At 40.1% G+C, this 57671-nt stretch carries 49 protein-coding genes and 1 pseudogene (1 of these 50 running past the window's edge); 40 read left to right on the top strand and 10 right to left on the bottom strand.

Going from position 1 to position 57671, the window contains the following annotated elements; genetic code table 11:
• From AC3E7H_RS04340 to AC3E7H_RS04285, 12 genes are all read left to right on the top strand, one after another.
• Positions 1-198, top strand: the 3' end of a protein-coding gene (locus AC3E7H_RS04340; RefSeq protein WP_001151350.1) for a shikimate kinase. 279 nt of this gene lie to the left of the window's left edge; 198 of the gene's 477 nt are visible here — the last part of the coding sequence; its start codon lies off the left edge, out of view; it ends in the stop codon at positions 196-198.
• Positions 195-1043, top strand: a complete 849-nt coding sequence (gene pheA / locus AC3E7H_RS04335) for a prephenate dehydratase (protein WP_000686394.1) — start codon at positions 195-197, stop codon at positions 1041-1043. The genes AC3E7H_RS04340 and pheA overlap by 4 nt, the downstream gene beginning before the upstream one ends.
• Positions 1040-2359, top strand: a complete 1320-nt coding sequence (locus AC3E7H_RS04330) for an LCP family protein (RefSeq protein WP_000196420.1) — start codon at positions 1040-1042, stop codon at positions 2357-2359. The genes pheA and AC3E7H_RS04330 overlap by 4 nt, the downstream gene beginning before the upstream one ends.
• Positions 2360-2499: 140 nt before the next feature.
• Entirely contained in the window at positions 2500-3336 is an 837-nt protein-coding gene (locus tag AC3E7H_RS04325) for a LicD family protein (protein ID WP_001281439.1), read from the top strand.
• Positions 3333-4301: a glycosyltransferase family 2 protein gene (locus AC3E7H_RS04320; RefSeq protein ID WP_000975116.1), complete on the top strand. Its 969-nt coding sequence runs from the start codon at positions 3333-3335 to the stop codon at positions 4299-4301. Before AC3E7H_RS04325 ends, AC3E7H_RS04320 begins: the two co-directional genes overlap by 4 nt.
• 24 nt (positions 4302-4325) lie before the next feature.
• The gene (locus AC3E7H_RS04315) at positions 4326-6482 is read left to right on the top strand and encodes an O-antigen ligase family protein (RefSeq protein WP_001011705.1); all 2157 of its coding nucleotides are present in this window, start codon (positions 4326-4328) and stop codon (positions 6480-6482) included.
• A gap of 44 nt (positions 6483-6526) precedes the next feature.
• Entirely contained in the window at positions 6527-7339 is an 813-nt protein-coding gene (locus tag AC3E7H_RS04310; RefSeq protein WP_001290851.1) for a LicD family protein, read from the top strand.
• Positions 7340-7376: 37 nt separating this feature from the next.
• On the top strand, positions 7377-9911 hold the full coding sequence (locus AC3E7H_RS04305) for an MBL fold metallo-hydrolase (protein ID WP_000848951.1): 2535 nt from the start codon (positions 7377-7379) through the stop codon (positions 9909-9911).
• A gap of 283 nt (positions 9912-10194) precedes the next feature.
• Positions 10195-11290, top strand: a protein-coding gene (gene prfB, locus AC3E7H_RS04300) for a peptide chain release factor 2 (protein ID WP_148130293.1) whose coding sequence is annotated in 2 segments (ribosomal slippage) — positions 10195-10266 and positions 10268-11290 — 1095 coding nt in all. Because the reading frame shifts where the segments join, the coding sequence is not laid out codon by codon here.
• Positions 11291-11305: 15 nt separating this feature from the next.
• Complete coding sequence (ftsE, locus tag AC3E7H_RS04295) at positions 11306-11998, top strand: cell division ATP-binding protein FtsE (protein ID WP_049508675.1); 693 nt, start codon at positions 11306-11308, stop codon at positions 11996-11998.
• Positions 11991-12917, top strand: coding sequence for a permease-like cell division protein FtsX (ftsX, locus tag AC3E7H_RS04290; RefSeq protein ID WP_000625530.1), 927 nt, complete (start codon positions 11991-11993; stop codon positions 12915-12917). Before ftsE ends, ftsX begins: the two co-directional genes overlap by 8 nt.
• Positions 12918-13154: 237 nt before the next feature.
• Positions 13155-14309, top strand: a complete 1155-nt coding sequence (locus tag AC3E7H_RS04285) for an MFS transporter (RefSeq protein WP_075228071.1) — start codon at positions 13155-13157, stop codon at positions 14307-14309.
• Between the two features lie 286 nt (positions 14310-14595).
• On the opposite strand, the gene AC3E7H_RS04280 is transcribed toward AC3E7H_RS04285, so the two are convergent.
• Positions 14596-15216, bottom strand: a complete 621-nt coding sequence (locus tag AC3E7H_RS04280) for a TVP38/TMEM64 family protein (protein ID WP_045763499.1) — start codon at positions 15214-15216, stop codon at positions 14596-14598.
• Between the two features lie 136 nt (positions 15217-15352).
• On the opposite strand from AC3E7H_RS04280, the gene AC3E7H_RS04275 reads away from it, so the two are divergent.
• From AC3E7H_RS04275 to dtd, 24 genes and pseudogenes are all read left to right on the top strand, one after another.
• Positions 15353-17998, top strand: coding sequence for a DEAD/DEAH box helicase family protein (locus AC3E7H_RS04275; RefSeq protein ID WP_490676168.1), 2646 nt, complete (start codon positions 15353-15355; stop codon positions 17996-17998).
• Positions 17999-18073: 75 nt separating this feature from the next.
• Positions 18074-21064, top strand: coding sequence for a type I restriction endonuclease subunit R (locus AC3E7H_RS04270; protein WP_490676167.1), 2991 nt, complete (start codon positions 18074-18076; stop codon positions 21062-21064).
• 18 nt (positions 21065-21082) lie between these two features.
• Positions 21083-22222 carry an AbiH family protein gene (locus AC3E7H_RS04265; RefSeq protein ID WP_490676166.1) on the top strand — a complete coding sequence of 380 codons (1140 nt, stop codon included), beginning with the start codon at positions 21083-21085 and terminating at the stop codon, positions 22220-22222.
• Between the two features lie 70 nt (positions 22223-22292).
• A pseudogene (locus tag AC3E7H_RS04260) lies at positions 22293-23048 on the top strand (hypothetical protein).
• Positions 23029-24195, top strand: a complete 1167-nt coding sequence (locus AC3E7H_RS04255) for a restriction endonuclease subunit S (RefSeq protein WP_490676165.1) — start codon at positions 23029-23031, stop codon at positions 24193-24195. Before AC3E7H_RS04260 ends, AC3E7H_RS04255 begins: the two are co-directional and overlap by 20 nt.
• A 9-nt stretch (positions 24196-24204) precedes the next feature.
• Positions 24205-24744, top strand: a complete 540-nt coding sequence (locus AC3E7H_RS04250) for a KwaA family protein (protein ID WP_414280905.1) — start codon at positions 24205-24207, stop codon at positions 24742-24744.
• Position 24745: 1 nt separating this feature from the next.
• A complete protein-coding gene (locus AC3E7H_RS04245; protein WP_490676164.1) occupies positions 24746-25582 on the top strand; it encodes a hypothetical protein in 837 nt (278 codons plus the stop codon).
• A gap of 42 nt (positions 25583-25624) precedes the next feature.
• Positions 25625-26380 (top strand): hypothetical protein, encoded by a 756-nt coding sequence (locus AC3E7H_RS04240; protein ID WP_490676163.1) that lies wholly within the window; start codon positions 25625-25627, stop codon positions 26378-26380.
• Positions 26381-26425: 45 nt separating this feature from the next.
• Positions 26426-28027: a type I restriction-modification system subunit M gene (locus AC3E7H_RS04235; protein WP_490676162.1), complete on the top strand. Its 1602-nt coding sequence runs from the start codon at positions 26426-26428 to the stop codon at positions 28025-28027.
• A gap of 103 nt (positions 28028-28130) precedes the next feature.
• Positions 28131-28535: a YbgA family protein gene (locus tag AC3E7H_RS04230; RefSeq protein WP_490676161.1), complete on the top strand. Its 405-nt coding sequence runs from the start codon at positions 28131-28133 to the stop codon at positions 28533-28535.
• Complete coding sequence (locus tag AC3E7H_RS04225) at positions 28519-28884, top strand: TIGR02328 family protein (protein ID WP_490676160.1); 366 nt, start codon at positions 28519-28521, stop codon at positions 28882-28884. The genes AC3E7H_RS04230 and AC3E7H_RS04225 overlap by 17 nt, the downstream gene beginning before the upstream one ends.
• 186 nt (positions 28885-29070) lie before the next feature.
• The gene (locus tag AC3E7H_RS04220; protein ID WP_227945965.1) at positions 29071-29364 is read left to right on the top strand and encodes a helix-turn-helix domain-containing protein; all 294 of its coding nucleotides are present in this window, start codon (positions 29071-29073) and stop codon (positions 29362-29364) included.
• Positions 29365-29623: 259 nt separating this feature from the next.
• On the top strand, positions 29624-31873 hold the full coding sequence (metE, locus tag AC3E7H_RS04215) for a 5-methyltetrahydropteroyltriglutamate--homocysteine S-methyltransferase (RefSeq protein WP_490676159.1): 2250 nt from the start codon (positions 29624-29626) through the stop codon (positions 31871-31873).
• A 62-nt stretch (positions 31874-31935) separates the two neighbouring features.
• Positions 31936-32805: a methylenetetrahydrofolate reductase [NAD(P)H] gene (metF, locus tag AC3E7H_RS04210; protein ID WP_490676158.1), complete on the top strand. Its 870-nt coding sequence runs from the start codon at positions 31936-31938 to the stop codon at positions 32803-32805.
• A gap of 333 nt (positions 32806-33138) precedes the next feature.
• On the top strand, positions 33139-35361 hold the full coding sequence (gene pnp / locus AC3E7H_RS04205) for a polyribonucleotide nucleotidyltransferase (RefSeq protein WP_490676157.1): 2223 nt from the start codon (positions 33139-33141) through the stop codon (positions 35359-35361).
• Between the two features lie 15 nt (positions 35362-35376).
• A complete protein-coding gene (cysE, locus tag AC3E7H_RS04200; RefSeq protein ID WP_060955474.1) occupies positions 35377-35994 on the top strand; it encodes a serine O-acetyltransferase in 618 nt (205 codons plus the stop codon).
• A gap of 10 nt (positions 35995-36004) precedes the next feature.
• On the top strand, positions 36005-36871 hold the full coding sequence (locus AC3E7H_RS04195; RefSeq protein ID WP_490676197.1) for a GNAT family N-acetyltransferase: 867 nt from the start codon (positions 36005-36007) through the stop codon (positions 36869-36871).
• Between the two features lie 3 nt (positions 36872-36874).
• Positions 36875-37639 (top strand): nucleoside phosphorylase, encoded by a 765-nt coding sequence (locus AC3E7H_RS04190; RefSeq protein ID WP_485731911.1) that lies wholly within the window; start codon positions 36875-36877, stop codon positions 37637-37639.
• Positions 37640-37862: 223 nt separating this feature from the next.
• A complete protein-coding gene (gene cysS, locus AC3E7H_RS04185) occupies positions 37863-39206 on the top strand; it encodes a cysteine--tRNA ligase (RefSeq protein WP_485731925.1) in 1344 nt (447 codons plus the stop codon).
• Positions 39199-39585 (top strand): Mini-ribonuclease 3, encoded by a 387-nt coding sequence (locus AC3E7H_RS04180; protein ID WP_485731913.1) that lies wholly within the window; start codon positions 39199-39201, stop codon positions 39583-39585. The genes cysS and AC3E7H_RS04180 overlap by 8 nt, the downstream gene beginning before the upstream one ends.
• Positions 39586-39587: 2 nt before the next feature.
• Positions 39588-40457, top strand: coding sequence for a helix-turn-helix domain-containing protein (locus AC3E7H_RS04175; RefSeq protein WP_485731915.1), 870 nt, complete (start codon positions 39588-39590; stop codon positions 40455-40457).
• Between the two features lie 113 nt (positions 40458-40570).
• The gene (locus tag AC3E7H_RS04170) at positions 40571-41701 is read left to right on the top strand and encodes an ABC transporter ATP-binding protein (protein ID WP_049504000.1); all 1131 of its coding nucleotides are present in this window, start codon (positions 40571-40573) and stop codon (positions 41699-41701) included.
• 144 nt (positions 41702-41845) lie between these two features.
• A complete protein-coding gene (locus tag AC3E7H_RS04165; RefSeq protein ID WP_049503998.1) occupies positions 41846-44062 on the top strand; it encodes a RelA/SpoT family protein in 2217 nt (738 codons plus the stop codon).
• Between the two features lie 30 nt (positions 44063-44092).
• Positions 44093-44536, top strand: coding sequence for a D-aminoacyl-tRNA deacylase (gene dtd / locus AC3E7H_RS04160; protein ID WP_414294407.1), 444 nt, complete (start codon positions 44093-44095; stop codon positions 44534-44536).
• A 574-nt stretch (positions 44537-45110) separates the two neighbouring features.
• Here dtd and AC3E7H_RS04155 read toward each other — a convergent pair.
• The 7 genes from AC3E7H_RS04155 to AC3E7H_RS04125 all read right to left on the bottom strand — a co-directional run bounded on the left by AC3E7H_RS04155 (position 45111) and on the right by AC3E7H_RS04125 (position 50363).
• On the bottom strand, positions 45111-45524 hold the full coding sequence (locus AC3E7H_RS04155) for a hypothetical protein (RefSeq protein WP_075228052.1): 414 nt from the start codon (positions 45522-45524) through the stop codon (positions 45111-45113).
• A 128-nt stretch (positions 45525-45652) separates the two neighbouring features.
• A complete protein-coding gene (locus tag AC3E7H_RS04150) occupies positions 45653-46363 on the bottom strand; it encodes a nicotinamide mononucleotide transporter family protein (RefSeq protein ID WP_148131248.1) in 711 nt (236 codons plus the stop codon).
• Positions 46364-46481: 118 nt separating this feature from the next.
• Complete coding sequence (locus AC3E7H_RS04145; RefSeq protein ID WP_490676156.1) at positions 46482-47132, bottom strand: metal-dependent transcriptional regulator; 651 nt, start codon at positions 47130-47132, stop codon at positions 46482-46484.
• 89 nt (positions 47133-47221) lie between these two features.
• Positions 47222-47716: a thiol peroxidase gene (gene tpx / locus AC3E7H_RS04140; RefSeq protein WP_490676155.1), complete on the bottom strand. Its 495-nt coding sequence runs from the start codon at positions 47714-47716 to the stop codon at positions 47222-47224.
• Between the two features lie 118 nt (positions 47717-47834).
• Positions 47835-48764 carry a metal ABC transporter substrate-binding protein gene (locus AC3E7H_RS04135; RefSeq protein ID WP_060955483.1) on the bottom strand — a complete coding sequence of 310 codons (930 nt, stop codon included), beginning with the start codon at positions 48762-48764 and terminating at the stop codon, positions 47835-47837.
• Positions 48765-48795: 31 nt separating this feature from the next.
• Positions 48796-49644, bottom strand: coding sequence for a metal ABC transporter permease (locus tag AC3E7H_RS04130; RefSeq protein WP_060955484.1), 849 nt, complete (start codon positions 49642-49644; stop codon positions 48796-48798).
• Positions 49641-50363: a metal ABC transporter ATP-binding protein gene (locus tag AC3E7H_RS04125; RefSeq protein WP_060955485.1), complete on the bottom strand. Its 723-nt coding sequence runs from the start codon at positions 50361-50363 to the stop codon at positions 49641-49643. Before AC3E7H_RS04125 ends, AC3E7H_RS04130 begins: the two co-directional genes overlap by 4 nt.
• Positions 50364-50542: 179 nt before the next feature.
• Between AC3E7H_RS04125 and AC3E7H_RS04120 the strand changes: the two genes are divergently transcribed.
• Both AC3E7H_RS04120 and AC3E7H_RS04115 read left to right on the top strand, forming a co-directional pair.
• Positions 50543-52435 carry a M13 family metallopeptidase gene (locus tag AC3E7H_RS04120; protein WP_490676154.1) on the top strand — a complete coding sequence of 631 codons (1893 nt, stop codon included), beginning with the start codon at positions 50543-50545 and terminating at the stop codon, positions 52433-52435.
• Positions 52436-52582: 147 nt separating this feature from the next.
• Positions 52583-53664, top strand: a protein-coding gene (locus AC3E7H_RS04115) for an IS3 family transposase (protein ID WP_490676153.1) whose coding sequence is annotated in 2 segments (ribosomal slippage) — positions 52583-52805 and positions 52805-53664 — 1083 coding nt in all. Because the reading frame shifts where the segments join, the coding sequence is not laid out codon by codon here.
• Positions 53665-53722: 58 nt separating this feature from the next.
• On the opposite strand, the gene AC3E7H_RS04110 is transcribed toward AC3E7H_RS04115, so the two are convergent.
• Complete coding sequence (locus tag AC3E7H_RS04110; RefSeq protein WP_061863525.1) at positions 53723-54352, bottom strand: MBL fold metallo-hydrolase; 630 nt, start codon at positions 54350-54352, stop codon at positions 53723-53725.
• A gap of 110 nt (positions 54353-54462) precedes the next feature.
• The gene (locus AC3E7H_RS04105; protein WP_061863524.1) at positions 54463-55539 is read right to left on the bottom strand and encodes a DUF2974 domain-containing protein; all 1077 of its coding nucleotides are present in this window, start codon (positions 55537-55539) and stop codon (positions 54463-54465) included.
• Positions 55540-55634: 95 nt separating this feature from the next.
• Between AC3E7H_RS04105 and AC3E7H_RS04100 the strand changes: the two genes are divergently transcribed.
• On the top strand, positions 55635-56312 hold the full coding sequence (locus AC3E7H_RS04100) for a response regulator transcription factor (protein WP_490676152.1): 678 nt from the start codon (positions 55635-55637) through the stop codon (positions 56310-56312).
• Positions 56305-57279 carry a sensor histidine kinase gene (locus AC3E7H_RS04095; protein ID WP_490676151.1) on the top strand — a complete coding sequence of 325 codons (975 nt, stop codon included), beginning with the start codon at positions 56305-56307 and terminating at the stop codon, positions 57277-57279. Before AC3E7H_RS04100 ends, AC3E7H_RS04095 begins: the two co-directional genes overlap by 8 nt.
• Positions 57280-57671 lie beyond the last annotated feature (392 nt).

Here is a 57671-nt window from a genome sequence, read left to right as displayed (position 1 = left end):
CTTAAAGCAGATTTTGAGACCCTTTACCAGCGAATTGCAGATGATAAGGACAATCAACGCCCGCTATTTCTAAAAAATAGTAAGGAAGATTTGGCAGGAATTTTTAATGAAAGACAGGCTTGGTATGAGGAAGTGGCTAGTAAAGTTATCGATGTGTCCAAGCTAAGCCCAGAGGAAATTATAGAGGAACTAAGATGAAAATTGCCTATCTAGGTCCCAAAGGATCTTTTTCGCACCATGTGGTGCAGACGGCTTTTCCTCATGAGGAACTGGAGCCATTTTCAAATATTACAGACGTTATCAAGGCATATGAACAGGGATTGGTAGACTATTCAGTAGTGCCGGTTGAAAATTCCATTGAAGGTAGTGTCCATGAGACTCTGGACTATCTTTTCCACCAGGCTCGCATTCAAGCTGTGGCAGAGATTGTTCAGCCAATCCATCAACAGCTGATGGCAGTATCAGGACAGTCTAAAATAGAGAAAATCTTTTCTCATCCGCAGGCATTAGCCCAAGGGAAGAAATTTATCGATGAACATTTTCCAGACGCTCAATTAGAGGTAACGGCAAGTACAGCTTATGCTGCTCGGTACGTTTCCGAACATCCAGATCAACCATTTGCAGCTATTGCTCCAAAAAGCTCTGCTGAGGAATATGGATTAGAACTGGTCGCTCAAGATATTCAAGAAATGGAAGCCAACTTTACTCGCTTTTGGGTTTTGGGGCCTAACTTACCACAAATCCCTTTGGAAGCAAGTTCTGAAAAGATGAGCCTGGCCTTGACCTTGCCGGATAATCTACCAGGTGCATTATACAAAGCACTTTCTACCTTTGCATGGCGTGGGATTGACTTGACTAAAATTGAGAGTCGTCCCCTAAAAACAGCCTTGGGAGAATACTTTTTTATCATTGATGTCGCTTATACTGATAAAGAACTGGTCCACTTTGCTCAAAAAGAACTGGAAACGATTGGAATCCAGTATAAAGTACTAGGTGCTTATCCTATCTATACCATACAGGATAAAGGAAAGGAGAAGGAATGACTAGAGAGAATCCTTTGACACACCATGAAAAACTGAGATATGACTATCTTTTGAAAAATATTCATTATTTAAATGAAAAAGAAAAGAGAGAATTTGACTTTTTACATGCTAAGTTAGAAGGTCAAAAAGGTTCAGCGGAAGTTTTCAATCCAGAAGCCAAGGAACAACTTCTTTCAGATTCTGGTATCGACCTGCCAACCTATGCTAATCGTAGTCGCTCTAGCCGCCGTAGTGGTGGAGCTCAACTGGAAACGAAGGTTCCAAAAACTAAGAAGCTGAAGAAAAAAAGAGGTTTTCGTTTTAAACGCTTATTTGCTTGGTTAGGGATGTTATTCCTTTGTGTAGCAGTTGGAATGATCGTCATGTTCTTAAAGGGCTTCCAATCGGCGAATCCTAATAGCTCAAATGGGACCAAAGATGCCAAAGCTGCTCAGGTTGAAGTCTTCAATGGACAAGATACGCGTGATGGGGTTAATATTCTTATTTTAGGAACAGACGGCCGTATTGGACAGAATAGTGCAGAAACACGGACAGATTCCATTATGGTTCTGAATGTAAGTGGCAAAGATAAAAAATTGAAGCTCGTTAGCTTTATGCGTGATAACTTGGTCTATATTGATGGATATAGCCAAGTCATCAATGGTCAAAAACAGACCGACCATAAATTAAACTTAGCCTACGAATTAGGGGAACAAGAAGGTAAACAAGGAGCTGAAATGGTCCGCAAGGTCCTCAAGGATAATTTTGATCTAGACATCAAATATTATGCCCTTGTCGATTTCCAAGCCTTTGCGACAGCCATTGATACGCTTTTCCCTGATGGTGTGACCATTGATGCTCAGTTTTCAACTCTAAACGGGGTTCCAGTTACAGAAGCGACTGTAGGAGATGACTTGCACGCAACGGAAACTGAGTCACCGACTCAAACCATTCGAGCTGGGAAACAACAGATGAATGGTTCGACTCTTCTCAACTATGCACGTTTCCGTGATGATGATGAAGGGGACTATGGCCGTACTCGTAGACAGCAACAAGTCATGACTGCTGTTTTACAACAAATTAAAGATCCGACAAAACTTTTCACTGGTTCGGAAGCACTAGGAAAAGTATTCGCCATGACCTCTACAAACCTTCCATATACTTTCTTATTGACCAATGGCTTATCAGTCCTTGAAGGTGCGCAGAATGGTATTGAAAGATTGACAGTTCCAGAACTTGGAGACTGGGTAGATGACTTTGACGTATACGGCGGTCAATCCCTTCGAGTGGACCAAAAAGCTTACCAAAATAAATTGGCCCAAATGGGATTTAGATAAAATGTAAAATGAATCAGAGCTTGAGGTACATATGAAAAAATGTATCTTAGGCTTTGATTTTTCACATGGTCAGATGGATTTATAAACTATTTTTATGGTATAATAGAATGATGTATTCTATAGAAGAGGAAGAGAATAAGATGAGTGATTTAAAGGCAATTCAAGCTCGTAGCCTAGAGATGGCTGAATATTTTGTCGCCTTTTGTAAAGAACACGATTTACTCTGTTATTTGTGTGGTGGAGGAGCTATTGGAGCTCTACGAAATAAAGGTTTTATTCCTTGGGATGATGATTTAGACTTCTTTATGCCCCGCAAGGATTATGAAAAATTAGCAGAGTTATGGCCTCGTTATGCGGATGAGCGTTACTTCTTATCAAAAAGTGATAGAGACTTTGTTGATCGCAACCTCTTTATCACTATTCGAGACAAGGCAACAACTTGCATCAAGCCTTACCAACAGGACTTGGATCTTCCACATGGCTTAGCCTTGGATGTTCTTCCCTTGGATTACTATCCTAAAAACCCAGCAGAACGTAAGAAACAGGTACGTTGGGCTTTGATTTATTCTCTCTTTTGTGCCCAAACCATTCCAGAAAATCATGGAGCTCTCATGAAATGGGGGAGCACGATTTTATTAGGATTAACTCCTAAAGCCCTTCGTTATCGTATCTGGAAAAAGGCTGAGAAAGAAATGACTAAGTATGGTCCAGTTGAAAGTGATGGCATCACAGAGTTATGTTCAGGTCCGGGCTACATGAAGAAGAAGTATCCAATTCATGCCTTTGAAGATAGCATTTTCTTACCATTCGAAGGAACAGAAATGCCTATTCCAGTTGGTTACGATGCCTATCTAAGCACAGCTTTTGGTGATTACATGACACCACCACCAGCTGACAAGCAAGTGCCTCACCACGATGCCCTTATAGCAGATATGGATAAGAGTTACACTGAATATAAGGGAGAATATGGGGCATGATGAAAGAAAAAATTAGCGTTATTGTTCCAGTTTATAATGTAGAAGCTTATTTGGAACGATGTGTAGAGTCGATTTTAAAACAGACTTATACCAATTTTGAATTGCTTCTTATTAATGATGGTTCGACAGACCAGAGTGGTGACTTGTGTGATCAGTTGGCATCTAAAAATGAAAATATCAAAGTTTTTCATATTAAGAATGCTGGAGTTTCAAATGCTAGAAATGTAGGTATTCAACATTCAAGAGGAGAATGGATTACTTTTATTGATAGTGATGATTTTATTACACCAGATTATTTGGAAACTTTAATAAGTGTAGTTGATAGTGACGATTCTATCGGCTTTAGTATAGCGCGTCTCCACCATATAAAAAATGGTCAAATTACAGAATTACCAGTTTTTTCAGGAAAGAAAGAAAAGTGGTCGACAGAGGAGACAATGAGAGAATTATTGATAACAACCCGGACTTCTTTTTTCCCTGTTGCAAAATTGTTTAAAAGGGAGATTATTTCAGGTTTTATATTCAATACAGACTATCATTTGGCTGAGGATGCATTGTTTTTAACAGAAGTTTTACTAAAAACCAAATGTACAAGCGTATTTATTGATAAACCAATCTACTATTATGATCATCGTCAGGGAAGTGCGACAACTTCTGTCAACAATCATGTATTTGATACCATAGAGGTCTATAAGATTATTATTTCTGAAGTTTTTCAAAGATTTCCAAAACTCAGAACTGAATTAGTGAATAGAGAATGTTGGTCCTATATCACAGTGTATGATAAAATAATTTTTACAGATTCAAGCCAATATCGAACAGAAAAAGTTAAGTTGAGAAAGTGGATTATTAATCATTTATCTGAGATATTAAAAGACCCTTATTTTACTCATTTTCGAAAAATAGCCGTTTTGTCGCTCCTTGTTTCTCCATGGATCTATAGACAAATTGTCGGCTTGAATTAATAATGTCATTTAAAGGAGTTGAAGATGAATTTTTCAAAAACGAATGAATGCTTTGAAAAATCAAAATTTTGGATTTCATATCTGTTTGTTTTTATTTCGATTTTAAGCATGAGTTCACTAGTCTATAAAGTAACAAATCCTGTTTACAAGGGATTATCAGCAGTTGTTGTTCTTTGTATTTGTTTAACCTTATTGTTAAATTGGAAACGAATAGAAATCGATAAGAAATTCCTAGGTTTATTTGGGCTTTTGACGGGGAGTCATCTAGTAGCAACACTGGTTAATCGTTCAGGCCACTTACTTGGAAATATGGTTGAAATCTTCTTTATGATAACTTACATTTTACTATTTACCATGGTGAATTTAGAGTATCTAAAGAAGTTAATTCGCTTGATTGCAGGAACGGTTCAAATTGTTTCTTTTTTCTCAGCCATATTTGCTTTTGTTCTTTTAATATTTAGAGTCTTAATATTATTTAAAATTGGAGAACAATCCTATTATTATGGTGTTATGAATGGACGCTTGTGGGGAATTGTTAATCCAAATGCAAGTGCTATTTTTTCTTATATCAGCATTGTTTTTGCTTTGTACCTTATTCATAAAGGAAGTAAATACTCAGTTTATCTAAAGATAAATAATCTGATTCAGTTAATCTATTTTGCAACCATGCAGAGTAGAGGAGCACTCTTATCAGTCATTTTGATGCTTGGAATTTATTGTCTTTTTATTTCTAGAGGAAAATTACTCAAAAAATGGCTTACTTTTCTAGTAGCTAGTATCTTACTCACAGGTAGTAATATTGGTATTAGTTATGTAACTTCTATATACATTTCAGCAGCCAAGGCAACTGTAATTGACTTAAATAAAGGCAAATCATATTCAGAGACAGATTCGGACGTAGCCAAGAAAAACGGGGAACTTCACCTAATCGAGACGACACCAAGTGGTCGTACTTATATCTGGAAAAATGCTATTAAAATGGGAAGTGCAAAACCGTTATTTGGCTATGGTGTTCGAAATGTTACCGATTACTATAAAGAGTACTTTAGTAAATTTGAAATTCAGAATTCGCTGATTGGTGGGAACTTCCACAATATATTTGTAACAATTTTTGTAAGTTCAGGATTATTAGGTTTACTTTCTTTCATCATTTTAATAAGTTATATCGCTGGAAGATTTGTTACTTATTTAATTGTGTCTAAGAAGAATAGCGAAAAATTTATTATGATTCTATTTTTTGGTATTTTATTTGGACAATTGTTTGAAAGTCAGATCATGTATTCTACAAACTTTATCAATATTATTTTCTGGTTAGTGATTGGTTATGGTTTAACAGTCTGTTCGAAAGAAAAAAATATCCGTTATGAGGAAGTGACAGATATTTCTGAAATCCAACAGATGGAATTAGGAATCATGGAGTATATTCATGAAGTTTGTCAGAAAATTGGTGTTAAGTATTTCTTAGCTTATGGTAGCTTAATTGGCGCAGTTCGTCATCAAGGTTTTATTCCATGGGATGATGATATGGATATTTGTATGCTTCGAGATGATTATGAAAAATTACAAGATTATTTGATTGCCCATCCAGATGAACGATACGAAGTCATGTCTTATAAAAATAATATCAATTATGTTTATCCTTTCATGAAGGTTCAAGATAATCGAACCTACCTACTTGAGGAAGATGTGCGAATTGATTCAAATATGGGTATCTATGTAGATATTTTCCCTGTAGATGGTTATGAAGATGATCAGGCGTTTAAGGATAAAATGACTAAAATCATCAAGAAACGCCAGTTAAGTTGTTATACTTTCAAAGGAATTACGAATACTAAAAGTGTAGTAAATTCAATTATCCGCTATATTTCTGTTATTATCTTTTATTTCACAAACACAAATAAGTACGTTTCTCAAATCGATGAATTGGCAAAATCTAGAAAAGTAGAAGATTATGAACAAGTAGACTATCTTATCTATAAAGATATGAATAAACCTGTTTGGAAACGAGAATGGTTAGAAGATGTTGAAATTGGTAATTTTGAAGGGAAAGAATTTTTGATACCAAAACACTACCATGAAATTCTTACTTCCGATTATGGAAACTATATGCAGTTGCCACCAGTGGAGCAACAGGTTTCCCATCATGACTTCAAACTGTGGAAAATTGTAGAGAATGGATAATATTTTTTCATCTTAGGAAAGAGTAAAAAATAGGAGTGACAAAGATGTCTGAGAAAATTTTAAGTCTAGAAGAGATCAAGCAAGTAGAACTTGATATTCTAGAGTATTTACATAAAATCTGTGAAAAACATGATATTAAATATTTTATCGATTTTGGAACCTTGCTTGGGGCTGTACGTCATAAAGGCTTTATTCCTTGGGATGATGATACAGACATTTCTTTAGCTAGAGATGAATTTGAAAAGTTATACGCAGTTCTAAAAAACGATAACCACCCATACTATAAGCTGATTTCTTTTAGAGAAACGAAGGGTTATCCATATAGTTATATGCGTGTTTACGATATTCGAACACGGAGAGATTCGAATCTTTTAGATCCAAGTGTTGTGCTTGGAACTTGCGTAGATGTCTTCCCGTACGATGGTCTTGTTACGGACGAACAAGATCGTAAGAAAATGAAACTATATAAACAACTAATTCGTCTATCGTCTTTGAACTTTAAAGGAATTAAATACGAAAACGGAGGGATTAAAAATCTTCCTCGTTATATCGCGTCAGCAATATTCAGATTTACATCTCCTCAATTCTGGAATCAAAAGCTAGAACAACTTGCCTTAAAATACAGTGTTGAAAATTCTACAGACTTGGTTTGTTCAACTTATGATTCATACTATCCAGCTGGCATTAAAGCAGAATGGCTGTATGATACAATTGATATGCCATATGAAAATCTAATCCTAAAAGTACCAAGAAGATATCATGAGATTCTTGTCTATGAATTTGGGGAAGATTATATGACTCCGCCTCCTGCTGACAAACAGATACCAGGAAATGAGAAGAATTATTGGATTGATTAGCGAAAGAGTATATAAAAAATAGAAAGTTGAATGCCTTATGAAAACTATTAAAAAATCAATATTACTTAGTGCCTTGATCTTATCGGCATCAATAATTCAAGCACAAACAGTAAATGCAGATACAATCTCAGCAGGTTCAGGGAATCGTATCCACTTTATCAATACAAAAGCTAACTCTGGAAGTGATGCTATTTTACTAGAAAGTAATGGTCATTATGCTTTGATTGATATGGGAGAGGATTATGACTTTCCGGATGGAACGGATACACGTTATCCAAATCGATGGGGAATTTCTATTAACAATTATCAAGTTTTGGAAGATCGGTTGATTCGCCATCTTGATCAATTAGGTGTCAAGAAATTAGATTTTATATTAGGAACTCATGTTCATAGCGACCATATTGGTGGAGCAGATGAAATTCTTAATCGCTATCAAGTCGATAAATTCTATTTGAAAAAATATTCGGATCAACGAATTACAAGCACTTGGGGATTGTGGGATAACCTTTTCAATTATGATAATGCTCTTCGTGCTGCACAGAATAAGGGAGTTACACTTATTCAAGACATAAAAGATGAAGATAGCAAGTTCAAATTTGGGGATATGGATATTCAACTTTATAATTATAAAAATGAATATGATGCTGATGGAAACCTAAAAAGAGTTCTTGATGATAATTCCAATTCAATTGTTGCAGTAGTGACTGTAGCAGGAAAAAGAATTTATCTTGGTGGCGATTTGGATAATGCTGAGGGAGCTGAAGATAAATTAGGGCCTGTTATTGGAAAAGTGGATATGATGAAATGGAATCACCATTACGATGCCAAGGTTTCTAATACAATTGGTTTCATTGAACACCTTTCTCCTAGTATGATTATCCAAACAACTGGAGGAGATATTAACCTCGCTTCAACGAGAGACTATCTAAAAAATAAAAATATTCAAGTGATTCATGCATCAAGTAAAACTCAGGATGCAACTGTATTTGATATTAGTGATAAAGGCTTTACAAATGTCTCAGGAGATTTTCCGAATATTCCTACTGTTGAAGAGAAATGGTATAAAGAAGATGGTTACTGGAAGTATCGTTTAAAAGATGGTCAGATGGCTATTGGTTGGCATGATATTGCTGGTGCTACATATTTCTTTAACGGAAAAGGTCAAATGCAGAGTGGTCGTTGGCTCCGTATCACTGACGAATGGAATGGAGAACCAAAATTTAATGATTACTACCTAAACAATGATGGTAAAATGCAGACGGGTGGTTGGTTCTATCATGATAATACTTGGTACTATATCCAGTCAAACGGTGCAAGACGTTACAATGAACTAGCTGAAATTGGTGGTCAAAAATACCTCTTTGATAAGGATGGTAAAATGCTAACTGGCTTACAAGTCTTCAATGGTAAGAAGATGCTCTTTGCAAGTAGTGGTGCTCTTCAAACAGAAGGAACTGCATCTAGTTGGCAAAAAATAGATGGAAACTGGTACTACTTTGATGAAGAGGGAACTCGAATCGTTGGAAAAAAAGAAATCAATGGAGCTACCTATTATTTCAATCAAGAAGGGATGATGCAAACCGGTTGGATCTTTACTGAAGGTCATTGGAACTATTTTGCAAGTTCTGGAGCTATGAAAACAGGTTGGGTTAAGGATAAGGGTACATGGTATTATCTGGATAAAGACGGTGTCATGCTAACGGGTCTTCAAGAGATTGATGGCACTCGTTATTACCTCAATGCAAGTGGAGCTATGCAGACCGGTTGGAAATGGTTAGACAATCATTATTACTACTTCACAACTAGTGGATCTATGAAGACAGGTTGGCTTAAAGATAAAGAACTCTGGTACTATCTAGATAAAGACGGCATCATGTTAACAGGTCTTCAAGAGATTGATGGAACCCGATATTACCTTAATACAAGTGGAGCCATGCAAATTGGTTGGAAATGGTTAGACAATCATTATTACTACTTCGCAACTAGCGGAGCTATGAAGACAGGTTGGTTCAAAGATAAAGGGCTTTGGTACTATCTCAAACCTGAGGACGGTGTCATGGCAACAGGTCTTCTAAATGTTGATGGCACTCGTTATTATCTCAATGCAAGTGGAGCTATGGAGACAGGATGGCAATTGCTAGATAACCAGTATTACTACTTTACAGAAAGTGGAGCCATGAAGACAGGTTGGTTCAAAGACAAAGGACTTTGGTACTATCTCAAACCTGAGGATGGTGTCATGGCAACAGGTCTTCTAGATGTCGATGGCACTCGTTATTATCTCAATGCAAGCGGAGCTATGCAGACTGGCTGGAAACAACTGAATGGCAACTGGTACTATTTCCAAGCAGATGGTTCCTTATTGAGAAATGGAACAACACCTGATGGTTACAAGGTCAATCAAGATGGCATTTGGAGCTTGAATCCTGATAAAGTAGAAGTTCAGGAAAGTCAAGAAAAGCCTAAGAAGGATTCTGATAAGCTAGTAGAGAAGGAAGAAAAATCGGCAGAAGTCAATGAAAAAGATGAAGCTGCTGAAACAAAACCGACTTTGAAGGCAGATAAAGAATGATCTTAGTTGCTTTGCTAGAAAGCTGATTAGGTGCTACGTTCAGACCTGTCAGATACTTTTCTTTTAAAATAGTATTTATATACATCTCAGAGAATCAATCAATGTTTTTAGAATGAGAATATTGGTCAGCTTTGGGGTGTTTTTTGATTCTTTAAACCCTAACTTGTTGAAAGAACCCCTTCGTCTTCAAATAGAAATATTTTGATAAGAAATTTTAAAAAACACCGATTAGATAAATAAGAAAAATTATGGTATAATAAAACGATACAAAAAAGGAGTATATATGGACATTTCAGAAATTCGTCAAAAAATTGACGCCAATCGTGAAAAATTAGCTTCTTTTAGGGGGTCTCTTTGACCTCGAAGGGTTAGAAGAAGAAATTGCCATTTTGGAAAACAAAATGACAGAACCTGATTTTTGGAACGATAATATTGCGGCCCAAAAAACGTCGCAAGAATTAAATGAATTAAAAAATACCTACAATACCTTCCATACCATGGAAGAGTTGCAGGATGAGGTTGCAATCTTGCTAGACTTTTTAGCAGAGGATGAGTCTGTTAAGGATGAGTTGGTGGAGAAGCTAGCTGAGCTAGATCAGATGATGACTAGCTACGAGATGACCTTGCTCTTATCAGAGCCTTATGATCATAATAATGCTATTTTAGAGATTCACCCAGGATCTGGTGGAACAGAAGCTCAAGACTGGGGCGATATGCTCCTTCGTATGTACACTCGTTATGGTAACGCTAAAGGCTTTAAGGTTGAAGTCTTGGACTATCAAGCTGGTGATGAAGCAGGAATTAAGTCGGTGACCTTGTCTTTTGAAGGGCCAAATGCTTATGGACTTCTCAAGTCAGAAATGGGAGTTCACCGTTTGGTACGTATCTCACCATTTGACTCAGCTAAGCGTCGTCACACCTCGTTTACTTCTGTAGAAGTTATGCCAGAGTTGGATGATACTATTGAAGTTGACATCCGAGAAGATGATATCAAGATGGATACTTTCCGCTCGGGTGGAGCAGGTGGACAAAACGTCAACAAGGTTTCAACAGGTGTCCGTTTGACCCACATTCCGACAGGGATTGTCGTTGCATCAACCGTTGACCGTACTCAGTACGGAAACCGTGACCGTGCGATGAAGATGCTCCAGGCAAAACTCTATCAAATGGAGCAGGAAAAGAAAGCTGCTGAGGTAGATGCCCTTAAGGGGGATAAGAAAGAAATCACATGGGGAAGTCAGATTCGCTCCTATGTATTCACCCCTTATACCATGGTGAAGGATCACCGTACCAGTTTTGAAGTTGCGCAGGTAGATAAGGTCATGGATGGAGACTTAGATGGTTTCATCGATGCCTATCTAAAATGGCGTATTAGTTAAAAGAAAGGAAGTCACATGTCGATCATTGAAATGAGAGATGTTGTCAAAAAGTATGACAACGGGACAACAGCCCTACGTGGCGTCTCTGTGAACATTGAACCAGGAGAGTTTGCCTATATCGTAGGTCCTTCAGGTGCAGGTAAGTCAACCTTTATCCGTGCCTTGTATCGTGAGGTTAAAGTTGAAAAAGGAAGTTTGCAGGTTGCAGGTTTTAACCTCGTGAAGATTAAAAAGAAAGATATTCCGCTCCTTCGTCGTAATGTTGGAGTTGTCTTTCAGGATTACAAACTTTTGCCAAAGAAAACCGTTTATGAGAACATTGCTTACGCAATGGAGGTTGTCGGTGAAAGCCGTCGCAATATCAAAAAACGTGTTATGGAAGTTTTGGATCTTGTTGGTTTAAAACACAAGGTTCGTTCATTCCCTAATGAATTGTCAGGTGGTGAGCAGCAACGTATCGCCATTGCTCGCGCTATCGTAAACAATCCTAAAGTTTTGATTGCAGATGAACCAACAGGTAACTTGGACCCAGATAATTCATGGGAAATCATGAACCTTTTGGAGCGCATCAATCTTCAAGGGACAACTGTTTTGATGGCCACTCACAACAGCCAAATCGTAAATACCTTGCGCCACCGTGTCATTGCCATCGAGAATGGTCGTGTGGTTCGTGACGAAGCGAAAGGAGAGTACGGATACGATGATTAGTAGATTTTTCCGCCACCTATTCGAAGCTTTAAAGAGTTTAAAGCGTAATGGGTGGATGACCATTGCTGCTGTCAGTTCAGTAATGATTACCTTGACCTTGGTTGCTATTTTTGCCTCAGTTATCTTTAATACTGCAAAATTGGCAACGGATATCGAAAACAACGTTCGCGTCATGGTTTATGTCCGTAAAGACGTTGAAGACAATAGTGAAACCATTGTCAAAGAGGGCCAAACAGTTACAAACAATGATTACCACAAGGTTTATGATGCCCTCAAGGCTATGCCAGCTGTTAAAAATGTAACTTTCTCAAGTAAAGAAGAGCAGTACCAAAAGCTGACTGAAACCATGGGTGACGAGTGGAAGGTTTTTGAAGGAGATGCCAATCCTCTTCATGATGCCTACATCGTAGATACCAATTCACCAAGTGATGTGAAACCAGTCGCTGAAGAAGCTAAGAAAATCGAAGGAGTTTCGGAAGTTCAAGACGGTGGTGCCAATACGGAACGCCTCTTCAAGTTGGCTTCCTTCATCCGTGTTTGGGGATTGTTCATTGCAGGACTCTTGATTTTCATCGCGGTCTTCTTGATCTCAAATACCATTCGTATCACTATCATTTCACGTAGTCGTGAAATCCAAATCATGCGTTTGGTTGGTGCTAAAAACAGCTACATCCGTGGCCCATTCTTGCTAGAAGGAGCCTTTATTGGTTTGTTGGGAGCAGCTCTTCCATCAGTTCTGGTTTACTTTATCTATAACCGAGTATTCCAATCTGTCAACCCATCCTTGGTTGGACAAAACCTATCCTTGATTACCCCAGATACCTTTATTCCATTGATGATTGGTCTTTTGTTCCTCATCGGAATCTGTATCGGTTCACTTGGTTCAGGAATCTCAATGCGTCGATTCTTGAAAATCTAAGTAAGATAGTTTACTAAAATCTATAAAAGTAGGATTCAACAGGCTTCACCGAGTCTGATGGTCCTACTTTTTATGTTGAACTTATAAAGCAGTTGCTTGCCAATTTTTGGGAAACAGTGTATGATAGGAAAGGACCTTTTTGCTAAAAGAGTGATAGGGACTAGAAGAAAGGAATCTTTTTTCTCTAGAGTAATATCTAGCTCTTTTGACTTAACATAAATAATGAATGAGGATAAGATGAAACAATTTTTGGAAAAAGTGAGTATACTTTCCCTGTCGTTAGTATTGATCACATCATTTTCTATATCAAGTGCCCTACCAGCCATGTTTGACTATTATCAGGGCTATTCGACTGGTCAGGTCGAGCTCTTGGTCAGCCTTCCATCCTTTGGGATTATGGCCATGCTCCTCTTAAATGGAGTTTTAGAACGGATTTTTCCTGAACGTCTCCAGCTGACCTTGGGACTTTTGATTTTGTCAATCAGCGGAACAGCTCCCTTCTGGTATCAGGGGTACTACTTTGTCTTTGCTACTCGTCTCCTTTTTGGAATTGGTGTGGGGATGCTAAACGCCAAGGCCATCTCGATCATCAGTGAACGGTACCATGGCAAAACTCGTATCCAGATGCTTGGTTTTCGTGGCTCAGCTGAGGTGGTGGGAGCCTCTATCTTGACCTTGGCAGTCGGTCAACTTTTGGCCTTTGGGTGGACCGCAACCTTCCTAGCCTATGCAGCAGGTCTAGTAGTTCTTGTACTCTTCCTTCTCTTTGTCCCTTATAACAAAGAAGAAGTTCATGAGTCCAAGCAAAAGACAGAAGAAGTAGTAAGATTGACTCGCTCTATGAAACAGTTGATTTTCTTTCTAGCCATCGGGGCTGCAGTCATTGTATGTACCAATACAGCCATTACCTTCCGTATTCCTAGTCTCATGATTGAGGCAGGCTTTGGAGATGCTCAATTGTCAAGCCTGGTACTCAGTGCCATGCAGTTGATTGGAATTCTGGCGGGAATTAGCTTTTCTTTCCTCATCTCTGCCTTTAAGGAAAAATTGTTATTGGTTGCGGGTGTAACCTTTGGTATCGGGCAAATCATCATTGCTCTCTCACCTTCTCTCTGGGTAGTCGTTGCAGGTTCGGTCTTAGGAGGATTTGCTTACAGTATCGCTCTTACGACAGTCTTTCAATTGATATCTGAAAGAATCCCAGCAAAACTTCTCAACAAAGCAACTTCCTATGCTGTTTTGGGATGTAGTTTTGGTGCCTCGTTAACACCTTTTGTTCTTTCAGGAATTGGCTTAGTAACAACGAATGGTCGAATGACCTTTATCATTCTAGGAGTATGGATGATTGCGACATCAGTCCTTGTTTCTCTCCTACTGAAAAAAGAAGCTTAACAAAAAGAGGCTGGGCAAAAAGTTTTTATAATCAGAAAACGCATACTATCAGGTGTTGAAAAGCCTTGATATTATGCGTTTTATTTTTTTCATTTTCTGATAATACTCTTCGAAAATCTCTTCAAACCACGTCAGCTTCACCTTGGATTACATATGTGACTGACTTCGTCAGTCTTATCTACAACCTCAAAGCAGTGCTTTGAGCAACCTGCGGCTAGCTTTCTAGTTTGCTCTTTGATTTTCATTGAGTATAAAATTGAGTTTTTGATCAACCTTTTTTTAGTGGTCAGGCGAACATTTGCCAAAAGTAATCAATGATGTAGGTCAATCCATAAGTGTAAACAACCAGGGTAAAGGGCTTGGTCAAGATGATGATGGTCATGTAGCGCTTGAAGCTCATCTTGGTCAGAGCAGCCAGCATACAGAGAAAGTCCGCTGGACTAACTGGCCAAATCATCATAAAAATAAAGAAACGGTCAAAACGATTGCCCTTATCCAACCAGCCAATGTACTTATCATAGGTGCGCTTACTGACGACAGACTGAACAAAGGGGGCTCCGTAGAGACGCACCAAGTAAAAGATAATGGCGCAACCAATAACAATACCAATATAGTTGTAAATCGTCCCCACGATATGCCCGTAGATAAAGACACCGGCAACGGATGTCAGAGCACCAGGAATGATAGGAACAACCGTCTGCAAAATCTGTAAAAAGATAAAGAGTGGTGGCCCCCAGATACCGGCCTGTTGGATAAAGGCAGATAGGGTTTCCTTAGAATGCAAGACTCCAGCCTGATAGGCCCAGATACAGAAAATCAAAGTACCAACTCCACCGATGATGGAAGAAATATTAATTGCTTGCTGTAGAAGGGGAGAAACAGCTTTCATTTCTTTATCGTGTGACATGTAAACTCCTCTTGTGTAGTATGATTCTACTATACCATATTTTAAGGAGAAAGACTATATGGGAAACTTCGTGTGACTTAGTCTCAAGTATGGTAAAATGGGAATAAGAAAATGACAGCTTAGAATGAGGAAAATCATGTTAGGATTGAAGTTTAATGGTACTTGGCGCAACTATCAAAAGCAGGTTTTGGATAAGTTCCAAGAATACCAGGCAGATGGCCATGTCCACCTTGTGGCAGCACCAGGTTCAGGGAAAACAACCATAGGAATCGAGTTGATTGCCCGCTTTGATAAGCCTGCCCTCGTTTTGGTACCGACGGTGACCATCCGGGAACAATGGGTGGATAGGATTCGCCAGGCCTTTTTAGAGGATGAGGACCAAGTCACAAATCTCGTGTCCCAAAATCTCAAGGACATGAAGCGAATTACCATCGCCACCTACCAAGCTTTTCACAGCGCTATGCAACAGGTACAATCTCAAGAGGATAATGGCGAGATTGAGGACTATGTCGGATTTGACCTAATTGCCAGCCTCAAGGAAAGGGGCGTTGAAACCCTCTGTCTGGACGAATGCCATCATTTGAGAAATGAATGGTGGAAAAGCTTAGAAGACTTCCGTAAAAGCTACCAGCAACTGAAAGTCATCTCTCTCACTGCGACACCGCCTTATGACAGTGAACCAGAACTCTGGGAACGCTATCTCCAGATGTGTGGCGAGATTGACCAAGAAATCACAGTGCCAGAACTAGTCAAGGAAGATACTCTTTGCCCTCATCAGGACTTTGTCTATATCTGTTTTCCGACTAAGGAAGAGGACAAGCGCTTAGAAGAGTTTGAAGACACCAAGTGGCAGTATGTCAGACAACTAGTCCTTGATCCTGACTTCCAAGAGCTGATTCGGAGTTCCAAGGTCCTCAAAGGGGAAATCTCTGCGGATATGCTCCTTGAAGATCCCAAGTATCTCTCAGCGCTCCTCATTTATCTACAAGCTCAAAAACAGGAAATTCCCAAGCATCTACAAGATTTACTAGGAGCTGAAGGCTTGCCTGCCCTCAATTATTATTGGCTAGAAGTTCTCTTGCAAGGCCTTCTCTATCAGACTCCTGACTGGTATGAGGATCCGCAGGAGACAAAGAAAAAGATAGAAGCAGAACTGAAATCAAGAGGATTGATTGAAAAACGTCAGGTTTTCTTGGTCAAATCCAAGGCCAATGACCAAATCCTCAACCAATCATTGGGGAAATTATCTGGAATTGCTGATATCTTTGCGACCGAGTATGCTAGCCTCGGAAAAGACTTGAGACAACTAGTCCTAGCAGACTATATTCGTAAGGACTTTGCTAACTATCTAGGGGATGATCAGGCACCCATCACTCAATTAGGTGTCCTACCTTACTTTGAAATAATTCGCAGAAGTGCACAAAAGCAAAGTTTTTCTGTCCCTATAGCAGTCCTTTCTGGTAGTGTCGTTATCATACCTGCCAGTGTCAAGGCTGAACTCGAAGCACTCATCCCAAACACTAGCTTGACCTTCTCTGCTATCGGAAAACTTGACCAAGGGACCTATCTCCAAGTAGGTTTTCCATCCATCTTTAAGGGGATGGTCGCAGCAGTGACCGAGCTCTTCCAACGTGGTTCTATCCAGGTCTTGGTCGGAACCAAGTCTCTCTTGGGAGAAGGATGGGATGCACCTTGCGTCAACTCTCTCATCCTCGGAAGTTTTGTCGGAAGCTTTATGCTCAGCAATCAGATGCGAGGGCGTGCCATTCGTGTCTGGTCAGGCCATCCAGAAAAGACCAGCAATATCTGGCACCTAGTAGCCATCAAACCTTACAAAAATCCAGTCTTTTCTAAGGAGGATCAAGAAGAACAAGACCTCAATCCATATCAGGACCTACAAACCCTTGCCCGTCGTATGGACCATTTCCTCGGTTTGTCCTATAAGGAAGATACCATCGAAACAGGTCTGGATCGCTTGAACTTTCCTGAGTTTCCATTTAAAAAAAAGAAACTCAAAGACTATAACGAGAAGATCATGGAACTATCCAAAGATCGTGCCTCGCTTCGTAAAAAATGGCAGGAATCTCTCATTGTTGTTGATAAGATTGAGATTGTCAACGAAGTGGCGACCGACAGCAAACGAATCCCTCTGCTTGCCTTGGCGGATGCTGAAAAGTGGCTTCGCTATGCTCTGATGGTATTTGCCATTAGTCTCCTGGCTTATGTCGTTCGACTAACCTTATTTGCCTTGCCATGGTTGACAGCTCTTTGTGGCCTCTTCCTAGCCATCACAGCATTTCGCTACTACAGTTACAAGAGTCCTTATAAACGCTTGCGCCAGATCGGTGAAGCTATTCGTAAGGTCATGGTGACTGCAGGGCATTTGTCTGATGACCAGTCGCGCGTGCAGGTCGATGAGGACAAGGATAGCTTTAACGTCTTTGCCTATCTAAAAGGTGGCAGTATGCGAGACAAGGAACTTTTTTCCAAGGCCTTGGGAGAATTCTTTGCACCAGTGGACAATCAACGCTACCTCTTAGTCGCTCAAAAAGCACCAGCAGGTCAGTCCAAGTATTTCGTAGTGCCTAGCCTCTTTGAAAAACGCAAGGAAGATGCCCAGCTCTTCCTAGATGCCGTCGCACCACAGCTAGGTGAGTACCATCTAGTTTACACCCGTAATGAAGCGGGCAGAAAAGTCTTACTCGAAGCCCGACTCAAATCCCTAGCCAACAAAAATGACCGTATCATCACCAAGAAGAAGGTCAAAAGTGCTTTGAAGTAGGGGGGGAAGAAGTTATTTCCACTTGGAATATGATATAATAATAGGGAGAATGCAGTCCCTGAAGGAGAAATATAGATGCAGGTAAAACCAGAACTGGAAATAGAAAAACAACTGATAAACCAGCTGGTAACTGGTGAAAGCCAATGGACTTATAGAGAAGACCTAAAAACAGAAGAACAACTATGGGACAATTTCTTTGAGAAACTAGCCCAAAACAACGTTGCTCTGCTAGCAGACCATCCCTTGACTGAGCAGGAAAAACGCCAGATTCAGAACCAACTCAACTTTGTCAGCTACTATGATGCTGCCAAGTGGTTGGTCGGAGAAAATGGCATTGCCAAAGTTGAGATTCAAAGAGAAGATGCAAGTCTAGGCACCATCCGTTTGTCAGTCATTTGGCGTGACAATATCGCAGCAGGAAAGTCTAGCTACGAAGTTGTCAATCAAGTTCAGAGAGAAAAAGTAAATCCTCTGGACCAAGACCGTAGATTGGATGTTACTCTCCTCATCAACGGTTTACCCATGATTCAAATCGAGCTCAAGAGTTCCCAAGCAGCATTTATCGATGCCTTTCATCAGATTAAAAAATATGACCGTGAAGGCAAGTTCCGTGGCATCTACTCTAGCTTGCAGATGTTTGTCGTGACCAACAAGGTCGATACTCGCTATATCGCTGCAGCTCGTGAAAATAAACTCAACAAGCAATTTCTAACCAAGTGGGTGGATAAGGACAATCATCCTGTGACAAATCTGACCAGCTTTGCGCATGAGGTCCTTTCTATCCCTCGTGCCCATCAGATGGTTATGCAGTATTCTGTCATTGATGATAGCAAGAAATCACTCATCCTTTTGCGCCCCTATCAGATCCATGCCATCGAAGCGGTGCAGGAAGCCTCTCGCCAGCAAGCATCAGGCTATGTTTGGCATACAACAGGTTCAGGGAAGACCTTGACCTCTTATAAGGTAGCTCGCAATCTCCTTCAAATTCCATCTATCCAAAAGACGATTTTTGTCGTTGACCGCAGGGATTTGGACCAACAAACCACATCATCCTTTCTCTCTTATGCGACCAATGACGTCATCGATATCGATGAGACGGATAATACACATGATCTGGTCAAGCGCTTAGGAAGTAATGATAAGCGTGTCGTGGTGACAACCATCCAGAAAATCACCACCATGATGCGCAAGTTTGACCAAGGTCTTTACCAACGAGATGCGGACAAAATCAAGGGTCTCCGAGTAGCCTTTGTCGTGGATGAATGCCACCGTGCCGTGACACCACAAACACAAAAAGATATTAAAGCCTTTTTCCCTCAGTCCCTCTGGTATGGTTTTACAGGCACGCCCATCTTTAAGGAAAATAAACGCCAGCAGGTCGGTGACCTAGCTCAAACCACCCAGCAACAGTATGGAGACCGTCTCCATGAGTATACAGTCAAGGAAGCCATCCATGACGGTGCTGTCTTAGGCTTTAAGGTAGACTATCGCAATACCCTCATCACAGACCAGGCTGAAGAAAAAATACCTGATAGCGTCTATGAGAATGAGGAACACATGCTGGAAGTCTTGGATGCCATTATCAATAAATCGCGCCAACAACTGGGCTTCCAAAAAGGAGTGGGTGATACCTACAATGCCATACTTACTGTCAAGTCTATCCCTCAAGCCCAAGCCTACTATGACCTTCTAAAAAAAGTCAAGGCTGGTCAGACACGGGTCAAGGTATCTGAGAGAGTCAAGATGGTCCTTCCTGACTTTCCAAAGGCGACCATCACCTACTCCGTTACGGAGAATGAAGAAGACTCAAGAGCCAACCAAGACCACATGAAGCAGGTCTTAGAGGATTATAACCGAGAGTTTGATACTCACTTTACTATGGCGGATCTTCGTGGCTTTAATACTGATGTCAATAACCGTCTAGCCCGAAAACAGGACAAGTATCTCTATCGAAATGAACAGTTGGACTTGGTCATCGTGGTCAATCGGCTCCTAACTGGATTTGATGCCCCTTGTCTGTCGACTCTTTTTATCGACAGAAAGCCCATGAAACCGCAGGATCTGATTCAGGCCTTTAGTCGAACCAATCGTATCTTTGATTCTAGTAAGAACTATGGCCATATCATCACCTTCCAAAAGCCTCTAGCCTTTAAGGAAGCAGTGGATAATGCCCTCAAACTCTACTCAAATGGTGGAGAAAATGATGTCCTAGCACCTAGCTGGGAAGAAGAAAAGAGAAACTTTTTGAGAAGTTGTAGTGACTTCCAAAATCTCATCACAGATGATCCCGAAGAAGGACTCCAAATCGAACAAATCTCTACACCTGAATTGAGAAAACTAGCCAAGGCTTATCAATCCTTTGATAAATACTTGGCTTCTATCCGAGTTTATAAAGAGTATGACGAGGAAGAAATCTATGCAGAGACAGGACTAACCGCAGAAGACTTGGAAACCTATCTAGGCTTCTATCAAAATATCCTTGCCGAACTTAAAAGTCGTTCAGAAGATGGTGATGAGGATGGGGAGCCACTGGATATCCACTACGAACTGGAGTCTATCCAAGTCGATGAGATCAACTATGCCTATATACTGACCCTGATCCAAAGCCTGATCGAGCTAGAGCAAAGTCAGGAAAAGAGTCTCAGTGCACAGGACAGAGAAGCAGTGGATACCTATATCCAAAGTCTGGAGAAGACCAATCCAAACCTTGCCCAGATCATCTCAGAACTTTGGCAAGAAGTACAGGCAAATCCAGACCGCTACAGAGGTCAATCCATCGCAAATATCCTTGACCAGATGATTGAAGCAGTCATCCAGCAACATATCCAAGACTTTAGCAAGACCTGGTATGTGGGTGAAGATGAACTCCGCTACTATGTCAATCACTACCGCAAGGGAGCTAAAAAACAACTAGGAGAAAGCCAACTGACCAAGAGTCAGCGCTACAAGGACTATAAAGTTGAGGTGGCAGATGCCCTCAATCCACTCCTCTATAAAAAACAAATCAAAGAAGCCTATACCCAACTGATCGAAGAGGTGATTGAGCCACTTAGGGTTGGGAGATAGGAGAATATCGGAGGAAAAATGGCGGATACAATATTGATTTTAGGAAACGGCTTTGATTTAGCCATGGGTCGAAAAACAAGTTATAATGATTTTTTAGAGTTTGCTGAGAAACTGTTTACTGAAAAAGATATTCAGTTAGAGGATTTTCTTTATAGCAATCAGATTGATATTGAAAAGTACAGAAATAATTTATATATTCAATTTATTAATGAGAATAAGTTTAAACTTGGAGATAATTGGTCAAATCTTGAAATAATGATTTCTCAACTTGCTGAAGCAATAGATTTTTTCCGACTAAATTCCGATAAGTTATATCTCGAAAGCGGTGAATTATACCCAAAATATGCTGACCATTTTCATAGAAAGATGAATGAAGAGGGAAATTATGCTTCAAAAATATTCATCGGTACCATTATGTTTAAACTTTATTATAGCTCTGGATGGGATAAACTAGAGAGAGAATTAGCTATATCAGAATTAAATAATCTTTTTATTAATCATCTTGATTTACTGACTGAGCTCTTAGAAATTTATCTTTCGTATAGAGATTATGTAGATTTTGAGATTAATAAAATAGCTCCAGTAGAAACTGCACTAGTTGCAATCAATAATATTTCAGAGTCTAGTGTAATTAATTTCAATTATACACATACACCAAATAAACTATATAACATTTCTTTAGAAAAGACCCATTTTATACATGGTGAAATTGATCTAAACAGAAGTAAATCAGAAATAAATACAATGGTCTTTGGTATAGAAGATAAGAGGAATGAGGTCAATTCTGATTTAATACCTTACCAAAAATACTATCAACGTGTTGTTAAAGAAACTGGGAACTTATATGAAAAATTTTTTATTTATACAAAGTTATCAGATTGGAGTGCAGCAGTTTCAAAGAATATTATTGTGTTTGGACACTCGGTTGATCCACTTGATAAAGAGATATTTGAAAAGTGTTTTGAAATAGCCTATTTAAAAAGATATAATTATCGATTTATTTTTACATACTATAACGAATCTGCTAAAAGATCTATCATTAAGAATTTAGCTATTATTCTAGGGAAAGATAAACTTGTCGAATTAACCGGCAATAGAAATGTTGTATTTATAAAAAGCGATGATGTTGATGGGATGAGAGAAGTTCTTTTGGATTAAATAATCTTTGAATAGTATGTAACTTGCAATAATATTATTAATACTTGATACTTAAGGGAAATGACAATAAATGGATTTTATAATTACATTTCTTAATTCTCAGTTTATTAGTTCCATGATAGGGGCTTTACTAGGTGCTGGTGTAGCAGTTTATGTAGCAAAGCTCCAAAATAAATAGCAACTTAAACAGCTACAAGATGAACATAAGTTACAACGAGAATTTTTTGAAAAACAAGAAGAGAACGAAAGAGAACGTATTTTTTTACAATATACAATTGAGCGAGCAGAACGCTCGTATGAGATATTAAGTGATTTAAGAATTGCTAAAAATTTATTTGCAGATTCAATATTTGAATTCATAAAGATGATCCCTAAAGAAGTAGAATCAGATGAAGATATTGAGTTTGAAAAAATTTTTCCTTTATTATATTCAGATTATTTGCTACCTAAATATGATTCAATTATAAAATTAAGAGATTTATTATTGCTAACTCTGGTTATACAAGATGATATTGAATTATCTAGGTTAAAAGAAGAGGTTCGTAAGGAAGTTGCAATATTTGTAGATTATCACCAAAAAATAAATCGAGTGAAGAATTTTGAAGATTATCAAGAAGTTGCTGATGACTTTATGAAAGAGTCTAAATTAACTGAAAAATGTGATGAGTTAAGGACTTATTTAACGAAGTATATAACCGAAACTACATTTAGGCTAGTTTCTCCAGAGAAAATGGCAGAAAAAATTATAAAACAAGAATATAATGTATCTAATATAAAATTTAAAATAGTGAGAAAGCAGGATAGGGATGGAGAAACCAAGAATTAGGTTCTTAAAAAATAAACATTCATGGGTAAGAAAAACGTTTGAAGAGATAGCAAAAAGGAGAACTAAAAGTTCTGATAACCCTGATTTCCCAAGAATTGAATATCAAGATATAATTTCTGGAGAAGGGAGATTGAACAAAGATTTAAATAAAAATATTGATTGCCGGAAAGGAATAGTGTTTGAAACAAATGATATTTTGTATGGGAAGTTACGTCCATATTTAAAAAATTGGCTACACCCTAATTTTAATGGTATTGCATTAGGAGATTTTTGGGTCTTGCAGGCAAGAAATTGTGATTCAAAATTTTTATTTTCATTAGTACAATCGCCAAAATTTCAAAGAGTTGCAAATGATACATCTGGAACAAAGATGCCACGTTCTGATTGGAAGACAGTGTCACAGACAGAGTTTAGTATTCCTAGTTCTAATGAAGAACAATCCGCTATCGGATCCCTCTTCCGCACCCTCGACGACCTTCTGGCTAGCTACAAGGACAATCTTGCCAACTACCAATCTCTTAAGGCGACCATGCTCTCTAAAATGTTTCCCAAGGCTGGACAGACCGTTCCTGAGATTCGTTTGGATGGATTTGAGGGTGAGTGGAAAATAAAACGTGCAGATGAGATTTTTAAGTCAGTATCTGAGAAAAATAGAGCATTATTGCCTGTGCTGTCTGCTTCTCAAATTGATGGTATGGTTTTGAGAGATGAAATAGGTATTGATATTAAGTATGATGAAGCTACTCTCAATAATTATAAGGTTGTCAAACCAGGTCAGTTTGTAATTCATTTACGTTCTTTTCAAGGAGGTTTTGCTTTATCTAAATTAGAAGGAATAACTTCACCTGCATATACAATTATAGATTTTATTGATAAAGAAAATCACTTACCAGGTTTTTGGAACTCGATTTTAACTTCGAAAGAGTTTATAAAACGGTTAGAGACAGTTACCTATGGAATTCGAGATGGGAAAAGTATTAGTTTTAAAGACTTTTCTAGCTTGAAATTTGTATTTCCAAATCTTGAAGAACAACAAGCCATCGGCTCCTATTTCTCAAACCTCGATAACCTCATTAATACTTACCAAGAAAAAATTTCTAAGCTAGAAACACTGAAAAAGAAACTCTTGCAGGATATGTTTATATAGAATTTTGTTATGAAAAAATTTAAAAGATTATGTTTGTCGTTTTGTTTATCAATTTGTTCTTTTTCGCCAGGTTTAGTCTTGTATCTATTTACTATAGACATTTTTCCCTCACATGATACTTGTGCATGTAGTTTTCTAAAAATAGGAGTGTTGATTATACTGATGCTTTTATTTTCTTTTGGAGTCTTAAGGTATTTGATAAGATTCAAGGAAGCGAATGATACTGCCCAAGTTGAAAGTATACAACCAGTAGAAAATGAAATAATTCCAACTTACCTAGGCCTTTTTGTAATTATGCTGGGTTTAGGTGAATTAACTTTCTTATATCAGATTGTAGTAATAGTCCTCATTTTTCTAATATGGTGGATTCTTATGGAGAGATCGTATTATTTTAATTTGATATGGTTACTCTCATATCGTTATTACAGAGTAACTGATAAATACGGGAATGTCTTTATTATTTATAGTAAGAAAAAAGATGTTAAAGAAACTGGGACTATTGAAGAACTAGTTAGAATAAATAATTTTACTTTTTTGGAGAAGGGATAGTATGTTTTTAGTAAAAGTAGGTCAAATATATAGAAAATTGGAGAACTCGGATGATATTTCAGAATTAGTTGCTCCGGAGATTAATCCTGAAAATAGTAGAGAATTTGATTCAGAAATAAAATTAGAACATGATGAATGGTTCTATGTTAAAATTGATGATTCGCATATGTCTATGGTCAAAGAATATGAAGATAAGTTTTTAAATACTGCGGGTCTAAACGATGTGAATGAAGAAGAGTTCTCGAAAATTGATTTGATTTTTCGAAAAGTTGAAAATGATGGGTTAGTTTTTCAAAAAATCACACAATCAAAGAGACTGGTTGATAGGTCAATCTTGAAATGGGGATATAGATCTGGAAGAGCTGAAAGAACAATTATTGAAAAGGGTATAGAATTAAAATCTGATAATGATGCTTACTTCGATGGGAATGATAAATTGTATTTCAAAAATTTTAGAACGATTCGTAGCTTATTTAAGGGGATTGATGATTACTATCGTATAGCTAGTCTTGCAGAAGTTGATGAGTTTAAAGAATTTAATCTGGTGAGTTTTGTTTCAGACTTTAAAATTAAGACTAATAACTTAAAGATGTTGGCAATTTTAAAAGATGATGAAATTGATTTATCTAATACCACAATAATTAGCACCTTATTAACATCTTATGAACAATACCCAGAGCAGGATTTTAAGGTATCAAAAGGAAAATTTATTATTGATACTAACAAACAATTAACAAGTTTTTTAAAATTGGCGTTAGGGAGATTATATACTAATCCAATTACTAAACATAAGATGGAAGCCAGCTCTGCTAGGCGATTACGGAAGAAGGAAAACTGAAGTGACATTCTTTAAAAATTTATCTATAAAAAGGGAGAACTCATGGTATCTGTAACACAACGTATCAAAGAAATTAACCAACCTAGAGGTGGCTACTTACCTATCAAGTTATTTTCAGTAGAGCAGTTTGAAGACCACAGAGTTCTGCATCCGGTAGAGTCTGTATCTCCTAGTTTAGTGGGGATTTGTGTGGACTACTTGACTCGATTTATGAAAGGGACAGAAGCCCGTGAGGCTTTCAGAATATCTCTCTTGGGAGCTCAGATGGTGGGCATGGGAGACCTAGCAGAAGCACTGCTCGATTTGGTGACAGGATTGGATGATTTATCGATAGAAAGTGCTTGTCGTCTAGCGTCCTTTGATGTCGTTTTTCGTGCAGGGATTAAGTATTATAGGCCTTTTGAGGAAATTATAGTAGATGCAGAAACGATAGAGAATATTTGTATCATGGTGGAGCGAAGCCTTTGTTTCTTTGATCTCTATGGTCCTTTGGTAAAGGATGGCTTTCATTTTCTTGGAGGCTATACAGATACGATTGATAAGGGTGATGGAGATTTTCTGACCAAGGACACATTATGGGATTTTAAGGTGACTAAAACAGCTCCTAATAAAGACCATACACTACAAGTACTTGTATACTATATCATGGGTTTACATTCCTATGATCCTGACTTCCTGTCTATCGAAAATCTTGGATTTTATAACCCTCGAAAAAATATCGTTTATCAACTTCCAGTCTCTGATATTCCTTTGGAATTGATTCGAACGATTGAGAATGAAGTGATTTGTTATAAATGATTGCTTGTTTAAAAAAATTAATTGCAAAACTTAGAAAGAAACACTATGGAAACAACACAAACGTCCCAGTCGCTCTACCAAGCCCTGTGGAACTCAGCGGATGTTCTCCGCTCTAAGATGGATGCTAACGACTACAAGTCCTATCTTTTGGGTATGGTCTTTTATAAGTATCTGTCAGACAAGATGCTCTTTTTCGTGGCTGAGACCATGGAAGAGGGGACTGATAGTCTTGGGGATGCCCTTGAGGTCTATCGCAACTACTACGAGGATGCGGATACTCATGAGGATCTGGTCTCTGTTATGAATGATGAGCTCAACTATATCATCAAGCCAGACTTGACCTTTACGGCTCTAGTGGCGCGTGTCAATGAAGGGACTTTCCAGCTAGAAGATCTAGCTCAAGGTTTTCGTGATATCGAGCAGAGTGACGACCTCTATGAAAATCTCTTTGAAGATATTGACCTCTACTCTAAAAAGCTAGGGGCAACTCCGCAAAAGCAAAACCAAACAGTAGCAGCAGTCATGAAGGAGTTGGCTGTGTTAGATGTGGCTGGTCATGCGGGTGATATGCTGGGGGATGCCTATGAGTATCTGATCGGTCAGTTTGCGACTGACTCGGGTAAGAAAGCTGGTGAGTTTTATACACCTCAGCCTGTTGCCAAACTCATGACTCAGATTGCCTTTTTGGGTCGTGAGGACCAGCTAGGCTTTACCATCTATGATGCGACTATGGGGTCGGGCTCTCTCTTGCTCAATGCCAAGAAATACTCTCACAAGCCGCAGACAGTCGTCTACTTTGGTCAGGAGCTCAATACCTCGACTTATAACCTAGCTCGGATGAACATGATCCTACACGGGGTTCCAGTTGAGAATCAATTTCTCCACAATGCTGATACACTAGACGAAGACTGGCCGACACAGGAACCGACCAACTTTGATGGGGTTCTCATGAATCCTCCATACTCTGCCAAGTGGTCAGCAAGCTCTGGCTTCCTGAATGATCCTCGTTTCTCTCCTTTTGGGAAACTTGCTCCCCAGTCCAAGGCTGACTTTGCCTTCCTTTTACATGGTTACTACCATCTCAAGCAAGATAATGGAGTTATGGCTATCGTCCTTCCTCATGGTGTTCTTTTCCGTGGCAATGCGGAAGGAACCATTCGTAAGGCCTTGCTAGAAGAAGGGGCTATTGATACGGTTATTGGTCTACCTGCCAATATCTTCTTTAATACCAGCATTCCGACCACGGTCATCATTCTCAAAAAGAACCGCATCAATCGTGATGTCTACTTTATCGATGCTTCTAAGGAGTTTGATAAGGGTAAAAACCAGAATATCATGACGGATGCTCATATCAAGAAGATTCTGGAAGCCTACAATTCACGTAAGGAGATTGATAAGTTTGCCCACCTAGCAAGCTATGAAGAAATCGTCGAAAATGACTATAACCTCAACATCCCTCGTTATGTAGATACCTTTGAGGAAGAAGAAGTAGAGCCACTGAAAGACATCGTTAGCAAGATTAACAAGACAAATGAAGCAATTCAAAGCCAAACAGCTTCCCTACTTGAAATGCTCGGTCAACTCCACGGAACCACACCAGAAGCCGATGCTGAGCTCAAAGAGTTTTTGAAAAACTTTAAAGGGTGATGGGGCTAATTAATTCGCTCATATTCCGCTCATAATTCGCTCATTTTTAAGTTACAACTTTGTTTCCATATTTCCTGGAAACGGATAGAAAACAAGGAGAAACATGGAACAAATTAATCAAAAATCCCAGTGTCAGCAACTCTGGGCTAGAAATAAATATCTCGTTTTGAGCCATTCCAGCAATATTTACAATGAGATTCGCCAATATCTCAAGAATGAACAGGTGGAGGTCAGTCATGTTCAAGAACTGATTGACCGTGCCTGTCAAATCCCTGAGCATAGAGGTCAAGTCTGCAATGCCTTTCAGCATATTTGGGGCTATTTCAAAAAGAAAGCGACAGATGCTGAGCGCAAAAACTATATGCTCTTGCTGGATCGCTACCGCTTTGGTCAAGCTTCAAAGGAAGACTTGATTGCTAAGACGAGAGAGTTGCTTGAACGTTACCCAAATGCTTATCTGCAAAATTCTACCTTACTGAAAGGAGACTCCCATGAGACTTTGGCATGAGGCTTTGATTTCACAGCTTCCCCGTCCTCAGCTCCTAGGGCAACACCGAGAGTGTTGTGCTTTGCGTGGCAATGGCTGGGGCAGAAAACATGCGACGGTGGACTATGTCTTTACTCACTCGCCCTATCGTCTCTATGCCTATCATCGCTTGATCATGGAGGAGATGGCTGGCCGTGGCTACAATGTCAGTCCAGAGTGGCTGGACAAGAACTACCGTGGCAAAATTTGCACTCCCTATGAAGACTTAGCAGAGGAGAAGCTAGGCAAGCCTATCTATTGTGAACATGATGCAGAATACTATGAGGAGTGTTTAGCTAATCTCCGAGAGAAGGGGATAGAGTTGGAGTAAGAGTCAGGATTAGCTCCACATTATAACTCTTCTCGTAATTTTTTCGAATAATAAAGATGAGACCTTTAGAGTTTTTCTAAGGTCTTCTTTTTATAAGTATTTGGATTTACTTTTAATAACTTTTGAGTTATAATTTTAAAAAAGCCAAGCGTGAACTGAAGGACTTAAAAGAAAGAGAGTTAAGTGATGAAAAATAGTGCTATTGGGAGTAATTGGAAGGATGTCCGGTCTCAACTCTTCACCAAGGAGGAAATCCTTGAAAGTGATATGCGGGTGGCTATCATGAGTGAATTGATCGAAGCTAGACATGAGCAAGGAATTAGTCAGAAAAAGCTAGAAGAACTCAGTGGAGTAAGTCAGCCTGTCATAGCTAGAATGGAAACAGGTAAGACTAGCCCTCAGTTAGATACCGTCTTAAAAGTTTTAGCCAGTTTAGGCAAGACACTAGCAGTCGTTCCACTTGAACAGGAAAATAGTTGATTAAACTGACCTATAGTCTTTTCTAATAACAAGCCATAGTTAGCTGTCAGTTCACTATTATTTTTCGATGAATCTAGCAACCTTGAAAGTTTGTCAATCTTCATCTATCAAAGGATTTGGGGAATTTTCTCTAAATCTTTTTTTGTGCTCGAAATAGCGATATAGTTTCAAACTATATCAAAGCCTAATTTTTTACAATTATACAGACGCTTTCTTTTCTGTTAAGATAGTTTCAACAACAATTTTTGGAGGACAAAACATGTCAACTACAATTATCGGTTTCCCTCGTTTGGGTGAATTCCGCGAATTAAAATTTACAACTGAAAAATACTTTAGAAAAGAAATCTCAGAAGAAGAACTTTTGGCTGCGGCTAAAGAATTGCGTGCAAAACACTGGAACATCGTCAAAGAAAAAGGCATCACTGAAATCCCATCAAATGACTTTTCTCACTATGACAACTTCCTTGATGCTGCCTTCCTTTTCAACGTAGTTCCTGCATCAGTACAAAACTTAGAATTATCTGATCTTGAACGCTACTTTGCTTTGGGACGTGGTTACCAAGGAGAAAAAGGGGATGTTCGTGCCCTTCCGATGAAAAAATGGTTCAATACTAACTACCACTATATCGTTCCAAAATTTGAAAAAGACACTCAAGTAAAATTGGCTGGACACAAGATCTTTGATGAGTTCCAAGAAGCTAAAGAACTTGGTCTCAACACTCGTCCTGTCCTTGTAGGTCCATTCACTTTCCTTCAATTGTCAGACTTTGAAGAAGGCGTAAAAGCAGAAGACTTCGTAGATAGTTTAGTGTCTGCATACCAAGAAGTTTTTGCAAAATTGGCTGAACTTGGTGCGACTCGTATCCAATTGGACGAAGCTGCTCTTGTAAAAGACTTGACTGCTGAAGAAAAAGCCCTCTTCTTGAACCTCTACAACAAGCTTTTGGCTGACAAGAAAGGTCTTGAAGTTTTGCTTCAAACATACTTCGGTGACGTTCGTGACGTATACGCTGACCTTGTCAAATTGCCAGTAGATGCTATCGGTCTTGACTTCGTTGAAGGTAAGAAAACTCTTGAACTCGTTAAAGGTGGCTTCCCAGCTGACAAGACTCTTTATGCAGGTATTGTCAATGGTAAGAACATCTGGCGCAACAACTACGAAAAGAGCTTGGCTGTTCTTGAGCAAATCCCTGCTGAAAACATTGTTTTGACAAGCTCATGTTCACTTCTTCATGTGCCATTTACAACTGCTAACGAAGAATTTGAACCAGCTATCTTGAACCACTTTGCATTTGCAGTTGAAAAGTTGGATGAAATCCGTGACTTGGATGCTATCCGCAACGGTCAAGGTGCAGAAGCACTTGCAGCTAACAAAGAACTCTTTGCGACTGAACGTGTTGGTGAAAATGCGGAACTTCGTGCTCGTATTGCAGGATTGACTGACGCAGACTACACTCGTTTGCCAGCCTTTGCTGAACGTGAAGCTATCCAAGAAGAAGCCTTCAAACTTCCAGCTCTTCCAACAACAACCATCGGTTCATTCCCTCAAACAAAAGAAGTTCGTGCTAAACGTTTGGCCTTCCGTAAGGGTGAATTATCACAAGAAGAATACGATGCCTTCCTTGCTGAAACCATCGACGAATGGATTAAATGGCAAGAAGAAGTTGGGTTTGACGTGCTTGTACACGGTGAATTCGAGCGTAACGACATGGTTGAGTACTTCGGTCAAAACTTGTCAGGTTACCTCTTCTCTAAAAACGGTTGGGTACAATCATACGGTATGCGTGGGGTTAAACCACCAATCATCTGGGGTGATGTCACTCGTCTCAACCCAATCACTGTGAAATGGTCTAGCTACGCACAAAGCCGTACTGACAAACCTGTTAAAGGTATGTTGACTGGACCTGTTACTATCCTTAACTGGTCATTCCCACGTGAAGACATCTCTATCAAGGATTCTACTCTTCAAATCGCTCTTGCAATCAAGGATGAAGTTCTTGACCTTGAAGCTGCAGGCGTGAAAATCATCCAAATCGACGAGGCTGCTCTTCGTGAGAAATTGCCACTCCGTCGTAGCGACTGGTACGAAGACTACCTTGACTGGGCTATTCCAGCCTTCCGCTTGGTACACTCAACAGTAGCACCAGACACACAAATCCACACTCACATGTGTTACTCAGAATTTACAGATATCATCCCAGCTATCGACAACTTGGATGCCGACGTTATCTCATTTGAAGCAAGCCGTTCAAACCTTGAAATCTTGGACGAACTCAAAGCGAAAAATTTCCAAACAGAAGTGGGTCCTGGAGTTTACGATATCCACTCACCTCGTGTGCCTAATGAAGGCGAAATCGACCACACCATCGAAGCCATCCTTGCGAAAGTTCCAAGCAAGAAAGTATGGATCAACCCTGACTGTGGTTTGAAAACACGTGGTATCCCAGAAACTAAAGAAAGCTTGATCCGCCTTGTAGAAGCTGCTAAAGCTGCACGTGAGAAATTGTAAGAAAAGACAATTCTCCCTACATGGTTGATCAGTAAGAAATCAACTAGAAAAGGTTCATACATATGTCACGTCAAACACCGTCCCTCTCATTTGAAGTTTTCCCTCCAAACCCAGCAGTAGGCAATGACAAAATTATTGCAGCCCTGAAAGATATGCAGGACTTGGCCCCACACTTCATCAGTGTGACTGCTAGCAATAATAAATTTAATATCAAAGAGACGACGGTTCGTTTGGCTGACTATATCCAAAATGATTTGGAGATTCCAACCATTGCTCACTTGCCAGCCATTTACTTGACCAAGGACAAGGTGGCTGAGACCATTGCGGATTTGGATAAGGTGGGAGTACAGAAAATCTTGGCCCTTCGTGGAGATATCATTCCAGATGTTGAGCCTCAAAAAGATTTCCGTTATGCGACAGACCTGATTGAATTCATCAAGGAGCAGGCCCCACACTTTGATATCATTGGTGCTTGTTATCCTGAGGGACATCCTGATTCGCCAAACCAAATCTCAGATATTCAAAATCTCAAGAAAAAAGTGGATGCAGGCTGCTCAAGTCTTGTAACTCAGCTTTTCTTTGACAATGAGCGTTTCTATGATTTCCAAGACAAGTGTACCTTGGCTGGAATTGACGTGCCTATTCATGCGGGTATCATGCCAATCCTCAACCGTAACCAAGCTCTTCGTCTTTTGAAGACTTGTGAGAATATCCATCTCCCACGTAAGTTTAAAGCCATCTTAGACAAGTATGAGAATGACCCTGAGTCACTCAGAGCAGCAGGACTTGCCTATGCCGTGGACCAAATCGTGGACTTGGTAACTCAGGACGTTGCAGGTGTGCATCTCTACACTATGAACAATGCAGAAACTGCCCAATACATCCATCAAGCAACCCATGCCTTGTTCAATCATCAACCTCAAGGATCATAAACAATAAACCATTCCTCTTTTTCATGGAGGAATGGTTCCTTTTTAATAGAAAAGCCCGCACTTTTTAAGAAAAATATGATAAAATAGACTCTGTACGTACTTGATACAAAGATGAGGGTATATAAGTTATTAAGGTTGCAAAAACTCAACTCTAAATGTCCAAAATATCATGAGTAATTGAACACGCCTACAACTCTGTGGAAAAAGATAAATCTGCCTAGGAGCAGTCGCTCCGTCGTTCGATTTCCTATTTTCCTTTGAGTTGCTTAACGGCTTAGTATCTTGATCTTTGTAGGCAAGGCGTATAATTTTATCAATCCAAAGGGGATTAAAATGACAAAACAAGTGTTTCAAACGACTTTTGCGGGTCGTGAGTTGATTGTAGAGACTGGTCAGGTTGCTAAGCAAGCAAATGGTGCTGTTGTCGTGCGTTATGGTGAATCAACTGTCTTGACTGCTGCCGTTATGTCTAAGAAGATGGCAACTGGGGATTTCTTCCCACTTCAAGTCAACTACGAAGAAAAAATGTATGCAGCTGGGAAGTTTCCTGGTGGCTTCATGAAACGTGAAGGACGTCCTTCAACAGATGCGACTTTGACAGCGCGTTTGATTGACCGTCCAATCCGTCCGATGTTTGCGGAAGGTTTCCGTAATGAAGTGCAAGTGATCAATACGGTTCTTTCTTACGATGAAAACGCATCTGCACCAATGGCAGCTATGTTTGGTTCATCATTGGCCTTGTCTATCTCAGATATTCCGTTTGACGGACCAATCGCTGGGGTACAAGTGGGCTATGTGGATGGTCAAATCATCATCAACCCTACGCAAGAACAAGCAGAGCAATCGCTTCTTGAATTGACAGTAGCAGGTACGAAGCACGCTATCAACATGGTAGAATCTGGTGCCAAAGAATTGTCAGAAGAAATCATGTTGGAAGCTCTTCTCAAAGGACACGAAGCCGTTAAAGAATTGATTACCTTCCAAGAAGAAATCGTTGCGGCAGTTGGTAAAGAAAAAGCAGAAGTAGAATTGCTTCATGTAGATGCTGACTTGCAAGCTGAAATCATCGCAGCCTACAACAGCGACCTTCAAAAAGCGGTCCAAGTAGAAGAAAAATTGGCGCGTGAAGTTGCAACTCAAGCAGTTAAAGACCAAGTTACAGCAGTTTACGAAGAAAAATATGCAGACCACGAAGAATTTGATCGTATCATGCGTGATGTGGCTGAAATCTTGGAACAAATGGAACACGCTGAAGTGCGCCGTTTGATCACAGAAGACAAGGTTCGTCCTGACGGTCGTAAGGTCGATGAAATCCGTCCTTTGGATGCGGTTGTTGACTTCCTTCCTCGCGTACATGGTTCAGGACTCTTTACGCGTGGACAAACTCAGGCTCTTTCTATCTTGACTTTGGCGCCAATGGGTGAAACTCAAATCATCGATGGTTTGGATCCAGAGTACAAGAAACGCTTTATGCACCACTATAACTTCCCTCAATACTCTGTAGGGGAAACAGGTCGTTACGGTGCGCCTGGTCGTCGTGAAATTGGTCACGGTGCTCTCGGTGAGCGTGCACTTGCTCAAGTATTGCCAAGCTTGGAAGAATTCCCATATGCGATTCGTCTAGTAGCAGAAGTCTTGGAATCAAACGGTTCTTCATCTCAAGCCTCTATCTGTGCAGGAACACTTGCCCTTATGGCTGGTGGTGTGCCAATCAAGGCGCCAGTAGCTGGTATTGCTATGGGTCTTATCTCAGATGGAAACAACTATACAGTATTGACAGATATCCAAGGTTTGGAAGACCACTTTGGTGACATGGACTTCAAGGTTGCAGGTACTCGTGATGGGATTACAGCCCTTCAAATGGATATCAAGATCCAAGGGATTACTGCAGAAATCTTGACAGAAGCTCTTGCCCAAGCCAAGAAAGCTCGTTTTGAAATCCTTGACGTCATCGAAGCTACCATTCCAGAAGTTCGTCCAGAATTGGCTCCAACTGCTCCGAAAATTGATACCATCAAGATCGATGTGGACAAGATTAAAATTGTCATCGGTAAAGGTGGAGAAACCATTGATAAGATCATCGCTGAAACAGGCGTTAAGATTGACATCGACGAAGAAGGTAACGTATCGATCTATTCTAGCGACCAAGTTGCCATCAACCGTGCTAAAGAAATCATTGCTGGTTTGGTTCGTGAAGCGAAAGTGGACGAAGTCTACCATGCCAAAGTTGTTCGTATCGAGAAATTTGGTGCCTTTGTCAACCTCTTTGACAAGACAGATGCCCTTGTACACATCTCTGAAATGGCTTGGACTCGTACTAATAATGTAGAAGATTTAGTTCAAATTGGTGATTTTGTAGATGTGAAGGTTATTAAGATCGATGAAAAAGGTCGTGTAGATGCTTCTATGAAGGCACTCTTGCCACGTCCACCAAAACCTGAACGTTCAGAAGAAAAAGGGGATAAAGGTCCTCGTCATGGAGATCGTCCTCGTCACCACCACAAGGACCACAAACCTAAGAAAGAAACTACAGAAACACCAAAAGACTCAGAATAAGAAAAGGAGAAATGTATGGGATGGTGGCGTGAAACCATTGATATCGTAAAAGAAAATGATCCAGCGGCTCGCACCACTTTGGAGGTTCTATTGACCTATCCTGGTGTCAAAGCCTTGGCTGCCCACCGTCTCTCTCATTTTCTCTGGAAACACGGCTTTAAGCTTTTAGCTCGCATGCATAGCCAATTTTGGCGTTTTTGGACGCAGATAGAGATTCACCCTGGAGCTCAGATTGAATCAGGTGTCTTTATCGACCATGGTTCAGGTCTTGTAATTGGGGAGACGGCTATCGTTGAAAAAGGGGTTCTTCTCTACCACGGGGTAACTCTTGGCGGGACAGGGAAGGATGTTGGCAAACGCCATCCGACCGTTCGTAAAGGAGCTCTCATCTCTGCTCATGCTCAAGTCATTGGACCTGTAGAAATCGGTGAAAATGCCAAAGTCGGTGCTGCAGCGGTTGTTGTTGCAGATGTTCCTAGCGATGTGACGGTTGTCGGAATTCCAGCTAAGATTGTCCGAGTGCATGGGCAAAAGGATGAACCAACCATTCACGAAGTTGAAGTAAAACGGGAATACTACGTCAATAAACTTGAGCAGGCGAGAGATGCCAGTCATAGATCGTCAGGTTTATAGAGGAACCTATATGATTCAAGCAAGAAACAAGTTAAGCCAAGAGGAGCTATCTGAGGCGAAAAAACTAATTAACTGTTGCCAAGCCTATGATGGAACTTATCGTGATCCTTATCTTTCTAACATGCTCAATTTTAACCCCGATATGCCCGCCTTTTTCCTTTATTATGAAAAAGGTGAACTTGTTGGCCTATTAACCGTCTATGCAGATGACCAAGATGTGGAAGTAGCGATCCTGGTCCACCCTAATCATCGTCGTCAAGGAATTGCGCAGGCTTTGTATAGAAGTTTTGAGAAAGCAACAGCTTCTTTTCCGATTCATTCAGTCACTCTTCAGACAGAGCGTGTTTTTCTAGACCGCCATCCTGATTTTGTCAGCAACTGGGGATTGGTCGAGGATGGAGAGACAGAAACTTGGTTAGGTAAGGATAGAAGACCTTATCCGTTAGCAAAGCTTTCCAATCTTGAAGTTTTGTTAGCAGATAGTTCGTATCGTGATCAAATTAGTCAATTAAAATTTCAGGCATTTTCAGAGGAACATGAATCAAGAGAAGTTGTGGATAGATATGTCGCTGAAGCTCTGAAGGATCCAGAAAGTTGCCTATATATTTTATTAAAAAACGGTCAGGTTATTGGAACTTGTACGGTCGATGTGTCTGGAAAATGCAATTACCTTTATGGACTTGCGATTGCTGAAGTCAATCGTGGAAAAGGTTACGGAAGCTATCTAGCAAAATCCCTCGTCAACAAACTGATTGAGCAAAATGACAAGGAGTTTCAGATTGCTGTGGAAGATAGCAATGTAGGTGCCAAACGTTTGTATGAAAAGATTGGCTTTGTCAAACAAACTCAAGTGGTTTATCTGAATGAGAAAGAGTAATAAATGCTATTAGAAGAATTTGAAAATGTGCCTGCTGTTATCGAGCCGACTGATCGAAGTATTCGTGCTGGTGGGGAAATCTGTGATACCATTATCTTGTCTTTTAATGGAGAAATCCTTGAACGAGTAAAGCAGATAGACGGAGTTTATGAAGGTGGTTATCTCACCAACCTAAATGGTAAATTTCCATGGTATATCTATGAAAAAGATGGGAGTAAGGTAGCAGTTGCTATGGCTCTTATTGGAGCTCCAATGGTTGTTGGACTCTTAGAAGAACTCAAAGCAAGAGGATTTAAGAACTTTATCGTTTTAGGATCTTGCGGGGTTCTAGACCAGTCTATTCAAGCAGATAAGATTATCCTACCAAGCTCGGCTTTACGTGATGAAGGTACTAGTTATCACTATGCTCTAGCAAGTGATGAAATAGCCTATGAGCAATCTCTACTCTTAACTATGGAAAAAGCCTTGGATAAAGCTGGCATTGAGCATATTCGAACAAAGTCTTGGACCACAGATGCCTTCTATCGTGAAACAGCTGCTAAGGTCAAACGAAGACTAGCAGCAGGAGCTAGAGTTGTAGATATGGAAGCTTCAGCTATCATGGCCTGGGCCCAATATCGACTAGCCAATGTCTATCAGTTTTTCTACACAGCTGACTATGTCGACCATCAAAATCACGAATGGGATGCTAGACGCGAGGATAGAAAAGCGGATGCTATGACTTTCTTTGAGATAGCCCTAGTAATTGCTCAAGAGTTAGTTGACTAGTCTTTACGATAAATTCGAAACAAGAAAGGAAGGGAGCCTAACGGAAAACATAGCAATAAAACTTCCGTAGTGACTCCCTTCATCTTTTTACTGTATTCTTCTTTTATGTTTAGAAAGGAGCAAGGAAATCCGATTTGTGACAGGCAATCGGACTAAAATTTAGTTGAACAGTTAGTTATGAAAATATCTGTTTATGAATTTTAGCTTTCCTGACTATTATTTTATGATTAAAATCTATGACACCATGTCTCGTGATTTACGAGAATTTGTCCCAATTACAAAGGGAGAGGTTCTCATGTATGTCTGTGGGCCAACTGTATACAATTATATCCACGTGGGGAATGCCCGCTCGACAGTAGCCTTCGATACCATTCGTCGCTACTTTGAGTACCGTGGTTATGAGGTTGCCTACATTTCCAACTTTACCGATGTAGATGACAAGATTATCAACCGAGCCAAGGAAGAAGGCATCACACCTCAGGAAGTTGCGGACAAGTACATTGCTGCCTTTCGTGAGGACGTGACGGCTTTAGGCGTGAAGCCTGCAACTCGTCATCCTCGTGTAGTCGAGTTTATGGATGATATTATTCTTTTTGTTGTTGATTTGATTGAAAAGGGCTATGCTTATGAGAGTCAAGGAGATGTCTATTTCCGTGTGGAAAAATCTCATAACTATGCTAAGTTAGCTAATAAAACACTAGAAGACTTGGAACTAGGTGCTTCAGGTCGTACCGATGAAGAAACGGCTCGTAAGGAAAATCCTGTAGACTTTGCTCTTTGGAAATCTGCTAAACCAGGTGAGATTTCTTGGGACAGTCCTTGGGGACCTGGCCGTCCAGGCTGGCATATCGAATGTTCGGTCATGTCAACGGAGATTTTGGGTGATACCATCGATATTCACGGTGGTGGAGCTGACCTTGAGTTTCCTCACCATACCAACGAAATTGCCCAGTCTGAAGCTAAAACAGGCAAGACCTTTGCCAACTACTGGATGCACAATGGTTTTGTCAATATCGACAATGTCAAGATGTCTAAGTCTTTGGGTAACTTCATTACGGTACACGATGCCCTCGAAACGATCGACGGTCAAGTATTGCGTTTCTTCTTTGCGACTCAGCATTACCGTAAGCCTATCAATTTTACGGAAAAAGCAGTGCGTGATGCGGAGACCAATCTCAAGTATTTGAAGAACACCTATGAACAACCATTTACTGGAACTGTTGATCCAGGAGAATTACAGTCTTTCAAAGACAAGTTTGTGGCTGCCATGGATGAAGATTTCAATACAGCTAACGGAATCACAGTTGTCTTTGAAATGGCCAAGTGGATCAACTCAGGAAACTATGATGCGGCTGTCAAGGAAACTCTTGCAGCTATGTTAGAAGTCTTTGGAGTGGTCTTTGTTGAGGAAGTTTTGGATGAAGAGATTGAAGCCTTGATCCAAAAACGTCAAGAAGCACGTGCAAATAAAGACTTTGCAACAGCTGACCAAATCCGTGACCAACTGGCTGCACAAGGGATTAAATTGCTTGATACCAAGGATGGAGTGAGGTGGACACGTGATTGATGTCAATCTCATTAACGGGATTGCGCTAGCCTTTGAAGGAGATGCGGTATATTCCATGTATATTCGCCGTCACCTCATCCTCAAAGGTATGACCAAACCCAATAAACTTCATCAAGAAGCGACCAAGTATGTGTCAGCCAAGGCTCAAGCTCATTTGATCTCCCTCATGCTGGAGGAGCAAGTCCTGACGGAGAAAGAAGAAGAAATCTATAAACGAGGCCGTAATACCAATAGCCACACAAAGGCTAAAAATGCTGATGTGGTGACTTACCGTATGTCCACAGGTTTTGAAGCAGTGATGGGCTATCTTCATATGACTGAAAATGTGGAGCGCCTCGAAACCTTGATTTCTTGGTGCATCCAAAAAGTGGAGGGCTAGAGATGATTGCAAAAGAACTACTAGATTGGTTTCCTGATGGTAAAATCTTAGATCAGCCAGTTGATAAAGAGGGTTATCTAAGTCTACCTCTGTCAAATTATCAGTGGCTTTTGCTTGAGGAAGCTAGTCTTAGCGAGCGTGAAAAACAACTGGTGGCTCTCTTAACCAAACAGGAGCAAACCATTTCCCTCAATCCTTGGTATAGTTATCTCATTGAAGGCAAAGGACAGGCACCGCAAAACTTTAAAAAATTGCAGCTTGTCTATTGTCACCTATCTTATTTTCAACAGGAAAATTTAACGTCTTGGTTAGAAATGATGGGAACCCTCTTTCCAAATTGTCAAACAGTGCTTCAGGTGGGAGCGCAGGATTACATTTTTGTTCTCCAACAGGACAAGTATACCTCGGTTCGCTCAATCTTGATGGATACCTTGGAAGCCGTAGAATATGACTTTGGAGTACGTTTATCCATCATGTTAGGTCAGGTCTGGTCACAGACAGGAAATCAGAGTTTGACAGATTTCATCAAAGCAGAACGTGACTTGTTTAAAAACTGGTGGCGACAAGGGCATCAAGGTTTCCATACTTTTTCTCAACTCTATCTGTGGAGTATGGGTGAAAGAATTGTGGATCTTCGAGTTATCAAGGAATATCTGCATCGGATGATTGTGGACCAGGATCAGATTCAGGAAATCATCCTTTCACTGTGGGAAAACAGTGCAGTCCTGACAAAAACAGCTCAACAACTCTATCTGCATCGCAATTCTCTCCAGTACAAGATTGATAAATGGGAAGAATTGACCGGTCTTCAGTTGAAAGAATTAACTGACCTCACCTTGTGTTATCAGTTGATTTTACCAGATATAATCTAAAGTTTTGTGCAAGTTGCACAGAACTTTTTTATTTTTTTGGTCACCTTGCCATAGAAAAGTAAAACGTTTTCATCTATAATAAAACTATCAAATGACAAAAGGAGTTCTCCACAATGGTAGAATTAAATCTTAAAAATATTTACAAAAAATATCCAAACAGCGAACACTATTCAGTTGAAGATTTCAACTTGAACATCAAAGACAAAGAGTTTATCGTTTTCGTAGGACCTTCAGGATGTGGTAAATCAACTACTCTTCGTATGATTGCTGGTCTTGAAGACATCACAGAAGGTACTGCATCTATCGATGGCGTGGTTGTCAATGACGTAGCTCCAAAAGACCGTGACATCGCCATGGTATTCCAAAACTACGCTCTTTACCCACACATGACTGTATACGATAACATGGCCTTTGGTTTGAAATTGCGTAAATACAGCAAAGAAGACATTGACAAACGTGTACAAGAAGCAGCTGAAATTCTTGGTTTGAAAGAATTCTTGGATCGTAAACCAGCTGACCTTTCAGGTGGTCAACGTCAACGTGTTGCCATGGGTCGTGCGATCGTCCGTGATGCAAAAGTATTCTTGATGGACGAACCTTTGTCAAACTTGGATGCAAAACTTCGTGTATCAATGCGTGCTGAAATCGCTAAAATCCACCGTCGTATCGGAGCTACAACTATCTACGTAACTCACGACCAAACAGAAGCGATGACACTTGCAGACCGTATCGTTATCATGTCAGCAACTAAAAACCCTGCTGGTACTGGTACTATCGGACGTGTTGAACAAATCGGTACTCCTCAAGAAGTTTACAAAAACCCAGTTAACAAATTCGTAGCAGGATTCATCGGAAGCCCAGCTATGAACTTCATCAACGTTAAATTGAACGGTGACCGCATTGTTGCTGACGGATTTACTTTGAAAGTTCCAGAAGGTGCTTTGAAAGTTCTTCGTGAAAAAGGCTACGAAGGAAAAGAATTGATCTTCGGTATCCGTCCAGAAGATGTAAATGCAGAACCTGCTTTCCTTGAAACATTCCCAGAATCAGTTGTGAAAGCAACGATCTCTGTATCAGAATTGCTCGGTTCAGAATCTCACCTATACTGCCAAGTTGGTAAAGATGAGTTCGTTGCAAAAGTTGACGCTCGTGACTACTTGCAAGCAGGTGCAACAGTTGAACTTGGATTTGACTTGAACAAAGCACACTTCTTCGACGTAGAAACTGAAAGAACAGTTTACTAAGATAGATTTTAAACAATGAGCACTACTAGAGTTTTTCTAGTAGTGTTTTTTTATCAACTTTAGCAAACTCTTACAGAATGGGCTTTACTAGTTTTCATATCCTCAAAAAAGTGTTAAAATGGTAGGAAGAATTGGAGAGTATGCATGCCGAAAGAAGTAATTTATTCAGGCGATGAGGTCGTCGCTTTAACGCAAAAATATTTATCGAAAGAAGATGTGGCCTTTGTACACAAGGCCTTGGTTTACGCTGTAGAATGTCATAGTGGCCAGTATCGTAAATCAGGTGAGCCCTACATTATTCATCCCATTCAGGTAGCTGGAATTTTGGCTAAACTCAAGCTAGATGCTGTTACAGTTGCCTGTGGTTTTTTGCATGACGTGGTAGAAGACACAGAAGCTACCTTGGATGACTTAGAGCGTGAGTTTGGTCATGATGTTCGAGTGATTGTGGACGGTGTTACCAAACTTGGTAAGGTTGAGTACAAGTCTATCGAGGAGCAGCTGGCTGAAAACCACCGCAAGATGCTCATGGCCATGTCAGAGGATATCCGTGTTATCTTGGTCAAACTTTCTGACCGTCTGCACAATATGCGCACCCTCAAACATCTTCGTAAGGACAAGCAGGAGCGTATTTCTAGAGAAACCATGGAAATCTATGCCCCACTTGCTCACCGTTTAGGGATTTCAAGTGTTAAGTGGGAACTAGAAGACCTCTCTTTCCGCTATCTGAATCCAACTGAATTTTACAAGATTAGTCACATGATGAAGGAAAAACGTCAAGAACGCGAAGCCTTGGTCGATGAAGTTGTGACGAAACTTGAGGAATACTCTTCTGAGCGCCATCTTACAGGGAAAATCTATGGCCGTCCAAAGCATATCTACTCTATTTATCGCAAGATGCAGGACAAGAAAAAACGCTTTGAGGAGATCTATGACCTAATTGCCATTCGCTGTATCCTAGACACTCAGAGTGATGTCTATGCTATGTTGGGATATGTCCATGAGCTTTGGAAACCAATGCCTGGACGCTTTAAGGACTACATTGCCAACCGTAAGGCCAATGGTTACCAGTCCATCCATACAACTGTTTATGGGCCAAAGGGACCGATTGAGTTCCAGATTCGAACCAAGGAAATGCATGAGGTTGCTGAGTACGGTGTTGCGGCTCACTGGGCCTACAAAAAAGGAATCAAGGGTCAAGTTAATAGCAAGGAATCTGCCATTGGAATGAATTGGATCAAGGAGATGATGGAGCTCCAAGATCAAGCAGATGATGCCAAGGAATTTGTAGATACTGTCAAAGAAAACTATCTGGCTGAGGAGATTTATGTCTTTACTCCAGATGGCGCAGTTCGTTCACTTCCAAAAGATTCTGGCCCGATTGACTTTGCTTATGAGATTCATACTAAAATTGGGGAAAAAGCAACAGGTGCCAAGGTTAATGGCCGCATGGTACCATTGACTACCAAGCTAAAAACAGGTGATCAGGTTGAAATCATCACCAATCCAAATTCATTTGGACCAAGCCGTGACTGGCTCAACATGGTTAAGACCAGCAAGGCTCGAAATAAAATTCGTCAGTTCTTTAAAAACCAAGACAAAGAATTGTCCATCAATAAAGGCCGTGAATTGCTGATTAGTCAGCTCCAAGAAAACGGCTATGTAGCTAATAAATTTATGGACAAACGTCACATGGATGAAGTCCTTCAAAAAACTAGTTACAAAACAGAAGAAGCCCTTTTCGCAGCCATTGGTTTTGGAGAAATCGGAGCCATCACTGTCTTTAACCGTTTGACGGAGAAGGAACGTCGTGAAGAAGAGCGTGCCAAAGCTAAGGCAGAAGCTGAAGAATTGGTCAAGGGTGGCGAAGTCAAGGTGGAGAACAAGGACACGCTTAAGGTTAAGCATGAGGGTGGAGTAGTCATCCAAGGTGCTTCTGGGCTCTTGATCCGGATTGCCAAATGTTGTAATCCTGTTCCAGGTGATGATATCGTCGGCTATATTACTAAAGGACGCGGAGTTGCCATCCACCGTGTAGACTGTATGAACCTTCGTTCACAGGAAAACTACGAACAACGTCTACTCGATGTTGAATGGGAAGACCAATTCTCAAGTAAGGAGTATATGGCTCACATCGATATCTACGGACTCAACCGTTCTGGTCTATTGAATGATATCTTGCAAGTCTTATCAAATACAACTAAGAATATCTCAACAGTTAATGCCCAACCAACCAAGGATATGAAATTTGCCAATATTCATGTTTCCTTTGGAATTTCAAACCTTTCAATGCTGACCACCGTGGTTGATAAGATTAAGAGTGTACCAGAAGTCTACTCAGTCAAACGGACCAATGGTTAAGTTGGCTTGATATCATCAGAAAGGATTTCTATGAGAATTATTGTTCAGCGTGTCAAGAAAGCTCAAGTTTCTATTGAGGGGCAAGTATATGGGAAAATCCAGCAGGGGCTCTTACTCTTAGTAGGTGTTGGACCTGAGGATCAGCAAGAAGATTTGGAGTATGCCGTGAGAAAGCTTGTCAATATGCGGATTTTCTCAGATGCCGAAGGAAAGATGAACCTTTCTGTTAAAGATATCCAAGGAGAAATCCTCTCCATCTCTCAGTTTACTTTGTTTGCCGATACCAAAAAAGGCAATCGTCCAGCCTTTACAGGCGCTGCTAAACCGGATATGGCGGAAGCTTTCTATCAAGAATTTAACCAAGAACTAGCCAAGGAAGTTCCTGTTGAGACAGGAGTCTTTGGAGCAGATATGCAGGTGGAACTGGTCAATGATGGCCCAGTAACCATCATCCTTGACACCAAAAATAGATAAGAAAAACCAAGCTCGCGGGCTTGGTTTTTCTTATCTATCACAAAATATTCCAAAATGAAATGGGTTCTTGATAGGCTTGGGGGAAGTCTCTTTTCAGGCTTTGGCAGGTGCGATAGGAAGGGATGAGATATCTTAGGATGAGGAGACTTCCCTGAAGGAAAGGTGGGATACCACTTAAAAACAGCAAGGAGAGAATTATCAGGTTATCCCATAGGAGGATTTGTAAGGCAAAACGCCAGAATCTCGGTCTAATCTGGGAATAGAGTTGACTAAAGTGGTCACAAAGTTGGTTGGAAAGATAGGTAAACAGCACAGGGTGAAAGAAGATGAGCCAACCACTGTAAATCAAAATCCAATCCCAGGTAATACTCTTCGAAAATCAAATTCAAACCACGTCAGCTTCACCTTGCCGTACTCAAGTACAGCCTGCGGCTAGCTTCCTAGTTTGCTCTTTGATTTTCATTGAGTATAAGTCCCTCTTTAAATGTCAAAAATGCCAGCATGATTCCATCGATGATGAGGAGTTGAATGGTTTTGATGTAGATGATTTTTTTCATGATAAAACCTTTTTTTCTTAGAGACACTCCCACAAATAGATATGTTTGTCATAAAAGTCTGGATAGTTTTCTTTTAGGTGGCTAGCCGTTATATAATAAAAAGTAGAATGACAGGAAGTAAAGACTGGAGTAAGAGAGTAAAAATGTTGAGGGCCAGTGATGGCTAAAAAGACAAATAATAGTAGGTCAGTGGAGAGAATCTCTAAGTAGTAAAGGCGAATTTTTTTGTTCATCTGAGGATAAATCTCAGAGAAATGTTTTTTGAGTCGATTGACCAAGCGAAATAGCAGTAGTCCTTGAGCAAGGATGAAAATGAAGCAAAAAATCAGGCCTCTCTCCAAAGAAAGTTCGTATCGGGGTCTGAAAGTTACCAACAGTAGCAAATCGCTGACTACGATGGCTGTAAAATGGATTCTAAAGAGATTTTTCATAAGATGACCTCCCTCTTTTATCTAGCTTCATTCTACTCCAAAAGAATGGGAGTTACAAGTAAAATGATAAAAAATTTTAGTAAGGAGATTCTATTAAGTCGACTTGCTTTCTTTATTTGAGTTTCCTTCTATTTTTCCACTTCTTCATCATTCCAGACAAATAAAGCTCCGATTGCATTGAGGATATAAAAGATGTATTTTCCGATATTGGCAAAGTTTCCTTGAATGCCAGCCTTTGTCAGCTGAACGAAATTGTAAATCAACCAAAATCCCCACTGAGTTGTCAGTTTCAATGCATTCAAAGCATTGGCAATGAGGGAGAGTGCAAAGGAAATAGTTGTTACGTAGGCAAGGAGATTCATCTTTCCTCCATAGCCGATATAGTTGGTCATAAATGCAAAGAGGAAGGCTAGAACTGAAATGATGACGGCTGCCCATTTCAATTGTTTTTGGTTCATCTTGTTGGGTCTACCTTCTTGTGAAGCTTCCCATTTCTTAATGGCAAAGGTATAAATGAGGAAGGTGACAGGATAGGTGATAATGGCCGCCTTATTTCCAAGGATATAGTCAATGGTGCCGGACAAAATCGTATTGACAATGCCAAAGTAATTTCCCCATTTGCTTAATTTTCCCGTGAAACGAGTGGACAACATGGAAATCCCAACGTTGGTTACGGAAATCAATCCAAAGGGCACAAGGGCAGTCCATGGGCCCCAGTCTACGAATTTATCGAGACGGGAGTTGAGGTAACCAGATGCGATCGCAATTCCAACGACCAGAGCAACCCCAAAGAGGTCAAACCATTTGGATGTCGCAAAAATTTTTAGTGATTTTTTCATAGGTTAAAATATCTTTCTTTTTTTTACAAACATTCTACAACAAAATGAGAGTAACATCAAATGCTAGAAATAAAACCCTGAAAATCAAGCTTTCAGGGTTGGTAGGGGACTTGAGAAATTAGTTCAGTTTTTCAACATAGAGCTGTTTGGCGATTTCTAGGCTGACTTGGAGTTCTTCATTCTTGTGAATGAGAGTGAAGGTATTAGAGAAGCCATCAAACTGCTTGACTTGGAGTTGTTCTCCAATATGGATGCTATGTTTTCCTAAATACTGGAGAAGTTCAAAACTATCGTGAACCCGAGTTAGTAAATAGGTCCCTGCTTCTTTGATATCAGAGAGTGGAAGGTTATTGATCTCAACTAACAGCTCTCCCTTGGCAGGAATGGTTCCTCCATGGGGACAGGTCTTTGGAAAGCCTAACATAGTTTCCAGTCGCTCCACAAAAAGGTCTGACACTGTATGCTCTAATACCTCAGCCTCATCGTGAATTTGATTGCTGGTATAGTCTAGATGGTGAACTAGAAAGACCTCTATCAGTCGATGCTTACGATAAAGCTCAGAGACCAGCTTTAAACCAATATCCGTTAGTATATAGCCATTTTCTTTATTCTTTAATATAAGATTTTCGGATTGCATGCGCTTGATCATCTCAGTTACCGCTGGAGGTGATACCTGCATCCGAGCAGCGATTTCCTTGTTGGTAATCTTAGGAACTTCCATGCCAATCTCATAAATACATTTTAAGTAATCTTCTTTATTTGGTGTCATTCGCATTTCCTTGTTTAGTATCTCTATCTAGTATACCAAAAAAAGCTAGATTTCTCTAGCTTTCTGCCTTGTTACAAGTGGGCTTTATTTTAGTCAAGCGACTTTGCTGCTTCAATGGCTGCTTCAAAGTTTGGCTCGGAATTGATATTGTCCACATACTCAACATAACGGATAATATTGTCAGCATCAAGGACAAATACGGCTCGAGCAAGCAGATGCCATTCATTGATTAAGAGGGCGTAATCGCGTCCAAAGGAGTGGTCGAAGTAGTCTGAAAGCATGATGGCATTCTCAATTCCTTCAGCACCACACCAGCGTTTTTGAGCGAAGGGGAGGTCCATAGACACCGTTAAGACAACGGTGTTGTCTAAGCTAGCTAATTCTTGGTTAAAGCGACGAGTCTGTAGCGAGCAGATACCTGTATCGATAGAAGGGATGACGCTCAAAATCTTTTTCTTTCTTTCAAAATCAGCTAGTGTTTTTTTAGAGAGGTCAGTCGTTGTGAGAGAGAAATCAAGTGCTTTGTCTCCTACTTGTAGTTGCTTTCCCGTAAAAGTAACAGGGTTTCCAAGGAATGTAGTCATAAGCTACTCCAATCTTTTTTCTTTCATTCTACATTAAATGTTCAGAGTTTTCCAATAATTTGTCCGGATTTTGAATCAAAAAAACGCCAATTCAAGGTGACTGACGTTTTTAAAATGATTATTTAGCTAAACCTTCAGCAATCTTGTCAAGGTTGTATTTCATCATGTTGTAGTAGCTATCGCCTTCTTTACCTTCTTCAGCGATTGAGTCCGTAAAGATTTGAGCATAGATTGGGATGTTTGTGTCTTTAGAAACAGTCTTCATTGGACGATCATCGACACTGGATTCAACAAATAGTGATGGAACTTTCATTTGGCGAAGTTTTTCAACCAAAGTCTTGATTTGGTCAGGTGTTCCTTCTTCTTCAGTGTTGATTTCCCAAATGTAAGCACTTGGTACACCGTAAGCTTTAGAGAAGTATTTGAAGCATCCCTCGCTGGTTACGATGAGTTTCTTGTCAGCATCAATAGCGTTAAATTTCTCTTTGGCTTCCTTGTCAAGCTTGTCTAGTTTTTCAGTGTATTCTTTGAGATTCTTTTCGTAGAATTCTTTGTTGCTAGGGTCTTTAGCGATGAGTTGCTTAGCAATATTTTGAGCATAGATGATCCCGTTTTCAAGGTTGAGCCAAGCGTGTGGGTCTTCTTTGCCTTTTTCGTTTTGACCTTCAAGGTAGATAACATCAACGCCTTCGCTGACTGCAAAGTAGTCTTTGTTTTCAGTTTTCTTAGCATTCTCAACTAATTTTGTAAACCAGGCATTTCCACCTGTTTCAAGGTTGATACCGTTATAGAAAATCAAATCAGCTTGAGAAGTTTTCTTGACGTCTTCAGGTAGTGGTTCGTATTCGTGTGGGTCTTGACCAACAGGAACGATACTGTGAAGATCAATCTTGTCTCCTGCGATATTTTTAGTAATATCAGCGATGATTGAGTTTGTGGCAACAACTTTTAGTTTTTGACCAGAAGCTGCATCTTTTTTTCCACTAGCACATGCTACAAGAGCAATGACGGAAAGAAAGAGAACGAGTAATGTACCTAATTTTTTCATTAGATCCTCCAATTTATTGGGGCTTTGCCCCTTATTTTAACAAATGTTTATTTTTCAGTTTCAAATATCGTTGTTTTGGAGCGATAAAGAAGCTAATGAGAAAGAAACTAGCAGCTGTAAGCACGATACTAGAACCTGCCGCAACGTTAAAGCTATAGCCGATAAAGAGTCCCAAAACTGAAGCTGTAGCTCCAAAGGTTGAGGAAAGGAAAATCATACTTTTCAGGCTATTAGCATACAGATAAGCAGTTGCAGCTGGGGTAATCAGCATGGCTACAATCAGGATAGTTCCGACACTTTGCATGGCTGTCACAGACACGAGAGTTAGGAGTACCATGAGTAAGTAGTGATAGAAATTGACAGGCATTCCCATGGCTTTAGCCAAGAGTTCATCAAAGGACGTTATCAAGAGTTGCTTGAAGAAAATCCAGATTAACAAGAGAATGGCTGCCCCTACACCCATAGTAATAAACATATCTGTATCCTGAACAGCAAGAATATTCCCAAAAAGGATATGAAAGAGGTCAGTCGAGCTTTTAGCTACGCTAATCAAGATGATACCGAGGGCTAAGAAAGAAGAAAAGGTAATGCCGATGGCGGTATCGCTTTTGACAATCGAGTTTCCCTTGATGTAGGTAATGATGATAGCAGCTAGCAGTCCAAAGACAATGGCTCCGATAAAGAAGTCAATGCCCAAGATGAAGGAGAGGGCTACACCTGGTAACACAGCATGTGAAATGGCATCTCCCATGAGTGACATCCCGCGTAGGATGATGAAACATCCCACAGCTCCAGCTACGATTCCGATAACAATGGCTGTTATCAAGGCATTTTGGAGAAAGTGGAAGTTCTGCAATCCATCTATAAATTCTGCAATCATAGGTCACCTCCATTGAAAAAGAGTCGATTACCGTAAGCTTCTTTGAGATTGGCTTGGGTAAAGGTTTCTTTGGTCGGACCAAAAGCAATCACTTCTCGATTGACAAGCAAGACTTGATCGAAGTAGTGGCGAACCTTGCTGAGGTCGTGGTGGACGATGAGAACCGTCTTCCCAGCTTTTTTCAGATCTCTCAGCGTATTCATGATGATTTCCTCACTGACTGAGTCAATCCCAACAAAGGGTTCATCCAAGAGGATATAGTCGGCTTCCTGCACCAAACATCTGGCAATCAAGACCCGCTGGAATTGACCTCCAGACAGTTGACTGATTTGCCGTTCAGCGTAGTCAGCTAGGTCGACGATTTCAAGGGCCTCTTGCACTTTCTTCCAATGTTTAGCATTTAAACTTCGAAAGAGAGGAATAGAGGGAAATAGTCCTAACGAGACGCATTCCTTGACCTTGATGGGAAAGTTGTAGTCGATATGAATTTTTTGTTCGACATAGGCGATTCGATGTAAGGATTTTTTAACTTCCTTGTCATCGAGAAATGCCTGACCTTGATGTGGGATAATTCCCAGCATACCTTTTAATAATGTTGATTTCCCAGCGCCGTTTGGGCCAATAATTCCGGTAATCGTTGGTCCTTGGAGCACTAGTGAAATATCCTTTAGTGCCAACGTTTCTTTGTAGGAGACACTGAGGTTTTCGATACGTATCATACAGTTATATTCCTCCTATCTTTTAATATACATTAAAATAAAAATTAAGTCAAGTTAATTTTTGTAAATATTTAAAATATTAATAATGAAAACAATCAGGAGAAGATGGCATTTTTAATTGCAATCCCCAGGGATTTTTGCTAAGCTAAGAATAAGTGAAAAATGAAAGCGAGAACAAGATGACACGTTATCAAGATGATTTTTATGATGCTATAAATGGTGAGTGGGAAAAGACTGCAGTCATTCCAGCTGATAAATCGAGAACAGGTGGTTTTATCGACCTTGACGAAGAAATTGAAGAGTTGATGCTAACGACAACCGACAAATGGTTGGCAGGTGAAGATGTGCCAGAAGATGCTATCTTGGCAAACTTTGTTAAGTACCATAGTATGGTCAGAGATTTTGACAAACGAGAAGCAGATGGAATCAAACCAGTCCTTCCTTTGCTTAAGGAATACCAAGATTTGAAAAGTTTTGCGGATTTCGCAGGTAAACTAGCAGCATTTGAATTAGCTGGTAAACCAAACTTCCTTCCATTTGGAGTATCACCAGACTTTATGGATGCTAGAACCAATGTTCTTTGGGCTAGTGCTCCAGGAACAATCTTGCCTGATACAACCTACTATGCGGAAGACCATCCACAGCGTGAGGAATTATTGAACCTTTGGAAAGAAAGTACTTCTAATCTCCTCAAAGCCTATAACTTCTCAGATGAAGAAATCGAAGATTTGCTAGAGAAACGATTGGAATTGGATCGCCGCATCGCAGCTGTCGTCCTTTCAAACGAAGAGAGTTCAGAATACGCCAAACTTTACCATCCATACGCTTACGAAGATTTCAAAAAGTTTGCGCCTGCCCTTCCATTGGATGACTTTTTCCAAGCAGTTATTGGGCAAACTCCAGATAAGGTTATCGTAGATGAAGAACGTTTCTGGCAAGCAGCAGAGCAATTCTACAGTGAAGAAGCTTGGCCTCTGCTCAAAGCAAGCTTGATCTTGAGTGTGGTCAATCTTTCAACGAGCTATTTGACAGATGAGATTCGCATCTTGTCAGGTGCTTATGGCCGTGCTCTTTCAGGTGTTCCAGAAGCCCAAGATAAACGCAAGGCTGCTTACCACTTAGCGCAAGGACCATTTAAACAAGCTCTTGGCCTTTGGTATGCCCATGAAAAATTCTCTCCTGAAGCTAAGGCAGACGTTGAGAAAAAAGTGGCAACTATGATTGATGTTTATAAGGAACGCTTGGCCAAAAACGACTGGCTCACTCCTGAAACACGAGAAAAAGCCATCGTCAAACTCAATGTCATCAAGCCTTATATCGGTTATCCAGAAGAATTACCAGCCCGCTACAAGGATAAGGTTGTAGATGAATCTGCTAGCCTCTTTGAGAATGCCCTAGCCTTTGCGCGTGTTGAAATAAAGCACAGCTGGAGCAAGTGGAATCAGCCAGTTGACTACAAGGAGTGGGGAATGCCAGCTCATATGGTCAATGCCTACTACAATCCACAAAAGAACTTGATTGTCTTCCCAGCTGCTATCTTACAGGCACCATTCTATGACTTGCATCAGTCATCTTCTGCCAACTATGGTGGTATCGGAGCGGTTATCGCCCATGAAATTTCTCACGCCTTTGATACTAATGGAGCTTCCTTTGATGAAAATGGAAGTCTCAAGGATTGGTGGACAGAGAGCGACTACGCAGCCTTTAAAGAAAAAACACAGAAGGTTATCGACCAGTTTGATGGCCAAGAATCTTACGGCGCAACGATTAACGGTAAATTGACCGTATCAGAAAATGTTGCTGACCTAGGAGGAATCGCTGCAGCGCTAGAAGCTGCTAAGAGAGAGCCAGACTTCTCAGCTGAAGAGTTCTTCCATAATTTTGCTCGTATCTGGCGTATGAAAGGTCGCCCAGAGTTGATGAAACTCATGGCTAGCGTTGATGTGCACGCCCCAGCTAAACTCCGTGTTAACATCCAAGTGCCAAACTTTGATGACTTCTTTACGACCTATGATGTCAAAGAAGGCGACGGCATGTGGCGCTCACCAGAAGATCGTGTGATTATTTGGTAATACAAAAACCAAGGATGGAGTGGCACTGCACCCATAAAATGAGACACAAGAAAACACTCCTGTTGAAATCTGGTAAACTAGAAACAGGAGTGTTTTGTTATGGTCAAAAAAGCCTAGTCAGTAGAAACTAAGCTAGCCTGTATCGAAATGAAAAAGGCAGGTAAATCAAATAAGGTTATCATGGATACCCTCGGTATAAAAAATGTTAGTCAGGTCAAGACCTGGTGGCAATGGTATCAGAATGATGAATTGTTCCGTTTCCACCAACCTGTGGGGAAACAATATACTTATGGTAAAGGGATGAAGCAGTTATCTGAAGTGGAACAGTTACGTTTACAGGTAGAATTACTAAAAAAGTATCAGAGCTTGATAAGAAAATCGACAAAGTAAGTCTTATCAAGCTAGTGGAAGAGTATAAGAAAATGTGCCCTGTATCTATTATTTTAGAGTGTTTCGGAGTCAAACGCTCAACCTTTTATCGCTGGAAACAGGAGTGTAAGAATTCTCAGAAAAGAGACGAAATAGCAGATAAAATCGAACAACTCTGTATGGAAAATCACTTTATTTACGGCTATCGAATCATCACTCGCTTGCTCAAGAAAGTTTATAACCTTGTCGTTAATCGCAAGAAGATCTATCGTATTATGAAGGAAAAGGGCTGCCTTTGCCGTGTCCGTCCCAAGAAGGGACCTAAATTAGGGAAGCCTTACCATGTAACAGACAATAAGCTGGATCGTAATTTTCAAGCAGACAGGCCTATGGAGAAGCTTGTCACAGACATCACCTACCTCTACTTTGGGAACTGTAGACTTTATCTATCTTCAATCATGGATCTCTATAATCGTGAAATTGTAGCTTATACCATCTCCGAATGCCAAGATACGGACTTTGTGCTCGACACACTTCATCAACTTGAGCTACCTCAAGGAGCACTTTTACACAGTGATCAGGGATCTGTCTACACCTCAAAAGCTTACTATCAGGCTTGTACAGAAAAAGGCATCACCCGCTCTATGTCCCGAAAAGGAACACCAGCAGATAATGCCTGTATCGAATGGTTCCACTCTATTCTCAAGTCTGAAACCTTCTATCTCCATAAGTGGAGAAACTTAACCAAAGATAGTATAACAGATATTGTCAAAAATTACATCATATTTTATAATGAAACTAGAATTCAACAGAAATTAAATGACCAGTCTCCTGTAGATTACAGAAAACTGGTCGCATAAGAGGGGTTTTCTCTTGTCCCATTATTGGGGTGCAGTGCCAGTCCTTGGTTTTTATATTTTAGAAAAATGGATTAAAAGTTTTTTCGTGAGCGATGGTCGTAGCAGGTCCGTGACCTGGATAGACATCGTAGTTAGGAAGGGTAAAGAGCTGGGTTTGGATACTATGGAGGAGTTGTTCCATACTACCTGTAGGTAGGTCTGTTCGTCCAATAGTTTCTCGGAAGAGAGCATCACCCGTTAAGACCAAGTGCCCATCTGGAAAAACAAATGAAACTCCTCCGATAGAGTGGCCTGGAGTTGGGAGTACTGTAAAACGAAACTCCTCGATTTGGTATTCTTTATGAAAAACAAAGGTGTGTTCAGCTGGTCTACATACGACATCTGCCATATCGTCATGACGAGGAAGGCCTGAGAGGTTGTCGACAGGAGTATAGAGCCAAGATTCTTCGCTTTCTGCCACATATACTGGAGGATTTCCAAAAGTATCTCTGACCAAGTCCAGACTCAAGATATGATCGTAGTGAGTATGGGTCAATAGAATCGCACAGACTGGTTTGTTGATTTTCTCAATAGTCTTTCGAATGGCCTCCCAATGGCTACCTGGATCGACTACAATCAGGTGCTGGTCTCCTTCGAGATAATAAGTATTTTCATAGGCAACAGGATTTACGGTTTTATGGATTTTCATAGGATTTCCTCTTTCAAAGAATTTACAGTTTCTAGTATAACACAGAAGGACAAAATAAGGAATCGATCAATAAGAAAGTCCCTCCATAAAAGAAGGGACTTTTTAATACATTAAAAATGATTTTTCCAGGCTTGGAAGCGTGCATCCAGTAGGAGTTGTGTCAGATTTTTTAAGATTTCGACTTGCTCAGGCTCTAGTGTCTGGGCTTGAGAAACAAGTTGTCGAACATGTTCAATCGCATTTTTTGAAGATAGTTCATTAATAGAGCTAATTCCGGACTCTAGGATGGTTCCAAAGAAGAGATCAAAATAGAGTTCTAATTCCTCATCGGGAACACTGTCCACCCATTCCTTTAGAGCGTCTTTGATTTGTAGACTTTCGCTACTAATCTCCTCTAGTTGGACAAAGTGGTGTCCATCTGTCAACCAACTGAAAGTATTGTGTTGGGCGATGCCACCGAGAGCCGTAGATTTGACGACGGTAGGAGTATCAGGAACTTCTAGCATCATGCCAATGACAGAACCTTGTGGGACATAACGGTGAAATTTAGGGATAACATCTTGATAACCAGTCGTTTCAGTCAGATGAGCCTGCAAACCAGGAGCATCGTAGGTATAAACTGCGGATATCTTTTCCTGCAATTCAGGCTGGATTTGACTAGCAGCAAAGACTGCTAGATTCCCACCTTTAGAATGCCCAGCAAGAATTACTTTTTGTTTTGGATGTTGGGTAAAGAATTCTTCCAAGTATTCAAGAGCATGCTTTTGGGCAGGGATTTCCTTCATATAGGTCATATGGAAATCTTCCTTCCAGCCAATAATACTGTCGTCTGTGCCACGAAAGACAATGAGATAAGTATCTAGGTTCAGACGATAGGTCATAGCAGCGAACTGTTTCTGTTGCTCGGTATCAATTTCGTTAATAAAGTTTGATAGCTTGCAATTTTTAAATCGTTTGTGTTGAGCAAGCTGGTCTAAGAGTTGGAGACGTTCTTTATTGGTCAACATGGTGCTTTCTCGTGGGACACGTGTTGCGACATCGCTTAAACGATTGACTGGCTGGTACAATAGGTTATCAAAAGGAAGATAAGTCAGCTCTGTCAAAGCAAGTACATCCAGTTCATTTAAGGGAAGATCATAAAAAGAATCGTATTGAACATTAGTTAGGTAGTCAAAAATATTGGCCATGAGAATTCCTTTCTTAACTTTTATCATATCAGATTTACATCAATTTCGCTAGTAGTCAGAAGAATTTTGCTATAATATAAAAAAAGGAGGAGCAGATGCATAAGATTTTACTAGTAGAAGATGATCCAGTAATCCGTCAGCAAGTTGGGAAAATGCTCTCTGAATGGGGTTTTGAAGTAGTTATGGTAGAAGACTTTATGGAAGTTCTGACACTATTTGTTCAGTCTGAGCCTCATCTGGTTCTCATGGATATCGGCTTGCCTCTCTTTAATGGTTATCACTGGTGCCAGGAGATTCGCAAGATTTCCAAAGTTCCTATTATGTTTCTGTCATCAAGAGACCAGGCTATGGACATCGTTATGGCTATTAATATGGGGGCAGATGATTTTGTGACCAAGCCTTTTGACCAGCAGGTACTTTTAGCTAAGGTACAAGGATTATTGCGCCGCTCTTATGAGTTTGGAAGGGATGAGAGTCTCCTAGAGTATGCTGGAGTTATTCTCAATACCAAGTCTATGGATGTGCATGTCAATGGAAAACCTATCAGTTTAACAAAGAATGAATTTCAGATTTTACGTGTTTTATTTGAACATGCGGGAAATATCGTAGCGCGTGATGACTTGATGCGTGAACTCTGGAACAGTGACTTTTTTATTGACGACAATACCTTATCTGTTAATGTCGCTCGTTTGCGTAAGAAATTGGAGGAAGAAGGTTTGATTGGTTTTATCGAAACTAAGAAAGGGATAGGGTACGGATTGAAACATGCTTGAACTTAAAAGTTTTTTTCTAGCTTATATCCGTTCGCGTAGCCGTTTTTTTGCTTTTATTCTGTTATTGACGGGTCTCATCTTTCTTTTTGATGTCCTATTTGTTAGTCAAGTGCCCTACTTTAACTATTTCTTCTTTCTATCTACATTTTTGACATTTTTGTTTTTGGTATATGATTTCTTGATAGAATTGCAACGTTATCGTAAGGAATTGCTCTATGGCGAAAGAAAAGCTAAGTCACCAATGGAAGTCCTTCTAACTGAAAAATTAGAGAAAAGTGAATCTGAACTCTATCAAAAGAAATCAGATGCTGAAAACCGCTATAATGATTTGGTGGACTACTATACTCTCTGGGTGCATCAGATAAAAACACCAATTGCAGCCAGTAAACTCCTTGTAAGTGAGGTGGCAGATCGCCAACTGAAACAACAGTTGGAGCAGGAAATTTTTAAGATTGATTCCTATACCAATCTCGTACTCCAATATCTACGCTTAGAAAGCTTCCATGATGATTTGGTTTTGAAGAAAGCAAATATAGAAGATCTGGTCAAGGAAGTCATTCGCAAATATGCCATTTTCTTTATCCAGAAAGGTCTTAGTATCAATCTGCATGACTTGGATAGAAGCATTGTGACGGATAAAAAATGGCTATTGGTAGTCATTGAACAAATCCTGTCAAATAGCCTCAAGTACACAAATGAAGGTGGGGTTGAAATCTATATGGATGGTCAAGAACTTTGCATCAAGGATACCGGGATTGGTATCAAAAACAGTGATCGGTTGCGAGTCTTTGAACGTGGATTTTCAGGATATAATGGTCGAATGACCCAGCAGTCATCTGGACTTGGGCTCTATCTAACCCAGAAAATCAGCCAAGAATTAGGACATCAGATTCAAATAGAATCCGAACTTGGACAAGGAACAACGGTGAGGATTAAATTCTCTGAAGTGAATTTACTGATTGAATGAAAAGAATTGTGAAGAGGCTGGGACAAAAGTCCTAGCCTCTCAATTGTCTTTGAATTGTCGAGCAAGACGCAGTGGTTGAGTGGGCTCTACTACGCTGATTTCATCAGCTTTTACAGCCCTACTCAACTGTGCGGAGGTGGGACGACGAAATCGAATTCTAACGAATTACCGATTTCTGTCCCACTCTCTTCTTTAGACCTTGATATAGTGAGAAAAAAGGATTCAATTAGATAAAAAATGTAATCTTACAAAAATGTAAGATTAAAGGCCTCTTTTGTAAGGTTATGTTATGGCAAGTCCTCTTTTTTTGGAGTAAACTTAGAGCATAAAGAAAAAGGAGAGAAACCATGAAAACAATTTTACAAAAGAAACAAACAAGTAAGCCAAGTCCG

Source organism: Streptococcus sp. SCPM-O-B-15304 (M98), from assembly GCF_058200215.1.
The sequence above is the reverse complement of the archived record's forward strand: the minus strand, read 5'-3'. Positions and strand labels throughout refer to the sequence as shown.

Excerpts from the sequence above, each read along its gene's own strand:
- AC3E7H_RS04240 (WP_490676163.1), top strand. The coding sequence starts at position 25,625 with ATGGTATCTGTAACACAACGTATCAAAGAAATTAACCAACCTAGAGGT.
- ftsX (WP_000625530.1), top strand. The coding sequence starts at position 11,991 with ATGATTAGTAGATTTTTCCGCCACCTATTCGAAGCTTTAAAGAGTTTA.
- AC3E7H_RS04130 (WP_060955484.1), bottom strand. The coding sequence starts at position 49,644 with ATGATTGCAGAATTTATAGATGGATTGCAGAACTTCCACTTTCTCCAA.
- AC3E7H_RS04255 (WP_490676165.1), top strand. The coding sequence starts at position 23,029 with ATGGAGAAACCAAGAATTAGGTTCTTAAAAAATAAACATTCATGGGTA.
- AC3E7H_RS04250 (WP_414280905.1), top strand. The coding sequence starts at position 24,205 with ATGAAAAAATTTAAAAGATTATGTTTGTCGTTTTGTTTATCAATTTGT.
- AC3E7H_RS04120 (WP_490676154.1), top strand. The coding sequence starts at position 50,543 with ATGACACGTTATCAAGATGATTTTTATGATGCTATAAATGGTGAGTGG.
- AC3E7H_RS04100 (WP_490676152.1), top strand. The coding sequence starts at position 55,635 with ATGCATAAGATTTTACTAGTAGAAGATGATCCAGTAATCCGTCAGCAA.
- AC3E7H_RS04235 (WP_490676162.1), top strand. The coding sequence starts at position 26,426 with ATGGAAACAACACAAACGTCCCAGTCGCTCTACCAAGCCCTGTGGAAC.
- AC3E7H_RS04245 (WP_490676164.1), top strand. The coding sequence starts at position 24,746 with ATGTTTTTAGTAAAAGTAGGTCAAATATATAGAAAATTGGAGAACTCG.
- AC3E7H_RS04265 (WP_490676166.1), top strand. The coding sequence starts at position 21,083 with ATGGCGGATACAATATTGATTTTAGGAAACGGCTTTGATTTAGCCATG.
- AC3E7H_RS04175 (WP_485731915.1), top strand. The coding sequence starts at position 39,588 with ATGATTGCAAAAGAACTACTAGATTGGTTTCCTGATGGTAAAATCTTA.
- metF (WP_490676158.1), top strand. The coding sequence starts at position 31,936 with ATGTCACGTCAAACACCGTCCCTCTCATTTGAAGTTTTCCCTCCAAAC.
- AC3E7H_RS04320 (WP_000975116.1), top strand. The coding sequence starts at position 3,333 with ATGATGAAAGAAAAAATTAGCGTTATTGTTCCAGTTTATAATGTAGAA.
- AC3E7H_RS04165 (WP_049503998.1), top strand. The coding sequence starts at position 41,846 with ATGCCGAAAGAAGTAATTTATTCAGGCGATGAGGTCGTCGCTTTAACG.
- AC3E7H_RS04230 (WP_490676161.1), top strand. The coding sequence starts at position 28,131 with ATGGAACAAATTAATCAAAAATCCCAGTGTCAGCAACTCTGGGCTAGA.
- cysE (WP_060955474.1), top strand. The coding sequence starts at position 35,377 with ATGGGATGGTGGCGTGAAACCATTGATATCGTAAAAGAAAATGATCCA.
- AC3E7H_RS04150 (WP_148131248.1), bottom strand. The coding sequence starts at position 46,363 with ATGAAAAAATCACTAAAAATTTTTGCGACATCCAAATGGTTTGACCTC.
- cysS (WP_485731925.1), top strand. The coding sequence starts at position 37,863 with ATGATTAAAATCTATGACACCATGTCTCGTGATTTACGAGAATTTGTC.
- AC3E7H_RS04220 (WP_227945965.1), top strand. The coding sequence starts at position 29,071 with ATGAAAAATAGTGCTATTGGGAGTAATTGGAAGGATGTCCGGTCTCAA.
- tpx (WP_490676155.1), bottom strand. The coding sequence starts at position 47,716 with ATGACTACATTCCTTGGAAACCCTGTTACTTTTACGGGAAAGCAACTA.
- AC3E7H_RS04095 (WP_490676151.1), top strand. The coding sequence starts at position 56,305 with ATGCTTGAACTTAAAAGTTTTTTTCTAGCTTATATCCGTTCGCGTAGC.
- AC3E7H_RS04280 (WP_045763499.1), bottom strand. The coding sequence starts at position 15,216 with ATGTCACACGATAAAGAAATGAAAGCTGTTTCTCCCCTTCTACAGCAA.
- metE (WP_490676159.1), top strand. The coding sequence starts at position 29,624 with ATGTCAACTACAATTATCGGTTTCCCTCGTTTGGGTGAATTCCGCGAA.
- pheA (WP_000686394.1), top strand. The coding sequence starts at position 195 with ATGAAAATTGCCTATCTAGGTCCCAAAGGATCTTTTTCGCACCATGTG.
- AC3E7H_RS04310 (WP_001290851.1), top strand. The coding sequence starts at position 6,527 with ATGTCTGAGAAAATTTTAAGTCTAGAAGAGATCAAGCAAGTAGAACTT.
- dtd (WP_414294407.1), top strand. The coding sequence starts at position 44,093 with ATGAGAATTATTGTTCAGCGTGTCAAGAAAGCTCAAGTTTCTATTGAG.
- ftsE (WP_049508675.1), top strand. The coding sequence starts at position 11,306 with ATGTCGATCATTGAAATGAGAGATGTTGTCAAAAAGTATGACAACGGG.
- AC3E7H_RS04195 (WP_490676197.1), top strand. The coding sequence starts at position 36,005 with ATGATTCAAGCAAGAAACAAGTTAAGCCAAGAGGAGCTATCTGAGGCG.
- AC3E7H_RS04170 (WP_049504000.1), top strand. The coding sequence starts at position 40,571 with ATGGTAGAATTAAATCTTAAAAATATTTACAAAAAATATCCAAACAGC.
- AC3E7H_RS04330 (WP_000196420.1), top strand. The coding sequence starts at position 1,040 with ATGACTAGAGAGAATCCTTTGACACACCATGAAAAACTGAGATATGAC.
- AC3E7H_RS04325 (WP_001281439.1), top strand. The coding sequence starts at position 2,500 with ATGAGTGATTTAAAGGCAATTCAAGCTCGTAGCCTAGAGATGGCTGAA.
- AC3E7H_RS04135 (WP_060955483.1), bottom strand. The coding sequence starts at position 48,764 with ATGAAAAAATTAGGTACATTACTCGTTCTCTTTCTTTCCGTCATTGCT.
- AC3E7H_RS04305 (WP_000848951.1), top strand. The coding sequence starts at position 7,377 with ATGAAAACTATTAAAAAATCAATATTACTTAGTGCCTTGATCTTATCG.
- AC3E7H_RS04270 (WP_490676167.1), top strand. The coding sequence starts at position 18,074 with ATGCAGGTAAAACCAGAACTGGAAATAGAAAAACAACTGATAAACCAG.
- AC3E7H_RS04225 (WP_490676160.1), top strand. The coding sequence starts at position 28,519 with ATGAGACTTTGGCATGAGGCTTTGATTTCACAGCTTCCCCGTCCTCAG.
- AC3E7H_RS04285 (WP_075228071.1), top strand. The coding sequence starts at position 13,155 with ATGAAACAATTTTTGGAAAAAGTGAGTATACTTTCCCTGTCGTTAGTA.
- AC3E7H_RS04155 (WP_075228052.1), bottom strand. The coding sequence starts at position 45,524 with ATGAAAAATCTCTTTAGAATCCATTTTACAGCCATCGTAGTCAGCGAT.
- AC3E7H_RS04110 (WP_061863525.1), bottom strand. The coding sequence starts at position 54,352 with ATGAAAATCCATAAAACCGTAAATCCTGTTGCCTATGAAAATACTTAT.
- pnp (WP_490676157.1), top strand. The coding sequence starts at position 33,139 with ATGACAAAACAAGTGTTTCAAACGACTTTTGCGGGTCGTGAGTTGATT.
- AC3E7H_RS04315 (WP_001011705.1), top strand. The coding sequence starts at position 4,326 with ATGAATTTTTCAAAAACGAATGAATGCTTTGAAAAATCAAAATTTTGG.
- AC3E7H_RS04125 (WP_060955485.1), bottom strand. The coding sequence starts at position 50,363 with ATGATACGTATCGAAAACCTCAGTGTCTCCTACAAAGAAACGTTGGCA.
- AC3E7H_RS04275 (WP_490676168.1), top strand. The coding sequence starts at position 15,353 with ATGTTAGGATTGAAGTTTAATGGTACTTGGCGCAACTATCAAAAGCAG.
- AC3E7H_RS04105 (WP_061863524.1), bottom strand. The coding sequence starts at position 55,539 with ATGGCCAATATTTTTGACTACCTAACTAATGTTCAATACGATTCTTTT.
- AC3E7H_RS04190 (WP_485731911.1), top strand. The coding sequence starts at position 36,875 with ATGCTATTAGAAGAATTTGAAAATGTGCCTGCTGTTATCGAGCCGACT.
- AC3E7H_RS04145 (WP_490676156.1), bottom strand. The coding sequence starts at position 47,132 with ATGACACCAAATAAAGAAGATTACTTAAAATGTATTTATGAGATTGGC.